The sequence below is a fragment of the Streptomyces sp. DvalAA-14 genome (assembly GCF_900091855.1).
GTDB lineage: Bacteria > Actinomycetota > Actinomycetes > Streptomycetales > Streptomycetaceae > Actinacidiphila.
In genome coordinates this window covers 1-57,671 of record NZ_FMCH01000493.1, presented here as the reverse complement: position 1 = coordinate 57,671, position 57,671 = coordinate 1, and the positions used below count along the sequence as shown (strand labels likewise).

The window sequence follows — 57,671 nt, the reverse complement described above, 5'->3', positions numbered from 1 at the left end:
GTTCGTTCCTGGAGTTCCTCGACGTCATCGAGCCGCTGTCGCGCGACTTCCACCTGGTGATCCCGTCCATCCCGGGCTACGGCTTCTCCGGTCCGACCCACGAGCGCGGCTGGGACATCACCCGGGTCGCGCGGGCCTGGGCCGAGCTGATGCGCCGCCTCGGCTACCACCGCTACGGCGCCCAGGGCGGCGACTTCGGGGCGGGCATCTCGACGGCGCTCGGCGCGGCGGCACCCGGGCAGGTCATCGGGGTGCACGTCAACTACCTGCCGACCCGCCCGGTCCCGGACGCCGGCATCGAGCTGTCCGCGACCGACGAGGCCCGACTGGACAAGATCCGGCAGCTGATGGAGAACCGTCCCCCGTACCAGTCCCTGCAGGCCGCCACCCCGCAGACCATCGGCTACGCGCTGACCGACTCACCGGTCGGCCAACTGGTCTGGATCGCCGAGCGTTTCGCACAGTGGACCGATCCCCGCTCACCGATCAGCGACGACCGGATCCTCACCGACGTCTCGCTGTACTGGCTGACGGCCACCGCGGCGTCCTCCGCGCGGCTGCACCACGACTCCCCGCGGCGGACCGAGCCGTGCCCGGTACCGGTCGGCGTGGCGGTGTTCGCGCACGACATCACCCAGTCGGTGCGACCGCTCGCCGAGCGGCTCTACGACATCCGGCACTGGTCGGAGTTCGAGCGCGGCGGCCACTTCGCGGCGATGGAGGTACCGGAACTGCTCGCCGAGGACGTCCGGGACTTCTTCCTCGCCCGCATCAAGGAGGAAGCCGTCGGGGTCGGGTGAGCCCGTCCCGATCCGGCGCGGTGGCGGCCGGTGACGGCCTGGCACGGCCTGGCACGACCCGGGGGAGCGGGGACGCGCCCCGGCCCCCGGGTCCGCCGGGTCAGCCCGGCCCGCGCCTGATGCCCCGGCCCCCCGTCCGTCTAGAAGATCAATTCGAGCACGCTCCCAGGGGCGACGTGCCGCTGTCCAAGATCACCCGCTTGCTAGCGTCCTCGCGTGACCCCCATCATGCCCTCCGGGTCGGACTCGGAGTCCTTCGTGCTGCCCTCACCCCAGCAGATGAGCGAATCGTTTCGTCCGGTCCTGCTGAACCCGGCCCATGCCGCCGACGCCGCGGCGCTGGCCGCGCTGCGGGACTCGCCGGTCCTGCGCGAGATCCATGACCGGATCGCGGACCAGGTCACCGAACTCCTGCACTGCCTGTCCCCCGGACACAGCTTCACCCCGCGGTCCCTGGACCGCGCGATCGCCGACACCACGGGCGGACAGCCCGACTCCTACGGCCGGTGGGCCTGGTATCCGTGGTCCGGACGACTGGTGCACGTGCTGCCCGAAGCCGAGTTCCGCCTGGTGCGCACCGACCGCAACCGCGACAAGATCACCCGGGAGCAGCAACAGGGCCTGCTCCGGCGGCGGGTGGGCGTCATCGGGCTGTCGGTGGGCAGTAGCGCCGCGTTGACCTGCGCGATGGAGGGTGTCGGCGGTGCCTTCCGCCTGGCGGACTTCGACCGGCTGAGCCTGTCGAACCTGAACCGGCTGCGCGCCGGAGTCCACGAACTGGGCGCGGAGAAAAGCCTGCTGTGTGCCCGGCGCATGTACGAACTGGACCCCTACCTGGACATCGAGGTCCACCGCAGCGGCGTCACCGAGGAGACCGTCGAGGACTTCTTCGGCGCCGGCAGCCGCGCCCTGGACCTGCTGATCGAGGAGTGCGACACCCCCTGGGTGAAGGTCGCCGCCCGCGAACACGCCCGCCGCCGACGCATTCCCGTCCTCATGGACGCCAACGACCGCGGCCTGCTCGACATCGAGCGTTTCGACCTCGAACCGGACCGCCCGCTCTTCCACGGCCGCACCGGCGCGACCACCGCCGCCGACGTACGCGGCCTCGACCCGGCCGAGACCGTCCGCTTCCTGCTCCGTGTCGTCGACGAGCAGCGCCTGAGCCCCGCCATGGCCGACGCGCTCACCCGGGTCGGCCACTCCCTGTCCAGCTGGCCCCAACTCGCCAGCGGCGTCATGCTCGGCGCGGCCCTGGTCGCCGACACCGCCCGCCGCATCCTGCTCGGCCGGCCCGTCCCCTCGGGGCGCCACTACCTCGACCTCGACGCGCACATCCCCGCCCCCGCCGCCCTGCCCGCCCCCCACGGAGCCACCCGGTGAACCGCATCCCCGACCTCCGCGGTGACCACCTGCGGCTGCGGGAACTGCGCGCCGGCGACCACGACGCCTTCGCGCGCATCCTCACCAACCGCATCCTCACCCGCTACCTGGGCGTCGACCGCATGGACGCCGACCAGGCCCACGACACCTTCGCCCAGAGCCTCGCCCAGCCGCACACCCACCCGCGGCGCAAGTACACCCTCGCCGTCTGCACCCTGGACGACGACGCCCTCGTCGGCACGATGGGACTGCTCGTCGAGGACTACGGGAGCAACGCGATGCTCACCAGCCTCGTGCTGCTGCCCGGCGCTCCCGTGCGGGGCCACGGCCACGAAGCCGGCCGCCTGCTGATGGCCTACGGCTTCGGCCCGCTGGGCCTGCACCGCATCTGGGCCGGCCACCGCAGCGACCACCGCTTCATGCCGCAGGTGATGCACGCGGCGGGCCTGCGCCCCGAAGCCACCCTCCGCCAGCTCTTCCGCACCCAGGGATGCTGGCACGACGTCACCAGCTACGCCGCCGTCGCCCCCGAGTGGAAACTCCAGGCCACCGACAGCGAACTGGCGATCCTCGACAGCGCGGTCCGGCTCGACAGGGTCTGAGCGGCCCGCGCCGTCCGGGCGCGGTCCGGCGGCCGCGGCACCACCCCGGCGGTCCGGCTCAGCGCTCACGGCACGGCGGCCCAGGAGACGGTGAAGTTCCCCGCGGCGGTGATCGGCGAGACGACCGTGCCTGCCGCCTGCTGGACCTGCGGGTTCGCCAGGGCCAGGCTGCGGCCGTTGGCGGTGGCCGCGGTGAACGCGGCGATGACGGCGGAGCGGACGATCGGGCGCGGCGGACCCGCCGACGGGACATCGGTCAGCACTTCGGCGGAGGACAGGCCGGCTCCGGCGAGTGTCTTCTTCGCCGAGGCGGTCCAGCCGGCCGTGGTGTCCGCGACGGTCAGCGTGAAGGTGCCGCTCCCGTCGGTGGTGACACTGGCCCGCACGGCGTCGCCGGCCCTGACCGGATTCGGGAGGTGACCGGGTACGCCGGATACAGCTCGTACCAGGCGTACATGGTGGCGGGGGCGGTGGTGCCGGAGCACTGGCCGCTGGTGCCGGCCTGCTCGACGGTCCGGTCGGTGGCCCCGTCCAGACCCACCCAGGAGGAGGTGCTGTCGGACCCGTCGGTGGAGCAGGCGAGCTGCGGCTGGGTCCAGGCGGCCGACACGGAGGTGTACCGGCCGCCGGTGGCCACATAGCCCGACTCGCCCGATCCGCCGGTGAACGGCACGCCGTGCGGCGCGGCGGCGCGAGCGGGTGCGGCGCCCCACGCGGCACTCCAGCCGGCGAGCAGGGCGCCGCTGAGAGCGAGGACGGCGGGCAGGCGTCGTAAGGGTGTCATCGTGCTGCTCCTCGTCACGGAGTCCACTGCTGTCCGGCGACGCGCGGGTCCGAGCGTCGGGGGCGCGTACCGCTGCGGGAGCCATCGTCCCGCGCGGGGCGTCGCCGGGAAAGGGCGCCACCGGGCAGCCTGTTCACCTAGTGTTCACTTTCGGGCGGGCAAACACCGGGCCCTCGCAGCAGTCCAACTGACCGCAGAACAAAGGTGCGACCGGCCCGGGACCCATGCCCCCGGGCCCGGCGCGCTCGTCAGGGGGGCGGAACGCACGTGGCGCACAGAACGACAAGGCTCGTGGTGACGGCCGCGGTGATGGCGGTCGCCGCGGGCCTGCCCGCGATCGGGCCGGCCGTCGCGGACACCGGGGGGATGCCGACGATCACGGTCCAGCCGGACTACTCGCCGGTGCCGCAGTCCACCGACATCAGGGCCGCGAACGAGGCCGGCTATCTGGACGGCACGACCTGGCGCGGCTTCGACGGCTCCACCAGGCCGGACCAGCCCCGCGCCAATGCCTACAGCGGCGCCTACGGGTTGGTGCAGCCGGACGCGGGGTCCACCTCGGGGATCTGGCGCATCTACGACTACGCCGACGGGACGTCGGTAAACATACGGCTGCCCAACACCGATGACCCGTGGGGTGGTTCCTTCACCCCGGACTCTCTCCTGGTCGACCGGCGCGAGGCCACCTCGGCTGCAACGCTGCATGTCCTCCAGGCGTCGCCGGCGGGCGGCGAGCAGATCGACCACGCGGTGCAGGGCCTTCCCGCGGACTGGTCGGGGCTCGTCTCCACGGCTGTCGACGGGACAAGGGCGGCGGTCGTCTACGGGACGGCGAATGGCAATCGGCTCGGTGAACTGGACCTGAAGACTTATCAGTTCACGCCCTTCACGAAATCCGCGGACTTCACCCTCTCCGGGCCGGTGGCGCTGAGCGGCGACCACGTGGTGGCCACCATGTCGGGGAAGGGCCTGGGGACGTTCAACTGGAACAGTCCCGGCAGCGGTCCGGCCGTCGACGCCTTCCCCGCCGACGTGGGCACCACGCCCACGGCCGTCGCGGTACTCGGCGACTGGGTGGTGTTCGAGGGTCAGTACCCGTCGTACATCGTGAAGGCGACGCCGATCGGGAAGAACGAGTGGCAGACCGTGCTGGACCGTTCGGCGGAGCCCCTGATCACCGGTGGGACCTCGGGCACCGCGATCGTCGCCGGCGGAACGGACGCGCGGCACTGGGGGGTGCTGCGCCTCGCGGCGACGCCGGACGGCCCGCCCGCGGCGCAGACGCTGGCGCCGCTCCCCGCACTGTCCTTGTGGCAGGGCGGCGGCCTGGCGTTCGCGGATCGCCGGTTGCTGGTGGCGGAGCACGACCCGAATGTCGAGTTCGGCGACGACGTCACCGCGCTGGACATCACCCGCACCGCTGCCGGGGAGCTCGGTTCGGCTCCGGCCAACGCTTCTTTCTCGATGGCCACCCCGGCCGGGCAGGACGACTGCGTGGGCGCCTGCCGCCGCTTGACCGCCGACGAGGCGGTATCCGTGCTGAACGACGCGGACACCACCGTCGTCGCGATGGCCGGTCACTACCGGGTCGTCCGCGACAACCACACCGGGCAACAGCGGCTCGAGGACGTCTGGGGCGCGCCCCAAACGGTCAAGGTGCTGGCGTCCGGTGCGGCGGCCCTGTGGGGCGGCACGCTGTGGACCCCGGGGACAGCCACGGGGACCGTGGTGCCGACGGACGCCGCGACCCTCAAGGCGGGCGCCGCGGTGACGCTGGGCGCGCCCTGCGTCCCGCGCGAACTGCAGGCCGTCACCAGCCGGTTGTACTGGTCCTGCGGTCCGGACGGCCCGGCGGGCGTCTTCGACCGGTCGACCGGGAAGAGCACCGCGGTGCCCTCCGGCCTCGCCCAACTGGGTGACGGGTATCTGGTGAGTCAGGACGACACGGCCGGGAAACTGCGGATCACCTACCTGCCCGGCGCCGTACCCGCCGCCCAGGTCGGCACCGCCGATCTCGCGCCGCTGCCCGCCGTCCAAGGCGCCCCCGACGACCAGCGCGGCCTGTACTGGGCGGTGGACCGGTTCGGCGGCGGCGTCGCCTGGTTCGACGCTTCCGGAGCGGTGCAGGTGGCGCTCCCGCAGGTGAGCACCTCGCCCCTGGAGATCACGGCGACCGAGGTGGGGGACCCGCACCTGAGGACCGACATGCCGAGCTGGGATTCCTACTTCGAGTTCTCCCAGCCGCTCGCCTCCTGGACGCTGCAACTGCGCGACACGCGCACCGGAGCACTCACCTGGCAGACCTCGGGAGGGCCGCTCATCGGCAGTCTCTGGATCAGCGGCTGGAACGCGCGTGACCCGCTGACCGGCCTGCCGGTTCGCAGCGGCACCTACAGCTGGACGCTGTCCGCGACTCCCGTGGACGACGCCGCGGCCGGTGTGAAGCTGTCCGGGCAGATCACCGCGAAGTCGATGGAGCCGCGCGACTACGGATCCGGCGTCACCTCCGGGGACGACGGCATCGGCGACCTGTTCACGGTGAGTTCGAAGGGCGTGCTGGAACTCCAGGCGGGCAACGGCCGGGGCGGCGTCGACCCGCACCGCAGGACCGTGACCGGCTGGTCGTCGGCTTCGACGCTGATCCCGTTCGGCGACCTGCTCGGTTACCGGTGCAACGACGTGCTGGAGCGCACCTCCGCGGGCGAGCTGAAGGTGTGGCAGGGCAGTTGCAACTCGGACTTCTCCCCGAACAACCGCAGCACCTCGCTGGGCACCGGCTGGAACGCGTACACCACGCTGCTCTCGTCGGGCGACGAGAACGGCGACGGGCGCCCCGACCTCCTCGGGCGCGACAAGGCGGGCGATCTGTGGATGTTCGCCAACGACGGCAAGGGCGGTCTCAAGCCCCGGGTCAAGGTGGGCTCCGGCCTGTCGGGCTACACCATGCTGGTGGGCGCGGGGGATCTCAACGGTGACGGGTTCGGTGACCTGGTCGCCCGCGACCGCTCCGGCGTGCTGTGGCGCTGGCTGGGCAACGGCAAGGGCGGCTGGAGCGCCAAGGCCCAGGTCGGTACCGGCTTCAACTCCTTCAACGCCCTGGTGGGAGTGGGGGACTTCGACGGCGACGGCAAGGCCGACCTGGTCGGCCGCAGCACTGCGGGCAACGTCTTCCGCTGGAGCGGCACCGGCAAGGGCACCTTCGCCGGGGGCGCCCGGATCGCCACCGGATGGAGCAGCTACCGCGCCCTGTACTGAGCCGGCCCGCGCCTGACCCGCGACCGCAAACCTCCGACCCCCGACCTCCGGCCGGCCCGGCCGTCCCCGCCACGCGCGGGACGCCGGGCCGGCCGCGTCACGACCTGACCGTCCCTCGGCCGCCCGTGCCTGGTCAGGCGGCCGCTCGTGCCCGGTCAGGCGGGCGCCGTCGGCGGTGTCCGATCCAGGAGGTGGTGCATGACGCTTTCGGGGAGAACGGGATTCGCTGCGGCGGCGGCCGCGGTCGCCGTGTCGTACAGGAGCCCGGCCAGGACGTGCGCGGGCAGCCGCGAGTCGGCCGCCGCCGCGTTCCTGATGCCGTGGTCAGGGTCGTCCAGCAGTCGGATCACCGATGCGGAGGACAGGCGCTCGTCGCGCAGGGCCCGCCAGCGGACGCCGTTGTCCGGGTCCCGGCTGAGCCGCTCGACCAGATCGGCCGGCGCTTCCGGGTCGAGGAGAGCGAGCTCACGCATCCGGGGATGGGGATCGTCCGCGTAGCTCAGGGTGTGCTCCCGGGGGAAGTTGGGGTGCTCGACCAGCCGTGCGGCCGAGTAGCCCTCCCAGGTCCGCACCATTTCCAGCAGCAGCTCCGCCGGGGCCTGGTCGCAGTGCTCGGCCAGCAGCAGCCGGACCACCCAGTCCTCGTCGTGCGCCAGCAGGTCGACCACGTCGTCCGGCAGGTTCCTCGCGCACGCGGCGTCGCGGCGCAGCAGTACGTGCGAGGAGGTGGCGCAGCGGCGCATGGCCTCCGCGTCGTCCGCCAGGTCCCGCACCCATTCAACCGGGCTGTAGCGGACGTTCGGGGCGAGCTCGACCGCTATGCGGGAGCGTTCCGCTTCGGTGAGGTCCGGGCGGACGGAGATCCGCAGGCGCACCTGGGGGTCGGGGTCCTGGCCGAGCAGCGCGACCAGGTCGGCGTCCAGGCCGGCGTTCAGAGCGGTGGCGCCGCGCAGCGCGGTCTCGGCGCCGCGGACCAGGGTTTCGGCCAGCTCGCGGTCGAGTTCGCATCCTTCGGCGGCGCGTTCGCGATGCCGGTCGTCCGGCAGCCCGGCGAAGGCGGCGGCCGACAGCGGCGTGGAGCGGTGGTGCCCGATCACGGCGTCAGCCCGGACCCCGGGGTCGGGGTCCGCCAGAAGGGCCGCCTGGCCCGAGGGTTCCAGGTGGGTCCACGCGCGCGGAACGGCGCACCGGCGCACCTGCGGGTCCGGATCGGTGGCGAGCGCCACGAGATGCCGGGTCGGCAGATGGCGGTGCAGGGCCGCTTCGGCGCGCACCCGGGGGTCGGGATCGTTGGCGAGCTGGGTGAACGTCGCCTCGGTGAGCGCGAGTTGATCGTCCACGGCCCAGACCAGGAGCACCAATCGGTGCTTGGGGTCCGGGTCCTGGAAGAGCTGGGCGCGCTCCTCGGGGCTGAGCAGCCCGCGGCCCGCCAGGGCGAAGCGCACCCGCCACTCCGGGTGGGCGAGCCAGGCACTGACCACCTCTTCGGGGAGCTTTCGCCAGGTCAGGTAGGCGGGCACTCGTTTCCCGGGGGCGACATCGAGCAGCCGGAGCAGGACGGGCGCGGGGGCGGCGCGATGTCTGGCCAGCCCTTCGCGCCACGCCTGACCGAGCGCGGCCGAAGCGGTCTGCCGGCGCAGCACCGAACTCCACGCCGCCGCCGGTGTTCCGTTGTCTCCACCTGTCATGGCGGCCATCCTCCCCCGCGGGACGACCCGTTGCAGAAGTTTGACGCAACTTTGGAGAGCGCTCTCCCATCTCTTTCGCCTGCTGAGGGGGACACTCTTCCTGGCCGAGGCGGCACTTCCGCCCCGGCACCCGCACGCACCACCGCACCCCACCCATCACCACACGCACCCCCACGCACCGCCCCCCGCACCACCGCACCCGCGCACCACCGCACCACCGACATGCCGCTGCGGACAATCCGCGGATCCGGTCTGCTCAGTCGCGCCCAGTCGCGGCTCGGCGGTGCCGGACGCGCGGGAGCGAGCCGTCCGCGGGGGCCCGCAGACACCGTCCGGCGCCGGCCGGGCCGGTCGGCCCGCACGCCCACCGCCGACCGACCGAGCGGTACGGAGCCGGAGAAGAAGATCAGGCAACCGAAGGGAATGCAATGAGGCTGCTCCCTCACCTGCGTCCGCCGGCGCCCGCGCGCGGCAGATCGCGACCGCCCCACCGCCGGCCCACGGTCCGCGCGCTGCTCGTGGCCACGGCCCTGTTCGCCCTGTCCCTGGCCGGGGCGCACACCTCGGCCTTCGCGGCCGGCAGCGGCGCCTTCGGCGGCACCCCGGCCGCCGTCCCCGGCACGGTCCAGGCGGCCAACTACGACACCGGCGGCCAGGGCGTCGCGTACAACGCCACCGCCGGCAACGGCAGTGCCAACAGCTACCGTTCCGACGGGATCGACCTCGAGACCACCGCGGACACGCAGGGCACCGGGGCGCCCGGCGGCGCGTACGACCTCGGCTGGACCACGCCCGGCCAGTGGTTCAAGTACACCGTCCAAGCGGCCACCGCCGGGACCTACAACGTCGCCTTCCGGCTTGCCTCGCCGTACGGGATCACCGACGCGCTGCACATCGCGAACGCGGCCGGCACCAATCTGACCGGCGCGGTCGCCGTTCCGAACACCGGCGGCTACGAGACCTGGACCACGGTCACCGTCCCCGTCACCCTGCCGGCCGGCCAGCAGACGCTCACCGTCGACCAGGACTCCAACGGCTGGAACTTCCACGCCATGGCCTTCACCCAGGGCTCGAACGGCGGCGGAGGCGGCGGGGGCGGCGGAGGCGGCGGCACCGGTCCGACCGAGTACTGCGGTACGCAGGACCTCGCCCTGGACCAGCCGACCACGGCCTCCTCGACCCAGGACGCCACCGATTACCCGGCGCCCCGCGCCACCGACGGCGACCCCGGCAGCCGCTGGTCCAGCGCGGCCAGCGACCCGCAGTGGCTGGAGGTCGACCTCGGTTCCCAGCAGCAGATCTGCGGCGTGGGCATCCTGTGGGAGGCCGCGTACGCCAAGGCGTTCCAGGTCGAGGTGTCCACCAACAACTCGACGTGGACCTCGATCTACTCCACGACGGCCGGCACCGGCGGGAGCCAGTCGATCACCGCCTCAACGACCGCCCGCTACGTCCGCATGGACGGCACCGCGCGGGCCACCTCCTTCGGCTATTCGATCTTCGAGCTCGCCGTCTACGGCCTGACCACGGTGGCCCCGGTCACCGGCGGCAACGGCACCGGCGGCAACGGTGTCTGCCCGTGGGTCGGCTCCACCGCGCCGGTCGCCCAGCGGGTCCAGCAGGTGCTCGACACCATGGACCAGGCCGAAGAGGTCACCCTGGCCTCCGGCGACGGCAGTTCGGGTTACATCGGCCAGGTCGCCGGCATCCCGAACCTGTGCGTCCCGTCGCTGAACCTCGAGGACGGCCCGTCCGGCGTCGGCGACGGGAACGGCGGCGTCACGGCCTTCCCCGACGGCGAGAGCGCCGCCGCGACCTGGGACCCGGCCCTGATCGACCAGGAGGGCATCGCCAAGGGAGCCGAGTTCGCCGGCAAGGGCGCCAACGTCGCGCTCGGCCCGACGACCAATCTGGTGCGCGACCCGCGCTGGGGCCGCACCTACGAGACCTACGGCGAGGACCCGTACCTGGCCGGCCAGATCACCTCCGCGGAGGTCGAGGGCCTGCAGAGCCAGGGCGTGATGGCCGAGGTCAAGCACGCCGCCGCCTACGACCAGGAGCGCTACCCGAACGGCGGCGACGACGAGACGGTCAGCCAGAAGGCGCTCGAAGAGCTCTACCTGGCGCCCTTCCAGAGCGCCATCGAGCAGTCCGCACCGGGCTCGGTGATGTGCTCCTACGCGGTGGTCAACGGCGCGCCCTCCTGCGCGAACGCGGACATGCTGCAGGACGGACTCGACGAGCAGGCGAACTACGGCGGCTTCGTCGTCTCCGACTGGGGCGCCGCGGGCAACGCCGTCGCGGACGCCGAGGGCGGTATGGACATAGCGATGCCGTTCTCCGACGCCGGCGACGTGGCCGCCGCCCTGTCGGCCGGCACGCTGAAGCAGGGGACCCTGAACGCCATCGTGGCCAGGATCCTGACCCAGATGTTCGCCTTCGGCCTGTTCGACAACCCGCAGACCGGCTCGCTCTCGGCCACCGTCACCAGCACGGCGCACCAGCAGACCGCGCTGAAGCTCGGCGAGGAGGGCACCGTGCTGCTGAAGAACAACGGCCTGCTGCCGCTCAACGCGAACATGACCGGCTCCATCGCGGTGATCGGCACCGACGGCGGCGCCGGAGTCGAACTCGCCGGCGGCGGCAGCGGCGGAGTCGACAGTTCCAACACCGTCTGGCCGCTGACCGGCATTCAGAACGCGGTCGGGCCTAACGTCAAGGTCACCTACACGGCCGGCGACGACAACGGCACCGCCGACATCCCGCAGGCGGTCGCCGCCGCCCAGGGGGCCACCGACGCGATCGTCTACGTCAGCGCCCCCGAGGGCGAGGAGAGCGACCTGGCCACGCTCGACCTGTCCAGCGCCGACGAGACGATGATCAACGACGTGGCCGCGGCGAACCCGCACACCATCGTGGTGATCAACAGCGGCTCGCCGGTGGTCATGCCGTGGCTGAACAACGTCGCCGGCGTGTTCGAGAACTGGTACGGCGGCGGGGAGACCGGCGCCGCCACGGCCGCGCTGATCTTCGGCACCGCCGACCCGTCCGGCAAACTGCCGGTCACCTTCCCCGGCAGCCTGAGCCAGGTCCCGGCCCAGACCACCGCGCAGTGGCCGGGCACCCCGACCGGGCCGATCTACAGCGAGGGAGCGGACATCGGCTACCGCTGGTACCAGTCCCAGAACATCACCCCCGCCTTCCCGTTCGGATTCGGCCTGTCCTACACGAAGTTCGCCTTCTCCAACCTCAGCGTCGGCGCCTTCAACGCGGGCGGCACGGCCACGGTGACCGCGACGGTCACCAACACCGGGTCGGTGGCGGGCGCGGACGTGGCCCAGATGTACGTCGGCGACCCGGCCGCCAGCCAGGACCCGCCCGAGCAGTTGAGCGGCTTCCAGCGCGTCACGCTCAACCCCGGGCAGAGCTCGACGGTGACCTTCCCGCTGACCGTCCACGACCTGGCCTCCTGGTCGGCGGCGGACAACCAGTGGGAGGCCGCCGCGGGCGGGTACTCGATCAAGGTCGGGGACGCGTCCAACAACCTGCCGCTGACCGGCTCGACCAGCCTCGCCCAGACGCTGACCGGGCAGGTCGCGGCAGGCGCCTCGGGCGCGGGTGTCTCGCTGCCCAACACGGCGGTCAGCGCGAACGTCACCGCGAACTCGGGCGTGCCGGGCGCGGAGACGGTCGGCGTGGTCAACCCCTTCGGCTACAGCAGCCCGAAGGGCAAGGCGGTCTCCTTCGCCGTGCAGGCCGTGGACTCCAACACCTCGCAGACCCTGACCTTCACCGCGAGCGGGCTGCCGCCCGGCATCACGATCGCGTCGAACGGCACGGTCTCCGGTTCCGGCAGCACGCTCGGCACCTACACGGTGACGGTGACGGCCAAGGACACCCAGGGAGTCTCCGGTACGGCCACCTTCGTGTGGTCCGTCGTGCAGTGAGCGCGGTGCCCCGCCGGCCGGGGCACCGCGACCGACCGCGGTAGGGAACACGCCGCCGCGCGGACCGGCCACCCCGTCCGGACCGCGCGGCGGCGCCCGCGTCGACCCGCCACCGCGTGGGCTTGAACGACTGTTGGAGCGATGGTCGTTGGCCCGCCATCACGCGGACTCGCGGGATTGGCCCGGGCTTTGCAAGCTGTAGGCCATGCTCACACGCAGAGATGCGCTCCGACTGATGAGTGTCTCCACGGGCCTGGCCGCGTTCAGCGGCCCCGAACTCCTCGCCCGGGCGGCGGCGTCCGCCGGCCCCGGGGTTCGCAGACGCGGTACGAACGGGATCGAGCACGTGGTGGTGCTCATGATGGAGAACCGTTCGTTCGACCACTTCCTGGGCTGGCTGCCGGGCGCGGACGGTCGCCACGACCTGACCTTCCCCGCACCCGACGGCAAGCTCTACCCCAACTACCCGCTGGCGCCCGACTTCCAGGGATGCGGCTACAGCGACCCCGACCACAGCTGGGAAGGCTTCCTCGTCCAGTCCAACGGCAGGCGGATGGACGGCTTCCTCCAGCGGCCGACCGTGGCGGAGCCCGTCGCGGGCCTGACACCGGCCGCCGCCAACACCTTCCCGATCGGGTACTACACCAACCTCGACCGGCACCACCGCCGCAAGACGGTCCCCGACCTCCCCGTCCTCGGCGCCCTGGCCGAGCACTACACGGTTCTCGACCGCTACTTCTGCTCCTTCGCGGGCGAGACCTTCCCCAACCGCTTCTACCAGCACGCGGCCCGCACCGACCGCGACCACAACTCCAACACGCTCTCCGCGCTGCCGACCATCTGGGACCAGCTCTCGCCGATCCCGAACGACCAGGGCATCCCCACCGGCGGTTACTTCTTCCGGGACTCGCCCTTCCTGGCGCTGTGGGGCACCAAGTACTTCCCGTTCTGGCACCCGTTCGCCGACGGCGACACCGACGCGCTCGGCATCCCCGTCACCACGCCGTCCTTCCTGGACACCGTGGCCGCCGGACAACTGCCCAACGTCAGCTTCATCGACCCCGCCTTCGACGCGGAGGGCAACGGCACATCCGCCGACGACCACCCCTTCGCGGACATCCGGCTGGGCGAGCGGTTCATCGCGGACACCTACCACGCGCTGGCGGACGCGGGATACCTGGACAACACCGTGCTCGTCATCACCTACGACGAGTGGGGCGGCTTCTACGACCACGTGCCGCCGCCACGCGTCACCGACGACACCGACCCGGCGGACGTCGACCACACCGGGGACGGCACGGTGCCCGTCGAGGGCCGGTTGCAGCCCGACTACACCCAACTGGGCTTCCGGGTGCCGACCGTCGTGGTGTCCAACCGTGCCCCGGACCGGATCGTGCACCACGGCCCCTTCGAGCACGCGTCCACCCTGAAGATGATCGAGTCCACCTTCGGACTGCGCCCGCTCACCGCGCGCGACACGCATGCCGAGGACCTGGGCCAGGTCCTGCAGCACACCCCGCGCCGCCCGGTCCCGGCCGGCGCGATCCCCCGCAGCAGCCAGGTGCTGGGCCCGGTGACCGACGCGGCAGCCGTCTGCTCGGCCGGCAGCACCCCCTCGATCTCGCCCGACCCGGTCGGCGTCCACCACCACGACGACCATGCGCGTCCGGTGCCGGTGCGGCCCCAGGTCAACGGCATGGACGCGTTCGGCCGCGCGTTCCGCGAGGGCAACCGCGGATAAGCCCGCGGGGCGGGGCCCGGCCGGAAACGGCCGGATCCCGCCCCGCCGGATGCGCCGGCGCCGAGGTCAGGAGGCCGGGCAGGCGTCCGTGGTGGTGAGCAGGGCCGCCGTGCTCTGGGCGACGGTGACGTGCGCCCCGGTGAGGAGCGTCAGCGACAGGGCGGTGACGGTGATGCCCTTGCCCGCCGCGACGGGCGTCTGCTGGTTGACGACCAGTGAGCCCACCAGGGGCACGGCGATGGTGGTGTTCGGCGCGGCGTCGGCGGCGACGGCCACCCCGGCGACGCGGAGACCGGTCAGCGTGGTCGTACCGGTCGAGGTGATCGCGCCCGGTCCGGTGCCGGTGAGCGACTGCCGTGCCTGGGCGGAGGTGCCGACCAGGTCGGCGGTGATCAGGCCGCCGAGCAGATTGACCCCGGTGGCCTGGGCGTGGGCCGCGGCGGTGCGGGTTCCGTCCGCGTCCACGGTGCCGGACGCGTCGGTGGTCAGCACGCCGAGGCCGCCGACACTGCCGAGCCCGGCGCTGAGCACGGAATGGCTGTCGTCGCCCGGCAGCGACGTGCAGGAGTGGGCCGAGACGGGCAGCGGGCCGACGCCGAGCAGCGGCGAGGTCAACCGCACGCCGTGGGAGCGCGCGTCGAAGACCGGCGCGGTGAAGGTGACCGAGGCGCAGCCGGGCAGGTCGACGCCGACCGGGTCGGTGATCGCCGAGCCGCACACCTGGTAGGTGCCACCGGTGGTGGACGTGAGCCGGACGGTGGCGGTGCAGTCCTGCTGCCCGGCGGCCAGATCGCCGTGCACGGTCACCGAGCCGTCGGCCGCGTCCGCGGCGGCCGTACCGGAGCCGCAGGTGGTGGCGGCGCTGTCGCCGTCGAGTCGCAGGCCGGCGGGCAGTCGCGCGGTGAAGGACCACCCGTCCTTCGCGGCCAGCTCACTGGTGTTGGTGACGGTGAAGGTCAAGGTGCTGGGCGCGCCCACCGGCAACTGGGCCGGCGCGAAGCCCTGGTCGAGCTGCGGAGTGGCGTCCAGCAGCCGCACGTTGTCGATCGCGCCGTCGTTGCCGTTGCCGCTGGCCTGCTCGTTGACCAGCCGGATGCCGGCCGAGTCGCCGCTGAACAGCACCGAGCCGTTGCTGGCGTACGTGCCCACCGAGGTACCGCTGATGACCTGGCCCGGGTGCTGGCAGGGGTCGATGGGGGAGCTGAACGCGGCGCGCGCGGTGCCGCCGTCGAGCAGGTAGAAGGCCAGCAGCGGGTGGGTGGTGAAGCAGTTCTGCGCGGCCGCGTCCACCGAGAAGGTGAGGAACCGGTGGTCCGCGCTCAGCGGGATCGGCGTCACGGTCTGCAGTTCGGTACGCCCCGCGCCCGGATCGCCCTGCGTGTAGGCGGTGAGCGAGTGGTTGGTGGCCGCGTCGCCACCCGCCCACGTACCCAGCGCGGCGGCCATCTGCTTGTTCGCCGCCCAGAAGCCGCCGCAGTTGGCGCCGGCCGGGGCAGTGGCGGGGGCCTGCTCGGACACGAGCAGGCCGTTGCAGGAGGTCAGCCAGGCCGGATCCGCCGAGTAGGTCTCGGCGAGCGGCGCGCCCCCGGTGTAGTCGGGCAGCGGCGTCACCGCGGCGCCCTCGCCGTTCTCGAAGCCCTCGGTGAACACCGTGGTCGGCGCGCTCGGTATGCCGGGACTGCCGGGCGCGTTCGCCTCGGCCGGCCCGACCGCCGCCAGCGATCCCGCGGCCAGCACGGTGGCGCCCAGCAGCGCCCCGGCCACCCGTCGTCGCCACCGCCCGTGCGGCCGTCCGACGACCCGCCCGTCCCTCCCGCGCCGTGGCGCCGCGTCAGCTCCCGCCGCGCCGATCTCTCCCAGGCCGAAGTCCCTCATCCCAGAACCCCCTTCGTGCAGCAATACGGGCATGCGGTAGGCCGGTACGCCGTCCGATCGCCGGCACCGGCAGGCCGCGCCACCGCGATGGATGTCTGCGGCCACCTTCCCCGGCTCCCCGCGGTCCGCGCACCGGCGCGCGGCGCCTCGGCTGGTGCACGCGAGGACCCGCACGCCGCACAAGCCGGTGCGTACTGCCACACGCCCCCGGCGCTGCCGCGGCGGGACGGTCCCGGATGGTTTGCCGTCGAGCGCGGACGGTTCGGCGAGGGCGGACGCGGCGGGATCGGTACGAGTCTTCCGAAGCCCGGCCCGCAGGCCCCGTCGCCTTGTCAGCGACCCGCGCGCAGCCACTCGTCGAGGGCGGCGAAGTCGGCGTCGGTGAGGCCGTGGCGGTGGTCGACACGGTGCAGCAGGGCGCGGGTGGGGTGGTGTGCCGCCACCCAGGCGCGGTCGGTATCGGTGATCTCGTCATCGAGCCAGGCGAAGGGCCGCCCGGCCGCCCACAGGAGGAGGCCCCGGGTCTTCCAGTGCAAGCCGCCGCGCTCGTCCTCCTCGGACGGCTCCGGCCAGGTGACCTGGGGGAGTTGCGGCAGACCCAGGAGGGGCGCGAGGCACTCGTTCGCCTCGGACCCCCACGTGGTGGCCCACACCAGGTCACACGGCAGCCCCAGCAGCCGGGGCCCGAGCGCCGGATCGACCCTGGCCAGCAGCGGATTCGCGCCGGCTTCCGTCTGCGTATACGTCGGATACCCCCGGGGATACTGCTCCCGCGCCCCACCGAACGGGATGAGCGGCCCGTCGACATCAAGAAAGAGAAGGGGCCGCCGCCCCGGGGAACCGGTCACCTCCGTACCGTAGCGGCCCTCAGCGCGGCTGCTCAGCGCGCGGCCGCCCTCCTCCTTGATCAACGGCCGAAACGATCACCGCCGGACAGATCGTTCAAAGCCTTTTGACAGCCGGGTACTTGTGGATCCCGCTGTCGGCATGGTGCCCTTGTGGCCCATCGGGCAACTGATACTGAGGGGGCACGCGAGTCTCATGATCAAGCGAATAATCGCCGTGGCAGCGGTGATCCCGGTCATGCTGGGCGCCACATCCGGTGTCGCTTCCGCGCAGTCCGCGCCTTCCGCGCGGTCCGCGCCGAAGGCGACCGCGGCCGTGGTCACCTTGACCTACGACGCCAGTCAAGCGGGCCAGTGGGCGAGCGCGATCACGCAAGGTGTGCAGAATTGGAACAGCGCGGTGCACAACGTGCATCTGCAGCCCGCGACTTCGCGCGGCTCGGCCAATTTCGTCTACAAGGCGACGGCCGGCTGGCCCCAGACGACGCTCGGGCCCATCGTCCCGGGTGGCAGCAGAGGGCAGGTGCAGCTGGGCCAGGAAGCGGTCGACGAGGGATACGACGTGACCCGGATCGCGGCGCACGAAACCGGGCACATCCTCGGGTTGCCCGACGACTACACGGGGCCCTGCTCGGAGCTGATGTCCGGCCACGGCCCCGGCACGTCCTGCGTCAATGCCAAACCGAGCGCGGCCGAGGCGGCGCAGGTCGACCGGAACTACGCAGGCCGCACGGCAGCGGTGAGCCCGAAGCAGCACCAGGTCGTGATCGACATCTGGTCCGGATCGGCGCTGACCGGCGCGCGCTGACCGCCGAGAACCGACCGCCGAGACCTGACCGGCGCGGGCAGGCTCTCGAGGCGCCGTCCGACGCGGCGGCCCTGCTGATCACGGCCTTCCCGAACCTCACCACCGAGCAGCGCACCGAGGTCCTCGAGCAGACCGCGACGGACTCCGGCTACCCGCTGGACCTCACCGCCGACGGCGGCGCGAGCTGGGAGCGGATCAACCTGGCGGCGGCGATGGCGGCCCGCGTGGCGGTCAACGCCGACGGGTCGGTCACGGTGACGAACTTCTCGGACGCCACCCAGGCGAGCGTCGCGGACGCCGACGCGGTCACGGTGGGAGGCGCCGTGATCGACGGGTTCGACCCGAACGTGTCGACGTACGTCGTCGACTGGCCGAAGGACGCGAGGATCCCGGCCGTCTCCGCCGTGCCGGCCCAGTCCGGCGCGCGGGTGAAGGTCGCCGACGGCAGTTCGGTCCTTTCCTCGACCAACTCCCGCTTCGCCACCCGCACCATCACGGTGACCTCGGCCAACGGCTCGGTCACCCGGACCTACACCGTCGGCTTCCAGCCCACGGACCGGGACGGCCGGCCGGCCGCAGCGGGCGGCAACGGGCACTGAAACCGCGACCGCCTGACGACGAAGGTCCCGACCGCCCGGCGGTCGGGACCTTCGTTCGCCCGGCGGGCCGCGTACGCCGTTTCAAGGACGACGTATCCGGGCCCGCGACATCAGCGGGCGCCCACCGGACCCCCTTCCGAAGGCGGCCCGTGAGTCAGTTCGCGTCGAGGTTCCGCAGGCCCGTTTGGATGTCCTGGAGGTTCATCACCGGCATGAAGGTGACTTTCGCGCCGAGTTCCTGGAAGAACGGCTCGGCGACGCTCGGGATGTCGGCCGCGTCCTCCAGATCGAAGACGATGTATCCGGTGCGCATCCCCTCCGCGCTGCCGAAGTACACCGCCTCGGGGCTGATCCGGTCGAACACCGATGTGAGGACGGCGGGCAGCGTACGGTCCGTGATCGCCTTGTTCGCCTTCTCGGTGTCCATCTGGACCGTCAGCATCACCCTCATGGTCGTTCCACCTCTCCTCGGCGCGCCGGCACACCCGTGCCGTCCGCCCAGCGTGGGCGAGGTCCGGGGAGGCCGCAGCCGGAGAAGGTCGTCGGAGTGACCGCGGGGGCACGGCGATGTGCTTCCGGGGCCCGGGAGATGCGGCAGAGGGCCGCTCGCCGGGCGGCCGGCCCGGTCAACGGTCGTCGCGGTCCGTCCCGGCAGTGCCCGACCGCAAGGTGAGCAGCGAGATCTCGCTCGGTGCGAAGACCCGGAAGGGCGGCCCCCAGAAGCCGGCGCCCCGGCTGGTGTAGAGCAGGGTCCGCACGCCGTGCCGGCTCAGGCCGTGCACCACCGGCTGGTCGATCCGGACGAGGTAGTGGAACGGCCAGATCTGGCCGCCGTGGGTGTGCCCGGAGATCTGCAGGTCGATGCCGGCGGAAGCGGCCTGGGCGACATACTTGGGCTGGTGGGCGACGAGCAGGACCGGCAGGTCCGGGTCCGCGCCCGCCAGTGCGCCGAGCAGGTTCGCGCGGTGCCCGGCCAGGCCGGAGGACTCCGCGGTCACGTCGTCCACGCCCGCCAGGACCAGGAGGTCCCCGCCGCGCTCCACCACCACATGGCGGTTGTGCAGCGGCTCCCAGCCCAGTTCCGCCATGCGGTCCAGCCAGCCCTGGGCCTCGCCGAAGTACTCGTGGTTCCCCGTGACGTAGACCTTCGCCAGCCGTGACCGGATCGTCCCCAGCGGCGCGGACTGCTCCCGGCGCTGGAGGGGGGTGCCGTCGGCAATGTCGCCGGCGTGGACCACGACGTCCGCGTCGAGCCCGTTGACCGCCTCGGCGACCCGCGCCGACCAGCCGGCCCGGTCGATCGGCCCGAAGTGGGTGTCGGCCAGCACGACGACCCGGGTGCCGTCCAGACCGGCGCCGAGCCGGGGGACGCGCACGTCCAGCCGCTTCACCCGGGGCACGCGCATCGCCTCGTGGTGTCCCCAGGCCAGCAGGCCGGCCGAGACCACGGCAACGGCCGCGGCGACGATCCTGGCCCGGTGGGCGCCGCCGGCATCGAGCCCGATCAGCACCAGGTGCACCAGGCCGCCCAGCACCGACCAGGTGAACAGGACCCAGACCATCCCGAGTGTGCTGTCCGCGACGCGAGCCGCACGGTCGGCCCGTCGGTGCCCGTGGCCCGCGACCATGAGGAACGGGAAGGAGACCAGCCAGCAGGCGAAGCCGACCGTGCCGGCCAGGAAGACCGGGAACGGCCAGTCGACGCCGGAGGCGAACAAAGTCCACCAGGGCAGGACGAACAGCAGCGCGAGGACCAGGAAGACCACGGTCCCACCCAGCCTCCGCCGCAGGGACGACCGGCGCTCTCTCCCGTCCTCCGCCTCAGGGCCCGGCGCGGGAGCCGGTCCGTCCTCCGCCCCGGGCCGGGCGACGGCCACGCCGGCCTCCGGCCCCTCGCCGGCCGACCGAAGGTCCGCCTCCGACCGGATGGATTCGCTGTCTGTCACCGCGCGCCGCCCCTCACATCCGCTGTCCCACTGTGCCGGTCCCCATCATCCGCCACCCGGCGCCCAAGGGAATCGTCCGGATCCGGCGGCCGCGGTTCGGCAAGTCTCGGGCGGGGCTGTTGTGTTGGGTGCGGGTGCGGGTCTGGTGGGGGTGCCTGCCGGTGGCCGCTCAGCCGATGGGATCCCGACGGTCGAACGGCGGTGCGGTCGCCCAGTCCGGCCGCCGCCATGCGGGTCACCGGCCGAGTCGTCGTCCACGAGCCGGCCGACGGCCAGAAAGCGCTCGCCGAACCGGACCCGCGCCACCGTGGGCAGGCTGTCCCGGCTGCCCTGCCCTGCCCTGCCCTGCCCTGTCCCGACCCGACCCGACCGGGACGTCGGACGCCGGTCCCGGATGGCAGAGTGCCGGGTCATGGACACGGACGCCTTCTGGCACCTGATAGAGACCGCGCGCTCGCGCGCGACGGAGTCCGGCACCTTCGACGAGGCGCTGGTCGATCTGCTGGCCCTCCGCTCGGAGCGGGAGGTGCTCGCGTACCAGGAACGTTTCGAGGAACTCCTCGGCGCCCTGTACCGCTGGGACGTCTGGGCGGCGGCAGACCTCATCGGCGGTGGCTGCTCGGACGACGGCTTCACGGACTTCCGCGCGGGGGTGATCGCCCAGGGGCGTACCTGGTACGAGCGCGTCGCCGCCGACCCCGACAGTCTCGCCGGCCACCCACTCGTCGCCGCGGCGGCCGGCGCGGGAGACCGCCACGTCCTGTTCTACGAGGCCGTGAACTACGTCGCCCCCGCTGCCTTCGAGCGACTCACCGGTGACGAAGAGGACTTCTACGCGGCCTGGGAACGATGGGGCTGGGAAGCCCGGCCCGGCGACGCGGCCGCGACGGACATCGCCGCCGGGACGGACATGGGCGAGGACGTCGACGTCCGGGACGCCGACCAGGTGCACCGTCGCCTGCCGCGGCTCGCCGCGCTCCACCTTCCGGCCGACCTCGCACCGCGCGGACCCCGTACGCCGACGGGTCCCACCGCGAGCGATGGGACCCATGGACGTACTGCCGGGTGAGGCGCCCGCCTGCCCGGCGGTGGCCCGGGCCAGGGGGTCGCCGCCGGAAACCGGTGGCGACCCCCGCTGCTCAGTGCCCGTACGCGACCAGCAGGTTGGTGGCCGGGACGACCACCAGCCCGCCGCCCGCGCCGAGACCGGTCAGCGGCTGGGACACGTTCTGCTCGTCGGGATCGGCGATCGGCGCGCCGACGTCCGTGGACCAGACGGACTGACCGGTCGCGCCGTTGAGCGCCCACAGCTCACCGGTTCGCGAGCCGACGTAGACGTAGCCGTTCACGACGATCGGCGCCGTGCTGATCTGGCCGTCGCCCTCGAACGTCCAGCGAGTGGCCAGCGTGGGGCTGTACCGCTCCTGGAGGACACCATCGTCGACGAAGTAGCCCTGACGGCCGTCGAAGGCCGGCGCCGGCGACGATCCGGTGGCGTCGTACGTGCTGCGGACCTGCCCGGTGCCGGCCTTGAGGACCGAGGGGGCCATCCCGGCGACGTCCCGGACCCAGACACCGCCGTCGGCGAGGACGGGCGTGCGGCCCCCGCCGCCCTCGCAGTCCGTGTCGTGATGCCAGATCGGATCGCCGGACGTGGGATCGAAGGCGTAGGTCTGCTCGCAGGCGTAGGAGACATAGACCCCCTTGGCCGTGACGGCGGGCGAGCTCTCGTCCCCGTTCTCGACCGACTGGGTCCAGAGCACCGCGCCGCTGACGGCGTTCACCGCGTACAGGGTGCCGCCCGAGCCGGCGCCGCCCGTGTACACCACGCCGCCGGCGAAAGTGGGCGCCGAGGTGAAGGCGTACTGCCCGGGCAGCGCGACGGTCCAGATCGTCGCGCCGGTGGCCGGGTTGAATGCGGTCAGCACACCGTCGGAGTTCTGGGCGTACAGCCGGCCGCCCCCGTAGGCGAGCGCGGACCACGGATAGCCGCCGCTGAGGGCGACGGGTGCCCAGGCGTTCTTGCCGGTGGCCGCGTTGACGGCGTAGAGGACGGTGCCATTGCCGTCCGGCGCGACAGCGGTGGCGAAGACGCGCCCGCCGGCCACGATGGGGTAGGAGACACTCCCGCCCAGATCACGCGACCACTTCTGGCTGAGCGGCGGGGCCCCCACACCGCTGTCGACAACACTGCCGTCGTGCCGTGCGTTGATCTGGTAAGTGGTCGAGACTCCGACCTGGGCCGGCTCCGCACCGGCCGGCGTCACCAGCGCGACAACCGACACCGCCGCGCCTAACAGAACGGCGGCAACTCGTCGAGACTTCACTCGGGTGTCCCCCCATCATTCGGCATCGCCCTGGCGACGCGCGTGAAGCGGACCGGACCCGAGGTTCGGTGGCCCGCCTTCCACCCCCATCGTCCTGCAAAGCGGCCTCCCTCGCGCGGCATTTTCGAACAGGTGAACCGCTCCACCGTTGCGGCGGTGACGGCGTCCCTCTCCTGCGCGGGGCGCCCGGCGCCCGTCACTCGTCCGGGTAGTCGGACGCCTCGGGCCGCCGGGTGTCGTCGAAGCCGTCGGCGAGCAGGTCGCCGGAGGTGAAGACCGCCTCCGCTTGGTCACCGAGGACGTGCTGAGCCAGCGCGTCGAGGATCTCCATGTGGGCCTCGCGGGAGATCGTGACGGCCTCCTCGATACGGTGGCTCGCCGCGAAAACGCGCTCACCGACCGGCCCGGCCTGCTCCAGACGTTTCACGAGCAGTCCTGCTTCCAGATAATCGGACCAGGGCGTCCGCACGCTGAGATACGAGCGTGCGGTGCTGCGCAGCAGCATCAAGAGCGGCCGCACGGCGAAGTCCGCGGCTCTGCTGATGTCCAGCGACGTGCCGAACCGTTGCTCGAGTGCCGTCTCAAGGCCCTGGTTGTAGGCGTACAGCGCGTTGTTGAACGCGTCGTTCTCCTGCTCGTAGTCGCCGAATCCACTCGTGGGGCCGGCGAGAACATGCAGCCGGCATCGGACGAGGGCGGCGCGGTCGTAGAGCATCGCGGTTCCGGACTCCTTGCGGTGAGGTCTCAGCCACCGGCGAACTCGGTGAGGCCGAGTCGGCCTGCTGCGTCCGGTTCGGTGACACGGACGAGGAGCGTGCCGCAGGCGGCGCGACGCAGCGGGCCACGGTCGCAGTGTCCGTACGGGACCCCGGGGCCTCCCCGTTCCCGACGTCAATGGCTGGTGAAGGACTCGGGGCCGAAGCGGCCCCACATCACGAACGCGGCCAGGACGAGGTAGACCAGGTCGATCAGCAGAAGGCTGAACTCGTGCCGCCGGATTCTGGTGATCGCCGCGCCGGCCATGATGATCACCAGGCCGAGGGCGGCCAGTGGGACCAGGACCGGCGCGATGTCCAGCACAGCGGGCAGGATCAGGCCCACCGCGGCCAAAACCTCAAGGGCTCCGATGGCCTTCACACCGCCGGCGCCGAAGTCCTCAACCCACCGCCCGCTGTGCCCGGCGGCAGCGATCTTCTCCTTCGGTGTGATCACCTTGAAGGTTCCGCCGAGCAGGTAGGCCGCGGCCAGAAGTCCGGCGATGATCCACAGCGCGAGGTTCATGATTTCCTCCGGTCAGCCCGAGACGTTTCCGATGACCTCGGTGAGGTCGATCGCGAGGTCGAGGAGCAGGCCGGTCTCCTCCCAGGATTCCTGAGGTGTCCGCATGCTGCCCCGCGCGAATCGGTCCCGGCTCTCGGTGAGTTCCGTCAGTCGCGCCCCGGCTCGGACGACTGCCACGAGACGATCCTCCCGCACGGTGAACTCCCGCACGAGGCATATACGTCCAACCGCCCCGGCCACCGCGGGCGTTGGGCGGTCACCGCCGCTGCGGAAGACACCGATGGCCCCGCCTCGAACGGTGGGGCCATCAGAACGGAGACCTCGCGCCTCACGGCTGGAAGGGGATCTCCAGGGGCTTCGCGCGGCCGAGCTCCGGGACGAACGCGCTGTCCTTGATCTTGAAGGTGGCCGAGCCGAAGTCCGCCGCCATCAACCGGTCCCGCAGCCAGTTGGTGGGGGCATTCACCTGCGGCCAGTGGTTCCAGTCGACGAGCGGCGGATAGAACCACTGGTGGGTCGGGTTCTCCACCGCGTCGTCCGAGGCGTTGGCGATACGGAAGTCGTGAGTAAAGCCGCCGTCCTTTTGATAAACGACCTTCGGATGCGAGTTGTCGAACCGCACCTGGGACCGGGTGTACGTCTTCCAATCGCCGTGCTGGGACACGGAAAGGTACTCCACCTGGTTCGACGACTGATTGACCCAGGAGATCACGGACTCGATATCGTGCCGGTGGCCGTTGGTACCGCCGGCGATCTCCCCCACCCCATTGGTCGACTGGTCTTTTTCGAAGTAGCTGTCGTACATGACCGCGCACCAGCCGTTGTTGCACTCGCTGCGCGCGTACGTGTTCGAGCTGTTCAGCTGGGCCATGTCGTGACAGTGCCCGTTCACCGCTCCGCCCAGCGCGAGGCCCGGGTTGAGGTTGCCCTGGATGTCCTCGGCCGACGTGGCGAGGCACCCGTCCCCGTCGTAGTCGTACGCGGGAGAGAACGACGCCTCCGTGCCGCCGGCGCCGGCCGGGAGATTGCCGATGACGTCGGCCTGGGCCGTGAGCGGCGCCGCCAACAACGCCGTGGCGGTACCGGCGGCGACGAGCCCCGCCCTGATCATCCCCCTCGACCTCCGTCCGACCGAACCGCGTGATACCTGTCCCACCGAAGACGAACGCATTCCCATTTCCTTCCTTAGCGGGCTGTGCCGGCCGGATCGCCGCTGACCTCACCGGCGGCACTCCAAGCCCAAGGACATGTATCAGGGCGACCTGTTCCCTTTTCCATTCCAGGCATGAACGCGGTGTGAACGGGCGCACGTTCGAGCCGCGGTTGTCACCCTAAAACGGCCGAAATGCCGAAGAATAAGCGGGATGCTCGGGCCAGGGCTGATGTGCGGCATGGGCCCATCGTGTCCCAGCCCGAGTCGCGGCTCGGGTAAGCCGTCAAAGGCGACCGAGGAGAGCCCCCTCTTTGCCGGACCGCAGCCGGCCCGCCCTTGGCGCCCCTCGCGCTCACGCGAACCAGGTGTCGGCTCGGCGGTGAAAACCCGGTGGCCCGAAACGGCGCCGGTTGCGAGCATGCACCTGTGTCTGACGTGCCGCGCGAGATCCGTGCCCTCTACTCCGCCGAGACGATCACGGTCTACCAGGCCTACTCCTCGGAGATCGCCGGCCCGGCGGCGGCCGAAGGGCGGTTTCCCGACGGGTACGACCGGGGCCGGATGACGTGGATCAAGCCCTCGTTCCTGTGGATGATGTACCGCAGTTCGTGGGGTTCCGCGGTGGGACAAGAGCGGGTGTTGGCCATCCGGATTCGCCGGGAGGGGTTCGAGTGGGCTCTCGCCCACAGTGCGTTGTCCGGATACGACGGCCGCGTCCACGCGTCACGCGACCAGTGGAAACGCGAGATGCGCCGCAGCTCCGTACGCGTCCAATGGGACCCGGAGCGGGACCTCGACCTGCGGCCGATGTCGGTGCGCGCGCTGCAGGTCGGCCTGCGCGGTGAGGCGGTCGACCGTTACCTCGACGAGTGGATCGTCGGTATCGACGACGTCACCCACCTTGCCCGTACGGTCCACGACCTCGCCCGCGAGGGGGCAGGAGAGCAGGCCGCCCGGCTGCTGCCGGTTGAACGCCCCTACCCGCTACCCGGATCGCTCGCGTCCCGCATCGGTGCGTCGCGTGCAGCGCCTCGTGCAGAGCCTCGGGTGGGCGGTGAGCAGACGGCGGCTCGGACCGGGCGTCGCCTCGGCGCCGAGCCGGGTTGATCACCATCGCTACGGCGGACCGGCCGCCTTGACGGCTCCGGTCCGGCCGGGCGGCGCGGGACAGCGGACGCGTTCGCCGACGGACTTCCAGGTGCCGCGGTGCAGCCCGCGGATCCGCGCCCGGGGCAAACGACGCGGCCCGTTCGCTCGCCCGAGTGGAGCCTCGGGCGAGCGAACGGGCCAGGGACAAAGGCCAAGGACAAGGGCCAGGAACAAAGGCCAGGGACAAGGGCCGATGAGGTCAGGAGCGGACGGTGAGGTCGACCCAAGCGCCGTAGGTGGTCACGTTGCGGGTGTCGGCGGTGATGACGTTCCAGACGGCGCGGACCCGGTACTGGCCTCCCTTGGTCAGGCCCGCGAAGGCGTGTGTGGCGGTGCTGGAGGCATTGGCCTTGACGCAGGCGCTGGTGGAGATCGTGCGCCAGGCTCCCTGGTACCAGTGCTGCAACTGGAAGGTGATGCCGCACTCGCCGGCCTTGCCCGGTGCGACCGTGGCGGTCAACGACGGCTTGGTGCCCGGGCGGTAGATCCGGTACGTGGTGGTGCCGATCCGCACCGATCCGTGGTCGGCGCTCTCCTGCTCGCCGACCCGCGCCTGTACGCGCGCGATCACGCTCACCGTCCGCGGGGCGTACCGGTAGTCGCCCGGGAAGACCGCGTACACCGTGGCGGACACCGGGGAGGTGAAGGACGTGGACACGTTGCCTTTCGCGTCCACCGTGCCGGTCCTGAGCACCTTGACCGCGCCGCCGGCCGGCCGCTCCTCCAGCGTGACCGTGCGGCCGTTGTACGTCGTTCCCAGGTGCGCCGTCGCCTTGATCGTCCCGTCGTAGGCGTACGAGGACTTGTCCACCGCGACGCTCAGCGGGGTGGTGGCACGGTCCACGAGCACCGGTTCTTCGAACTGCTGGCGCGTCAGGTTGAGATCGGTGCCGGCGGTGTCGTAGGCGAACCGGTAGTGCACCAGGCCGCCGACCTGGGGCGTGTCCGTGAAGGTGAAGTGGCCTTTGGCGTCGGTGGTCACGGTGCCGACCGCGATGCCGGCCGGGTGCTGGGCGTCCACGCGCACCACGTCGACCTTGCCGACGCCCGTCAGCGGGGCCCCGCTGCGCCAGACGTAGGAGTCACCGGTGAAGGTGATCGCCTTGCCGCGGACGAAGTTCCCGTCGTGATCGGTGGTGCCGGTCTCTTGGAAGGCCCCGGTCGCGGCGGTGTCGGGCACGATCGGTCGTTCCGGAGTGAACGTCTGGTTGATCGGCACGACCCCGTCCTGGGGGTCGGTGAGCTGGACCTGGATCGAGACGCCCGTCCCGTGGACGGGATAGGTGCCGGCCACGGTCCAGCCCCTGGTCCCGCCGAAATGGGCGGTGGTCGGCTGCAACGGCAGCCCCCCGGGGTGCTCGGCGTCGTAGAGAGTGAGGGTGACCGCCGCATTCGGAAGCGAGTTCGACACGCTGGCGCTGACCGACCAGGCCTCCAGCTGGAAGGTGTAGGGCTGGCCCGCGTACATCGACGAGGACAGGAAGACGCCTCCGAGCGCTGCTCGTCCGATTTCCGGCTGCGTCTGTGCGAACAGGTGGTAGCCGCCGCCCGTGTCCTGCGCGACCGCGTAGAGAGCGCTGGAGTCCGGGGCCCAGGCGAGGCCGCCGACGGGCACCCTGTCGCCGTCCGGCAGGGGGAACCGGTAGCCGATCTGTGTCCCGGACGTGTTCTCGACGATGAGGTCGGCGCCCTCGGACGTGGCGAGGGAGCCGTCCGGTGCGATCACGGCATGGCGGAAGTCCAGCGGGTCCGTTCTTGAGTACGGCCGGACCGGAGCCACTGCGAGCGTCGGCGGATCGACCGCCCCGGGGTCGGAGACCGCAGGAGCTGTGGCGAACCATCCCGGGAAGCCCCCTGCCCCCGACTCGGCGACGTCCTTGCCGTCCGGGGTGAGCAAGAGATGCGAGTCCGGTGAGCCTACGGTGTACTGGAGGGCTCCCTGCCACTGCAGGGCGCCGTCGATGACCTGGAAGGTGTACAGCGTGTCGAACGAACTCGCCACGGCGAGTTCGTTCCCCGGGACCGGCGTGCCGGCCAGCACCTGGGTGGCGGCGCCGGACGTGTGCCAGACGCTGGACCGCACCGCCCCGTCCGGAGCGAGCGAGCCCAGACCCCGGTCGGTCGCCGAGGTCCAGCCGAACCAGACACTGCCGCCGGCCACCGCGAGCGAGGTGACGGTGAGGCCGCTGCCCGGGCTGTACTGGGCGGTGACCTCCAGGGTGCGGGCGTCGATCGCCAGGATGAGGCCACTGTCCGGCACCACCGCGTACAGAGTGCCGCCGTCCGGTGACACGGCCATGCTGGTGGCCCCCGCGGTGCCCGCGATCAGCTGCGGATCCGCCGCTTGCAGGTCAGTGGCGACGATCCCCGAACCGTCGGCGCCCTGGCTGACGAACACATGGCCGGCCGACTGGTCGACGGTCATGCTGGAGAAGCCGCTGAGAGCGAGGTCGGTCGACGCGTCCGCGTGCGCGGCCGGCGCGCCGATCGCGGACGCTGCCGAGATCGCGAGCAGGCCCAGGGCCGCCCGGAGTGTTTTCTTACCCGGTTCGCGCCGATCAGGGCGCGGGCGCCGGTGATGGAGCCGCAATTGAGGATCCCCCCAGAATGGTGCAGCGATGTCGTGTGGCGCACGTCGAAGGCGTGGGGATGTGAGCTTCGTTCGTACGACGGCACAGCTTAGATCGGCTGCCCCGCAGGCCCGGAGGGGCCCCGTCGCATTCCCGGTACGGCGCAGACGAGTTGACCACGAAGGCAGCTGCGGCCTGCCGTCGGACGGCCCCGGGCGAAGCTGCTCGCCCAACCCCAATGCCTTGACGTCGAGCAACAACATCCTTGGTGCCGGCTCCCCATGCGTCAGGCGGCATGCGGGGCGGCGGGTCCCGCGCCCTCGAGTTCGGCGTTCGGCAGCTGCTGGTCGGTCTTCGACAAGTCCTGCTCGGTCCAGATGCACTTGCCGCCTTGGAGATACCGGGCACCCCAGCGCCGGGAGAGCGCTGCGACGAGTTGCAGGCCGCGGCCGCCTTCGTCGGTGTAGTCGGCGTGGCGGATGCGGGGGGTGTTGAGGCTGCCGTCGTAGACCTCGCAGATCAGGCTCCGGCTGCGCAGAAGGCGCAGCCGGACCGGGCCGCTCGCGTGCCGGACGACGTTGCCGACCAGCTCGCTGACCAGTAGTTCGGTGGTGAGCACATGGTCGGCCAGTCCCCAGGCGGTGAGCTGTGCGCGGATGTACTGGCGGGCCTGACCGGCCGCCCGAGGATCCTGGGGGAGGTCGCAGCCGGCCACGTCACGCGGGTCGGTGCACCGGGTGTGGACGATGAGCAGGCCGACGTCGTCGTTGGTCTGCCTGTCCTCGGGCAGCAGAGCGGAGACAACCGTGTCGCACAGCTCCTCCAGCTGCCGGACGTCGTCCTCTTCGTCCGCGACCTGGAAGTACGCGGTGTCGGCGGCGGCCTGGGTCAGGACCTGCTGGAGCCGGTCCAGCCCCTGGTCCACGTCCTGGGTGGGCGACTCGATGAGCCCGTCCGTGCACAGGACGAGCAGGCTCTCGCCGGGCAGCTGCAGCTGGTGTGTCTCGAAGGGCGGATGCGCGGCGCCCAGCGGCGGGTCGGCGGCGACGACGGGGCTGTGGACGGTGCCGTCGCAATGGACGACGACCGGTCGTGGGTGGCCGGCCAAGGCGTACGAGCAGGTGCGGGCGACCGGGTCGAAGACGGCGTACAGACAGGTGGCGTAGAAGTCCTCGCCCAGGTCGGAAACCAGGTCGTTGAGGCGGTCGAACAACTCGTCGGGAGCCATGTCCAGGTCGGCGAGAGTGCTCACGGCGGTGCGCAGCCGTCCCATGGTGGCCGCCTCCGCGATGCCGTGTCCCATGACGTCGCCGATCACGATGGCGACCCGGTCGGCGGACAGCGGGATCACGTCGTACCAGTCGCCGCCCACTTCTTCGCCCTGGGCCGCAGGCAGGTAGCGGGCGGCGGCGCGGACAGCGGGGAGCCGGGGCAGCGCGCTGGGGAGCAGACCGCGCTGCAGTTCCCGGGCGCGGGCGTGCTCCATGTCGTACAGGCGGGCCCGCTCCAGGGCCTGCCCGACCAGGCCGCTCAGAGCCGTCAGCAGGGTGCGTTCCTCGTCGCTGAAGGGGCGCGGCTCGCTGAAGGACACCGTGCACAGGCCGATGGTCCGGCCGGAGGCGATCATGGGCAGGAACGCCCACGCCTCCTTCGGCGAGTGCACACTCACCTGGCTCATCGAGGGATAGAGCCGGTTGTACTCGGCTTTCGACTCGATGAAGCGGGGAGTGCGGGTCCGTGCCACGTCGTGGACGGTGGCGTAGTCGGAGAGCGGGAACCCGTCCATCAGCCTGGTGAACTCCTCCGGGTATCCGGCGGAGCCGACGGCATACAACCGCTCGTCCTCGTTGAGCACCTGGACCAGCAGCCCGTCGGCGCCGAACGGGGGCATCACATAGTCCGCGACGGCCTGCACAACGTCCTGGGCGGTCACGGCCTCGGCGAGCGCTGCGGTCAGCTCGCCCATCAGGATGGAACGCTCCGCCATGGCCACCGGACCAGGGGCCGACGGCTGGGGCACACCGTGCACGCGCGCCGCAGCCCATGCCGCGATCGCGCGCAGGAAGGACCGCTGCGTCTCGTCCGGCTCGCCGGCCGCGCCCGTGAGCACCGACAACACCCCGACGGGACCGTCGGCGCCGAGGAGCGGCACCGCGGCTGTGCCGGACGCCCCGATCCCCAGTGCGTCGCCGTCCACCCACACGTAGCCGCCGCGCCGGACAGCGCGTGCCGGGGCCGTGTCCTGCTCGCCGCGCAGCTGCGCCCACGCCTCGGCGACCGCCGGGGTGACCTCGTCGGAAGCCACCAGCCGCAGCCGCCCGTCAGCGGGCTCACGCCAGTGCGCCAAGGCTGCCAGGCCACCCAGGCACGTCTTCGCCTGTTGGAGGGCCAGGGCGAAGGCCAGGGCCCGGCTGCTGTCCGGCTGCCTTCCGTCCGGGGACCGAGCAGCCGGCGAAGCCCCGGGATCCACCGAGCCCGGCGGACCGGAGGAGTCTGCGGAGGAGGCCTTCCCAGCTGTCATTTCGCCCTGCCCGCCTTCTGCTCAGGGGAACGGAGGAATAGTAAAAATCGCCAGATTTCACCCCTCCTCAAGAACGCTAGCACTCTTCGAGACGAACGGTCCGCCGTCCACAGCCGGTCCCTGGCGGGTCCCGCCGGTCCCTGGCCGGTCCCTGGGCGGTCGCGGCGGCCGTCACCACCGCCCGCCAGGCCTTGGGGGCGCCGGGGACATCCCTGGGACCGTTCGCTCCGCTCGACGAGGACAGCCGTGGCCGCCCACAGGCCGGCGGGACCGGTCGCTGGGCGCCCTGGGTCAGCGGGGCATCTGAGGGGCGTGCTGGTCGCGGAGGGCGGTCCAGGCGGCGCGTTGTTCGGCGGAGACGGTCGGGGGGACGTCGTGGCCGGCCCGGTGCAGCAGTTCCAGCGCGGTCGCCAGGAAACCGACAGTCAGTGACCGCTCGATGCCCTGGTCGGTGCGTCCGTACCGATCCAGCGCCACCTCGCAGAACTCGCGCAGGGCTTCCCCGTCGATCCTGGCGTCGGCGCCGATGCCGGACGGGATGCCGAGCAACTGCGAGACGAGGGCGGCATGGCCGGTGAAAAGCCGGGCGACGGCGGAATCCACCGCCCACAGAACCGCGCCGGATTCCTTGCTCTCCTCGGCTGCGGCGCGGAATTCAACCGTATTCCCGGTGGTCCGAGGAATGCGGGCGCCTCGCTGGATCTGTTCCGCAGAAGCCAGCGGCAGCGTTCCGGCGGCAAGCACCGCACGGACCTGATCGAAAATGAGCGTGTCCTCCATGACGACGGACCGCGCCGCGATGTCGTCGACGAGCAGGCGCAATACCTTCAGCCACTCGCTGCGGAAATGCGCCTCCGGCACCACCAGCCGGCTGCGTTTGTTGAGCAGGTCCGCAGGCCCCCAGTCGACGGTGTCCCAGTGGGAGTCGACAACCAGGTCGTCGCCGTCCCGGTTGATCCGCCACTCGGCCTGAAAGCCGGACGGCCCCCAGCGGACGTGCACCGGTTTGTCCGACCCTTCCGCCAGCCTCGCCAGCATCACGGCGATGTCGTCCACCATGACCTGCAGTTCCTCGCAGTACACCAATGACACGGGCACACCGTTCCAGGACAGGACCATGCGGTCGGTGTCCGCCGGGTACATCTCGGCGATGGCCTCCGGCATGTTGTCCACGACGCCGGGGACGTCGCGGGCCTCCGGCGAGCCCGTCTGAATCCAGAAATCCATGACCAGCCTATTTGGTGTAAGGGTACGCGTGGACCGTACCATCCGCTCGGACCTTGACGTACAACGCGTCGGGTTTCTCGGGGGTTTCTTGGCCCGGCAGGTATTCGACGCAGTCGTTGTCCGGCGGCAGATCGAAGAAACCCTCTTTTCCAGGGCCGAGTTCCGCAGCCTTCTGTAGGGCATAATCCACGTCGGCCGGGCTGCCGAATTTTCCCTGCGGGTTCCCGGACTGATTGGCCCGCTGCGGCCCCTCGTTCCAGTCGATGCCGTGCTTGCCGCCCTTCAGGGCGTTTCCCTCGGGCTTGTATTTCTGCCCGTTCTCCGTGATGCCTTTGCGGACCTCGGCGATCTGCTTGTTGCGACTCAGCCCCGAGAGATCCGACTTGCGCTCGGTGTAGCGGGCCTGGTCCTCCTCGGAGATCGGCTTGGGCTCGCCCTTCGACGTCTCCGTCCCGGACCAGTCGCCGCCTCCGCCGCCGCTACCGCCCTCGGACGTCATGTCGACGCGATCAGGGCCGGCCGCGTCCATGGCGAGCTTGCCGCCGCCGGCCGCGATGAGGCCGACACCGCCGGCGATCGCAGCCGCCGACACCACGCCGGCCGGCACGCCGAGAAGAGCACCGACGCCGGTGACGTCGAGGGCCGCGCCGCCGATCTCTCCGCCGGCGCCCAGCGTGGCCAGCCCGACACCGGCCAGCACCTCACCCACCGCGCCGGCGTCGTGTGCCATCGCCTTGCCGAGCGACGCCAGGTCGGACAGGGCCGTCTCCCCCGCGTTCTCCAGGAAGTGCCCGGTGTCCGACAGGACCGTCCCGGTGGTGTCCTTGATCCTGTCCCAGGTGCTGTCGTGCATCCCGTCGTGTGTGATCGCCTGGTGGATGCGCGAGGCGGCGGCGCTCGCCGCCTGGTCCCGTATGTGTTTCGCCGACGCCAGCAGCCGCTTCGCCGCGCTCAGCGCATCCTGCGCCGCCTGCTGCTTCTTGTGTGCGGACGTCGCCTCCGGATCGTCCTTCGGGGTGTCCGCAGGCAGCGACTGGAGGTGCCGTCCGGCCGCCTTGCTGTCCGCGTCCGCCGCCTGCGCGTCGTGTAACGCCTTCAGCGACAGAGCCTGGGCCTGCGCCAGAGCGCTCGCCCAGTCGGCGTCGCTGCCCTCCCGCACGGTGACGCCCATCGCCGCGGCGGCGACGTCGTAACGGTGGAACGCCTTGCGCAGGTCGCCCACCGTGTCGTGCGCCGCGTCCCGGAACCGCCCCGCCGCGTCCGACGTCCACGACTCCACCGACGCCAGCGCCTGCACCTCGCCGGTCTCGCGCTGGATGTCGTCCGCGGTGTCGCGCAACGTCAGTCCGAGCAGCACCACCGTCTCCGGATCGCCCGGTATCGGGTCACCGCCCTCACCGAGCACGGCCCACTCGTGCGCCGGCGGCCGGCTCACTTGAACCCGCCCCCATGCGAGGCGTCCGAGTCCTGCTTGCGCAACGCCGCCGCCAACTGGGCATCCACGCCCTCGTAGGACGTCGCGGCGTCCTCGCTGATCACCCCGAGCGTGCGGATCCTCTCCGCCAGCCGCTCCCGGTGGATCCGCCAATTGTCCCCGAAATCCTTGAACGCCGACATGATCCGGTCATCTCCCAGGTCGCCCTCGGAGTAGCCTTCGGTCGGATTCGGTCGGCTGGTGAACTCGTCGTAGATCCGCTGCAACGACCGCGAGCACTCCCTCAACCGCGCGGTATCAGCTTTGAGATCACTCACGCCAGCCCCCACGTCGCCCGAACCGCGCTGTGCCGCAGCCATTCTAGGCGCGGGAGCTACGCGGAACAGGTGTTGTACGGACGCGGGCCGGAGGTCGAGTGCGGCCGGCCTTCACCGAGCGCTGCCCGGGGCGTCGTCCCGGCGGCTCCATGACTGTTGTTCCAGGTGCGGGGCACACGGGTAGGCAGGCCCTGGCCGCACATGCTCCAAGAGGGGGGTGGGCCGGTTGCCTGCGGGGCCGGGCGCAGGCGAGGGTCGCGTGATGCATGACCGGTTCAGGGCCGGTTCGGCGCGGGACTCCCGCGTAGCCGGGACGGAGCCCTGAGCGTCATCGAGCAGTGAGGAGTCGCCGTGGTCTCAAGGGAGCCGGACGGAGACGGCGGGCGGGCCTTTTGTCCTCCCGAGGGTGGGAGTCGTCGAGCGGACTCGGGGATCTTGGCGGGAATGCTGGCGGCAGCGGAGGCCGCGGCTCCGGTGGAGTCGCTCGACGTGGTCGCCGACATTCTCAAGGAGCACCTCGGGGCGGCGTCGGTGTCGTTTCTGATCATCGACTTCACCGGTAGTTCGGTCGTACGGCTGGGGGCCGCGGGAAGCGTCGAGACAGGTGAACCGGCTCGGCGCATCTTCCTGCGGGGCACCTTGTACGACGATGCGATCCGGACCCAGCAGCCGCTGGTGGAGGACAACGGCGGGGGAACGCTGGTGCGGATCGTCGCCCCGGTGACCAACCGCGGGGATACCCTCGGGCTCCTCGAACTCTTCCTGCCCAAGGCGCCGGACGCGGAGATCATGCGCGAGATCGGCGAGACCGCGCACGCGCTGGCATACATCGTCATCGCGAACCGGTCCTTCACCGACGTGTACCAGTGGGCCCGCCGCACCAACCCGCTGAGCCTGGCCGCGGAGATCCAGCACCGGCTGCTCCCGGCGTCGCTGGCGTGCGAAGCGGCGCAGTTCAGCGTTGCGGGGGTACTCGAGCCCGCCGACCATGTCGGGGGTGACACCTTCGACTACGTCATCGACCGGGACACGGTGCAACTCTCCGTCACCGATGCCATGGGCCACGACGTCGCGGCCGCACTGCTGGCCACCATCGTCGTGGGGGCCGTGCGCCGGGCGAGACGGGCCGGAGTCGGCCTCGAAGAGCAGGCCCGCCAGGCAGACCAAGCGGTGCGGGAACACGGCCGCCGGGGTTACGTCACCGGCCAGCTGCTCCGTATCAGCTTGCTCGACGGCGGGACCGAGTTCATCAACGCCGGACACCCCTGGCCGCTGCGGATGCGGGACGGGGCGGTTGAGGAGCTCGTTCCGGAGATCGACCTTCCGTTCGGCGTCCAGGCCCCGCACGCCTACCGGGTCCAGTCGTTGGACCTGAAGCCGGGTGATCGGCTGGTGATGCTCACGGACGGCATGCTGGAGCGCAGCGCGAGCAGCCTTGACCTGCAGGAACTGATCGTCCGCACCCGAGCGCAACACCCCCGCGAGGCCGCCCGCACGCTCATTGCGGCGATCGTCGACGTCAACCGGGGTCACCTGAGGGACGACGCGACGGTCATGTGCCTGGACTGGCACGGTGTGGACCGTGCCAGGCGGGATGCCGCCACCGGCGCCGACCTCACCGGTGCCTCGCACGCCCGCTCCGGTGTCCGGTACGCCCGCTGACGCCGGCGCAGCCACGGCAGACGTGAGCGCGCGCCGCGCGGGATCCGGAAGGAGCCGGGGGCCGGTACGTGGGGCGGGTTGCTGATTTGCACGGGCTGTGCGGCAGCCGGCGTGATGTCGGCGCCCTTACACCCCGCCGCCGGCGGTGCGGATTCGTTCCTCTTTGATAACCGGAGGTATGGCCTCCGCGATGGGGGGCAGTACTGGGTCCGGCAGATCCTACGCATCGAGGAGTTGACGTGACGATGTCCACTGAGCAGTCCGCAGCAGCGTCCCTCGCGCCCGCCCGGGCAGAGACGGCGGATCTGCCCTGGATCGAGGACGCGGGCAAGGTCGCGCCCAGCGACGCGCGGGCACTGTCGAAGCTGTTCTTCGACCGGCTGCAGAGCCTGGAGGAGGGCACGCGGGAGTACTCCTATGCGCGCGGCACCCTGATCGAGATGAACATGTCCCTGGTCCGCTTCGCCGCCCGCCGCTTTCGCAGCCGCGGCCCGGAGGAGATGGAGGACATCCTCCAGGTCGGCACCGTCGGTCTGATCAAGGCCATCGACCGGTTCGAGCTGAGCCGCGAGGTCGAGTTCACCACCTTCGCCATCCCGTACATCGTCGGCGAGATGAAGCGGTTCTTCCGGGACACCTCGTGGGCCGTACACGTCCCCCGGCGGCTGCAGGAGCTGCGGGTGGAACTCGCCAAGGCCAGCGACCACCTCACGGCGGTCCTGGACACCCCGCCCACCGTCGCGGAACTCGCCGCGTACCTGGAGATCAGCGAGGAAGAGGTCATCGAGGGCCTCATCGCCGCCAACGGCTACACCGCCGGCTCCATCGACCTGCCCCTCGGCGACACCGAGGAAGACGACGGGCGCTCCTACGCCGACATCATCGGCGCCAGCGATCCCGCCATGGAACTCATCGAGGACTTCCACGCCCTCGCGCCGCTGTTGGCGGAACTGAACGATCAGGAGCGGCTGCTCCTGCAGATGCGCTTCGGCCAGGAGATGACCCAGGCCGACATCGGCGCCCGACTCGGCTACTCGCAGATGCACGTCTCCCGGCTGCTGACCCGCCTGCTCGCCAAGCTCCGCACCGGAATGCTCACCGAACACTGAGCGGGACGCCGTCGCCCTTGTCGCCGGACCGGCGCGGTCCGGCGACCGGCTCGCTTCGCCCGCTCACCACGGTCCCTTGGCCACGACGACCGAGGCGTCGTCGTGGTACTTCCCGGCGATGCGCAGGAGGTGACCTGCGATCACGGTCGGGGAGTGCTGGAGGACTCCGGGCAGGGTCTCGGGGCTCCACCGTTCGGTCAGGCCGTCCGAATGCATGACCAGCGCGCTGCCGGTCGGCATCGGGTGGGTGAAGGTGCGCAGGGTACGTATCAGGTGGCCGGCGGTCCCCGGCAGCGACGGCAGGCTGCTCTTGGACGTGGAGGTCACGACCGCGCCGGCGATGTTGCCCACCCCGCAGAAGAGCACCCGCTCCTGGTCGGGTTCGATGCGTGCCACGGCCACCGCGGCGCCCCGCGTGCTTGCCAGGGCGTGGTGGATCTCGTTCACGACCTCCTCGGGGTGTCCGCCGGCGCCGGTGTGGAAGGCGCGGATCGCGACCTGGGTGGCCATCTCTGCCAGCGGGCCGTGGCCGAGACCGTCACAGAGCATCACCAGCACCGCTCGCCCCGCCCCGAGGGCCGCTGACGCGCGGCCGGCCGCGGGGCCGGCCGCGGGGCCGCCGCCGTAACCCGGCGTGGACCGGTCCGAAGCGCGGATACGGGCGGCTGCCGTCACATCACGCAAGGCATCCCCAGGCACTGGTGTCCCGGCGTCGTCCCAGCGCGCCGCCCAGCCGTCCCCGCACTCCTGCGCTCCGCCGATGGGCCGGGTCACTCCTCCCACCGCGGACTCCGACCGCTCACCGCCGACGGCCGGGCGGAGCCGCGCGTCGCGTGGCCAGAACCGGGCCAGCATCACCGTTCCGTGCCCGGGCAGAGAGTGCAGGTCGAACGTGTCCGCGAGCCGCGCGACCATGCCGAGGCCGATTCCCAGCGTGCCGGCGGTCGAACGGCCGTCACGCATCGAAGCTGCCACGTCCGCCATGCCCGGGCCGCTGTCCAGCGCGAGGAATTCGATCCCGCCGTGCTGCGCGGTCCGCACCACTCGCAGCAGGATCGCCCCCGCGACGGCGTGCTTGACCAGATTGGAGGCGGCCTCGGACACCGCCAGCGCGATCTCACCGGCCCGGTGTTCGCTCAGCCCGATCCGCCGGGCCAGCCGGGAGGCGGCCAGTCGGGCGCCGGTGAGGTCGTCGCGGAACCAGGCCACGTCCTCGCTTTCGAGCAGCAGAGCGTTCATGGTGTGCGCCCGGCGGCCCACACCGCGGCCGTGGGCCGCGTCACGTAGTCCATCGCTACCCCCGGAGTAAACGGCGCACCGGAGGAGGTCCCGCCGGCACGACTGGCAGCAGCCTGCCCTGTCGCCTGCGGTCAAACCTGACTGGCCACCGCTATCGGGCACCCCGTCCCCATGGTGTTCGGTGGAAGTTATCTCTGCCTCGGACTCCGCAAAATCTGTGATCGCTGGAGTAGACATTGGGCGGTGGCGTGGGTATGGTTTCTCTCGTAGTCCAGAGAGACAGCAGGGCCCGGCAGAGACGAACTGCCGGGCAGCAGGACACGCAGTCGCAGTGTGCAAGGCGGTGCGGTGGTGGAGTTTCGAAGCCAGGGCAGTTGCTGGACGGCGACGGGACTGACTGCCGGACCGGGTGGCCCGCAGTGATCAGGGGCCGCCGCGAGCAGTACCTCGGTAAAGGCGCCGGCGGCGGGCGCGCGTACCGGGAGGTTCGGCAGCGGGATTCGGAGCCGGAGCAGATGCAGGACGGGCGACGGAGCCGACTGTCCGAAGAGTGGCGCTGGCGCAGGCCACCAGTAGTTCGCGTCACCGGCAGTACGCGGTAGCGCGTGACCAGTTGGGCAAGTGATTGCCCGCAGAGGGAAGAACGGAGGGCTCCGCGCCATCAGGATCGCCCGGGCGGACGTCTTGAGCCCGGGTACCGCAGGACATCGATTGTGAGGTGGTCTCCGGTCAAGCAACCGCGATCCCCGCACCCCCGACGTCATCTCGGTCGGGTCTGCGGAAACAGAAGGCCGGCGCAGTTCTAGAACCGGCAGATGGTGTTGATGTTCCTTCGGGGCCCTGGCTGCCATACGGCGCCAGGGCCCCTCGATGCTGGGCCCCTCGATGCTGGGCCTCTCCCTGCTGGGCCCCTCCATGCCGGGCCCGTCCTGGCATCGCCGAAACGGTGTCAGGCGCGCTGCCGGATCAGCGACCGGTGGGACGTCCGGCGCCGAATGCCGCAGCGGCAGCGGTCAGCCGCATCTCCTCCAGGGACGCCGACTGGTGCTCGGCGCGCTCCACAAGGGTGTCCAGGTGATCGGTGTAGAGACGCTGGTCGGTCTCGGCGAGGGCGCGCAGCGTGCGCCAGCAAGCGGCCTTGCCCCGTACGCCCAGAAGCATGGATTCCAGCTCCAGGACATCGCTCAGAGGGGAGCGGGAGAAAAGGTGGCCGTTGGGCTTGAGGCGGCCGGCTTTCTCGGCCAGCCAGCCGAGAGCGATCTTCGAGCGATCGGGGGTGATACCGAGATCGGTCATGATCTGCAGCAGCGAGTCGCGGTCCTGCTCGACCTGCCTCGCCAGATCTGCCAGCGTTTCGTCTCGCCGGGTCTGCTGGCTCTGCTGGCCCTGGTGGCCCCGCTGGGCCTGCGCGGCCCGGCGGAAGAGTTCCACGCCCGCGGTGGAACCGGACAGATGATCATTGAGGTAGATCGCCAGCAGATCAGCGCTGTCCGCGGAGTCCTCCGACGACGCGTCGGCGGGTGACGGCTCGTCGCCGGTGGCGTGCATTTCGCGGTCCACCGTGGCGGCGAGTTCGGACCAGCTGTCCTCGAACTTGGCCAGGCCCTCGCGTTCCAGGGTGTCGGTGACGTCCGCGAACCGGACGCCGGCCCGCTCCAGCGCCTCGAAGTGGCTCGAAGCCGAGATGGAGTCGTCAGTCGCCGGTGCGTGCACGGGAAGGGTTCCGTGATCGGCGAACGCGGCCAGCGTGGTGCCGGGCATCGTGTTCACCGTGCCGGCGATGACGAGCTCGCTGACGTACAGGGTGTCGGGGTAGGCCGGATCCTTGACCCCGGTCGATGCCCACAACGGGCGCTGCGGACGGGCTCCGGCCGCGGCGAGGTTCTGCCAGCGGGGCCCAACGGCCATCTGCTCGTACGCCTCGTGGGCCAGCCGGGCGTTGGCAATCGCGGCCTTGCCCTTGAGCGCCCGGGCCTCGGGGGTACCCAGGGCGTCGAGGCGGCGGTCGACCTCGGTGTCGACCCGGGAGACGAAGAACGACGCGACGGAGTGGATGCCCGCCAGGTCGTGGCCGCCGGCCAGCGCCTGTTCCAGGCCGGTCAGGTAGGCGTCCATCACGGCGCGGTAGCGGTCCAGGGAGAAGATCAGCGTGACGTTGACGCTGATGCCCTCCGCGACCACGGCCGTGATCGCCGCCAGTCCTTCGCGGGTCGCCGGAATCTTGATGAACAGATTCGGCTCGTCCACCGCCGCCCAGAGCTTGCGGGCCTGGGCGACGGTGGCGTCGACGTCCTTGGCCAGCCGGGGATCGACCTCGATGGAGACCCGTCCGTCGGTCCCCCCGGTCCGCCGGTACACGGCGCCGAACGCCTGGCAGCCGGCCCGGACGTCGTCGGTGGTGAGGGTGAAGACAGCGTCATCGACGCTCTTGCCCTCCACTCCCAACTGCCGCAGCTGCTCGGTGTAGCGGTCGCCCTTGGACAGCGCCGAGGCGAAGATTGTCGGATTCGTCGTCACCCCGACGACGTGCTTCTCCTCGATGAGCCGCTTCAGCTCACCACCGGCGAGCAGCTCCCGCGACAAGTCGTCCAGCCATACCGAGACTCCGGCGGCGGACAGTTCGGCAAGTGGATCGGACGCGCTGGAAACGGACATGAAGATCCTCCAGGGAAGGTGGGCCCCCGTGGGCTCAGCGGCTCCACCGGGCCGCTGGTTGCCGATCGGCAGAACGGTCGCCGGCGGTGGCCGCCGGATGCTCGTCGCACAGGGGGAAGGTGTCCCGCCCCGGCCGGAGAACATCCCTGCCTTTTCAGTGAAGCGGTGTCGGACAGTCGTCCTGAGTCGTCCTGAGTGCCGGGCTGTCCCCGGAGAGGTGGATCCGCTGCGTGTTTCCGGAAGACACCCCAGCACATTGCTCCTATCCGCGATTTCCCGGCTCACCCGACCACGGGATGTATTTCCCTGAAAGCCAGCGGGCGCCGCCCACCTCGGAGGGTGGGCGGCGCCCGCGGAACGAGCTGGTACGGGCTCTACCAGCGGTACCACCGGTTCCGGCTGCCGCTGGAGTGGGTGCCACGCATGACAAATCCCAGCACCCACACGACGAGCACGATAACGGCGATCCACCACAGAAGGTGAAGCGCGAAGCCCCCGCCGAAAAGAAGCAGGGCGAGCAGAAGAACGATGAGCAACGGTCCCATGATTATCAACCTCCAACGAGCCGTGTGCCCCCGACTGAAACACCTATGCCGATATCCGCTCGCCCGCGCCGGCTGATGCGACCACCGTCACGATCCTGTGCGGCAGCGTCAGCGGGAGGGGTCACCCGCGGTCGCCGGTGCCGCCGCTGGTGGGGGCGGAGGTCTGCTGGTGGCCGCCGGGGCGCGGTGCCTGCTGGGTGTCGCGGATGCTGTCGCGGGCGGCTTCGGCGACCGCTTCCGCGGTGATGCCGAACTCGGAGTACAGGCGCTGGTAGTCGGCGGAGGCGCCGTAGTGCTCCAGGCTGACGATCCGTCCGGCGTCACCGACGACCTCGCGCCAGCCCTGTCCGACGGCGGCCTCGACGCTGACCCGGGCCCGTACGGCCGGCGGCAGGACCTGGTCCTGGTAGGCCGGGGGCTGGGCGCCGAACCACTCCCGGCAGGGCATCGACACCACCCGCACCGTGAGGCCGTCGGCTGCCAGCAGGGCGCGGGCGTCCAGGGCGATCTGCACCTCGGAGCCGGTCGCGACCAGGATGACGTCCGGTGCCGCGCCGTCCCCCGTGTCGGCCAGGACGTATCCGCCCCGGGCCGCCCCTTGCGCGGCGGCGTACTCTCCGCTGTCGCGGTCCAGTACGGGCAGGTTCTGCCGGGTCAGGATCAGTCCGGTGGGACGGTCGGTGTGTTCGAGGACAGCGCGCCAGCAGGCGGTGGTCTCGTTCGCGTCGGCGGGGCGGACCACGTCCAGCCCGGGGATGGCGCGCAGCGCCGCCAGGTGTTCCACCGGCTGGTGGGTGGGGCCGTCCTCGCCGAGGCCGATGGAGTCGTGGGTCCACACGTAGGTGACGGGCAGCTTCATCAGTGCGGCCAGGCGTACGGCGGGGCGCATGTAGTCGGAGAAGGTCAGGAACGTGCCGCCGTAGGGGCGGGTCAGGCTCTGCAGGGCGATGCCGCTCAGGACCGCGCCCATGGCGTGCTCGCGGATGCCGAAGTGCAGGGTGCGGCCGTAGGGGCCGCCCTTCCAGTCCTTGGTCTGGCGGTCGGCCGGTAGGAAGGACGGTTCCCCGGCCATCGTGGTGTTGTTGCTCCCGGCCAGGTCGGCCGAGCCGCCCCACAGTTCCGGCAGCACCGGTGCCAGCGCGGACAGGATCTCGCCGGATGCGGCCCGGGTGGCCATGCCCTTGGGGTCGGCGGGGAAGGCGGGCAGCGCGTCGGCCCAGCCGTCGGGCAGCTGCTGGGCCTGCAGTCGGTCCAGCAGCCCGGCGCGTTCGGGGTTGGCCGTGCGCCAGGCCGTGAAGGCCTCGTCCCACTCGCGGTGGGCCCGGCGGCCTCGGTCGGCGGCCTGGCGGGTACGGGCCAGCACCTCGTCCTCGACGGTGAAGTGCTGGTCGGGGTCGAAGCCCAGCAGGGTCTTGGTGGCGACGATCTCGTCCTCGCCCAGCGCGGAACCGTGCGCCTTGCCGGTGTTCTGCTTGGTGGGGGCCGGCCAGCCGATCAGGGTGCGCAGCATGATCAGGGAGGGGCGGCCGGTCTCTTCGCGAGCCCTGCGGGTCGCGGCCAGCAGCGCGTCGACGTCTTCGACGTAGGCGCCGCTGCGGGTTCCGGCGCCGGTCCAGTCGACGGTCTGCACGTGCCAGCCGTAGGCGGCGAAGCGGGCCGGGACGTCCTCGCTGAAGGAGACGTCGGTGTCGTCCTCGATCGAGATGTGGTTGGAGTCGTAGAAGACGGTGAGATCGCCGAGCTCCTGGTGCCCGGCCAGTGAGGCGGCCTCGCTGGTGACGCCTTCCATCATGTCGCCGTCGGAGGCGATGACGTAGACGTGGTGGTCGAAGGGGCTGGTGCCCGGTTCGGCGTCGGGGTCGAGCAGACCGCGTTCGCGGCGCGCCGCCATCGCCATGCCCACCGCGCTGGCCAGGCCCTGGCCGAGCGGACCGGTGGTGATCTCCACGCCGCGGGTGTGCCGGTGCTCGGGGTGTCCGGGGGTGGCCGAACCCCAGGTCCGGTACGCCTCCAGATCCGACAGCTCCAGGCCGTAGCCGGTCAGGCAGAGCTGGATGTAGAGGGTCAGGCTCGAGTGTCCGCAGGACAGCACGAACCGGTCCCGGCCCAGCCACCGGTCGTCGTTCGGGTCGTGCCGCATGACGTTCTGGAACAGCAGGTGGGCCAGCGGGGCCAGGCTCATCGCCGTCCCGGGGTGGCCGTTGCCGACCTTCTGCACCGCGTCGGCCGCCAGCAGCCGCGCGGTGTCCACCGCCCGCACGTCCACCGCGTCCCAACCGGCTTGCTCGGCCACCGGCATGGCCACCGACCTGGTCCGCTGGACCGCCTTGCCCGACTGCTCGCTTGCCATGCTGCTGCTCCTTCGAAAACCGTAGGCGAAAAACCTCCCGGAATGCGCACCTCGTGGGTGGGGGGTGAAGCCGGGATCCTCGACCCGCCACGCGGCGCCCGGGGCCGTTATTCGCGGGCGCTGGGGACTTTCAGGGGATCGCGAGGCGCACCGGGCTTGGCGGCCGTGAGCTCTTCACCGAGCTCGACCAGCTGGTTGCGGCCCATGGCGGAGCGCACCTGGGGGAACCACTCCTGCTCCTCCTCCTCGACGTGATGACGCACGTTCTCCATGAGCACGGTCATCTTGGCGTCGAAGCGCTCGTCATCCATCAGCTTGCCTCCGCGTCGTCGGGCGCCTCCCCGGAACGCGGGCTGCGTCCTCGGGGGAACGCCCATGGGTGATGGGCTCCCGGCAGCCGCCTACCCCGCGCACGCCGGCCGACCCGCCGGGACAACCTCGGTTGTCGTCGTGCGGGTAGCCGGAAGCCTGGGGCCGCCGGGTGCCGTGGCAACCGCTGCCGAGGTCACCGCGGCACCACCCCGTCCTCGCCGAAGAACGCACCGGTCGGGCCGTCGTCCTTGGCGTACTACGGCCTCGTCACCGTGCCCGTAGCCGACGCGCCGACGGTGACGACGGTGATCGCGTGGCCGCCCCACAGCCGCTCGCGGGCGGTCGCCGCCCTCGTCCGGGCCGCTACCCGTCTTTGCGCGCCCCACCCGGTCTATTCGGCCCAGGCCTGCGCCAGCAGGGTGCGGAAAGTGGCGGGCTCTCGACCGATCAGGTCGGCCAACGTCGGGTCCACGGCGGCGAACTCGCTATTCCGCGCTGCCGCGAAGATGCTCAGGATCAGGTCGGCGACCGGTGCCGGGACACCGTGGGCCAGGGCCTGCTCGCGGAAGTCGTCGGCGGCGACGACGGTGCGGGTGAAGGACCGTCCCGTGACCTGGGCCGCGATCTCGGCGACGGCGTCGAAGTCGAGCGCCGCGGGACCGGTGAGTGGCGGGGTCGGGCCGTCGAAGCGGCTCTCGTCGGCGAGGATCGCCGCGGTGGCCTCGGCGAGGTCGTCGTGGCCGGTCCAGGCGACGGGGCCGTCGGCGGGGAGGGCGATGTCGCCGGTGTGGCGGGCGGGCTCCAGGAACTGCAGGGCGCTGGCCGCGTAGAAGCCGTTGCGCAGTGCGGTCCAGGGCAGGCCGGTGGCGCGCAGCAGGTCCTCGGTCCGGGCGTGGTCGCGGCATGCCTGGAAGCGGGAGTCGTGGGCGGCGCCCGTCTGGCTGGTGTAGAGGATGCGGCCGACGCCGGCCTTTTCGGCGGCCTCGATGGCGGTGCGGTGGCCGGTGACGCACTCCTCGCCCGTACGGTCGAGGGAGACGAGGAGCAGTTGCTCGGCGCCCTCGAAGGAGTGCACGAGCGAGGCGGGGTCGTCGAAGCTGCCCTGCCGCACGCGGACGCTGCGGTCGGTGAGGTCCTGTGCCTTGCGGGGGTCGCGGACGCTGACGCCGACGCGGTGGGCGGGAACGCGGTCCAAGAGGCGCTCGACGATGCGGCGCCCGAGCTTTCCGGTGGCTCCGGTCACGATGATCACGGGGGTTCTCCCAACGGTGCTTCCAGTGGAATCATTTAAACGATAACATCGATATTAACGATGGAAGCACGATTCCGATATCGTTGGATCCATGCCTCTCCGCGACACCACCGACAGCTCTCGCCGCCGCATCGTCCTGGCGGCCGTCGAGCTGCTGGAGAACGGCGGGCCGGACGCGGTGAGCACCCGCGCGGTCGCCGCCGCGGCCGGGATGCAGCCGCCGGCGATCTACCGCCTCTTCGGCGACAAGGAGGGGCTGCTGGAGGCAGTCGCCGAGCACGGCTACGCACAGTTCCTGGAGAGCAAGCGCGCACAGCTCGATCCCGTCCCGGAGGACCCGGTGGAGGAGCTGCGCCGCGGTTGGGACCTGGTGGTGGAGTTCGGGGTCTCGCGCCCGGAGCTGTTCGCGGTGATGAACCGGGCCACCGGCCGGGGGCCGGACGCGGCACACCGCGCGGGCCTGGAGATCCTTCACGGGCGGGTGCGCCGGCTGGCGGCCGGGGGGTGGCTTCGGGTCGACGAGGAACTGGCCGCCCAGATCATCCAGGCCACCGGCCAAGGCGCGGTCACCACCTGGCACTCCACGCCCGCGGAACGCCGCAATCCGGCGCTGCTGACCGTCCTGCGCGAGTCCATGGTCGCCGCCGTCACCCGCGCCGAACCAACGGTCTCCGCCACCGAGTCCGGCCCCGCCCCGGCGGCCCGCGCGCTGCGCGCGGCCCTCCCCGACGACGCCGATGTCCTGAGCGACGCCGAGCAGCGACTGCTGCGCGAATGGCTGACCCGACTGGCAGCGGACGGTGACACGCCGCGGGCCTGATCCCGCGCCGGCCGCTCTCGTGCAGGTCAGGCGTCGCTACGCGATGCGAACCCGTGAGGGGTTGCCCCCACCACGCTTCCTAACGCTTCGTCCTGGGGTTCAGGCCCCTACGCCAGCGTTCTCAGCTGGGGCGCAGCGCCGCGCTCGAGGCGTTCGGGGACTTCGAAGCGCGCACCGCCCGGCAGGTGGTCGGTGCAGTCGGGAACCACGATGGGCGGGCGGCTCAGCGCAGTCCGGCGAAGAGGTCGTTCTCGGGTACGGCCGCGCCGGTGGTGTCCCGGACCCGTACGAAGGTCTCCACGCCCATCAACTCGCCGAACCTCTCCTTGCCCATCTTGAGGAAGAAGATGTTCTCGCCCTGACTGGCGTGCGCGGCCAGCGCGTCGAACTTCTGACCGCTGAACGCGGTGGCGTCCACCCACGTGGTGATCTCGTCGTCGGGCAGGCCGATCTCGGCCATCGCCGCGGCCTCGGCAGGATCCGGTGCGGGCATGTCCGCACCGAACTCCCGCATGACCTCGCCGAACCGCCGCATCATCGAGCGGGGCGCCGTGGTCCAGTACACCTTCGGTGTCGGCGCGGTCATCTCCAGCGCCGCCATCGTGATGCGGTGGGCCTGGATGTGGTCGGGGTGGCCGTAGAAGCCGTACTCGTCGTAGGTGACGACGACGTCAGGCCGGTAGTGCCGCATGAGTTCCGCGAGTCGGGCGGCGCCTTCCTCAACCGGAGTGCGCCAGAAGGATCCAGGGGCGTCGTTGGTCGCCCAGCCCATCATCCCCGAGTCGGCGTAGCCGAGCATCTCCAGATCGCTGATCTTCAGGACGTCACAGCTAGCCTGGAGCTCTTGACGGCGCATCGCGGTGACCGCTGTCGGATCGTGCCCGGGATCGCCGGGCTTGACACCCCCCGGTCCGTCACCGCAGCCGCCGTCGGTACACGTCACGAGAACCGTGCGCATGCCCTCCGCCGCGTACCGTGCGAGGATTCCTCCGGTTCCGGTGGCCTCGTCGTCGGGGTGGGCATGTACGGCCATGAGTGTCAAGGGCCGGTCGGTCATGAAGCAGTCCTCCTGCAGAAGTACGTCTTGGTCCGAAGCACGTAGCGGGCGTACCACGATGCAGGGGCTCGGGTACCGGCGGGACGGGCGAGCCTGCGGCCTTCGGGTTTCCTGCCCGTGCGGCGCCCGTCCCTCGTCAATTCAACCGTGTCAGCCGGGCCGGCTGTTCCCGGCACGGCCGTGTGGCCGTCCCGGCTTTACAACGAACGGGGTACGGGCGCGATGTGCATGTCTCGGCGCCACGCCGCCGCGGGCGGCTTCACCGCGGCCTGCATCCTGGATGATCAATTCCATCAATTCCAAGGGATGCCTGCGGAGGGTGTGGGGTGGGCGGCGGCCGAAGCCACAGCGAGACGGTCAGGTGGCGGGCTGCCGGCCCTGGCTGTCGAGGTGGCAGCGGGCGGTCAGGCGTCAGGGGCGACTTCGGGGTGCGTGAACCGCATGGGCTTGCCCAGCGACCGGGCGTAGGCGATTTCGGCTCGGGTGCTGTCTCCGATGTAGTCGCCGACTACGAGCACCTCATCAGCGAGCCGGATCTTCGCCCGGTGCAGATCGTCGAGTCGGACCTTCAGCGCCTCGGCCTCGACAGGATCGGACCAGAGTTCGTGCGGCGACTTCAGGTCACAGCCCGGTTTGACGACTATCTTTCCGGCTTTGGTCTCCCGCAGATCGGCCTCGTTCATCTCGGTCATGAAGCGGGTGGAGCCGCAGATCACGACGATACGCGGGAGGCTCAACAGCTTCTTCGCGTCGGCGAGCTTCTCCTCGGGGGTGAGCAGTTGCGGGTATGACACGGGTTCCTCCCTGTGGTGTCGTCCGCGCCCAGCGCCTCCATCGAAATCGCCCGCGCCGGGGGCGATTACGGCGCCGGGCTCGCGGCGGCTCTCACCGCCCGCGCGACGCTGACCGGCTGTGACCCGGCCGCGCTCAGCACGGCGGGAGTTCCCGAATTGCCCACCACCGAAACCGCCGGGTGATCGCGGACTCCGGTCAGCTGCCGCAATCGCCCATGTGCGGAGCGGCGGTCAGCGCCGACCGGTCGCCCGTCGAGAAGCCTCAGCCGCTTCCGTCTCGCGGGCACGTCGTTCGACCGCTCCCCTTTGCTCGGCCATCATGCGCTGCTCCGCGTCCGGGTGCCGGTCCAACCACCAGAAGTAGGCCGTCGCCGCGACCGTCAACGCGAGCGTCGCGGCCCCCGCCAGCAACGAGGTGGTCCACCTGTGGTGCCCAACGAACCGCCATATCAGCACCAGCAAGACGTCAACCCCCACGCCTCGGACGGCTGTACGGACGGTACGCGGTGAGAATCGTCTGCCAGACATGACCGGCAACCTATCCGAGGGCCCAGATGCCGTCCCACCACGGATGGTTGCCGCCAGCCGTGGACGCCCGATCACGTGGTGCAAGACGTCGTGCGGGCCCCTCTCGCGACAGCCGCCCTCTCACCAGCGACCGCGGCGGCCCCGGTTCCCTCACCGTTCCCGAGGGAACAGGAGTACCCGCAGATCGCGGGGGCTGTACAGAAGGAACTGGAGGCTTTCTGACCTGCGGTCGAGCGAGCACCGGGCGGGGGATGGACGGTCCCGGACGTGGTCTACCGGCAGTGACCTTGCGCCCGGCAATGTCCCGCCGTTCCGCGGCCACGATCGCCCGATCATCGCGGTCACGGCGCGCCCAGCGGCCCCGGGGCGTCGCCGTCAGAGCTTGTGCAGGTCCTCCAGCGGTCTGCCGATGGTTTCGGCGAGCTCTTCCTCGTCGGCCCCCTGCGCCAGGGCGGCCGCGCTCTCGGCCCTGAGGTCGTCCGCCGCCGCCTCGCGGGCGTCTTCTGCGTCGTCGTACCGCTTGGCGGCGAGGGCCAGTTTGGGCGTGTCCACATCTATATGATGCCACTCGCTGACCGGTTCGCCTCGACCGGACACGGCCGGGCATTCGTGTTGAACCTGAGGGTATTGCGGGCGGTGTGCCCCAACGGTCCCGGGCCGAGCGTGCCGCGGCGGCGGTAGGGTGACGGCGACCGAGTCGCCGGGGCTTCTCGCAGTCGTCCGTCGCGCTGCTGGTAGCCGGGGGCCGCGGAGAGGCGGACCGGCTCCATCCCCCTCATCCTCGGGGTTCACGCCATGGCAGCACCGCATACCGACGGGTCCGGCGCGCTGGCCCGCCTGCTGAAGGACAGTTGCCGAGCGGCCTTCGAGCAACTGCCGGCGCTGCTGGACGCCGCCGCGGGACGCCTCGGTGTCGGTCGGGCTCGGTTGTACGTGGCGGACCTCCAGCAGGATGTGCTGCGCGAGGTCACCGGGCACGGCCAGAACGCCGGAGCAGGCGGCGCCGAATTGCGCATCGACTCCACGCTGGCCGGCCGCGCCTATCAGACCGAGCAGATTCTGAGCAGTTCGAACGGACGCGACCACTGGCTCCCGATCGTGGACGGCACGCAGCGTCTGGGTGTTCTGCGCCTGCGCTCGGAAAAGGACACAGAAGCAGATCTACCCGCCGCGGAGTCTCTCGCCTTGGTGACCGGGCTGCTGTTGATTGCCAAGCGCGCGCAGAGCGACTCCTACGCACGGCTGATCCGCACCCGGCACATGGCCGTCTCCGCGGAGTTGCAGTGGACGCTGATGCCGCCGCCGACGTTCGCCAACGAGCGGGTCACCGTGAGTGCCGCCATGGAACCGGCGTACCAGGTCGCCGGCGACGGCTTCGACTATGCGATATGCGGCGACACGGTGCATCTGGCGGTCTTCGATGCCATGGGCCACAACACCACTTCAGGGCTGACCGCCAGTCTGGTGATGGCCGCCTGCCGCAACGAGCGCCGGCGGGGCGCGGGTATCGCGGAAGTGAGCCGGGCCATCGAGGACCTGCTGCTCCAGCAGTTCGATCACGGAAGCTACGCCACCGGCATACTTGCCGATCTCGACCTGAACACCGGAGTCCTGACCTGGGTCAACCGGGGCCACCTGCTGCCCATCGTCATCCGTGGCGGGCGCTGGGCCAGCGTTGTCCGCTGCCCCCCGGCCGGTCCGATGGGCGCCGATTTCAAGCTGCCGATCACCGTATGCCGCGAACAGCTCGAACCTGGGGACAGGCTGCTGCTCTACACCGACGGCATCACTGAAGCGCGGGACGCCGACGGACGGCAGTTCGGCATCGACCGGTTCACCGACTTCGTCATACGCCACCACGCAGCCGGCCTGACGGTCGCCGAAACGCTGCGCCGTCTCATCCACGCCCTCCTGGAGCACCAGCAAGGCCGCCTCGAGGACGATGCCACCGTCCTGTTCTGCCAGTGGAACGGCGCCGCCTGCGCCTGATCACGGTCGACACCGGCGGGAGGTCGGTACAGAGGTGTACGAGGACCTCCACCACGACAACGCCGACCACCTCCCGGCCGCGGCCCACCCGCCGGCCACCCGCCGGCCACCCGCCGGCCACCCGCCGGCCGGCGGCTCCCCGCCGGTAGGGCGGGGGCGGCTCAGCGCAGTCCGGCGAAGAGGTCGTTCTCGGGTACGGCCGCGCCGGTGGTGTCCCGGACCCGTACGAAGGTCTCCACGCCCATCAACTCGCCGAACCTCTCCTTGCCCATCGTGAGGAAGAAGATGTTCTCGCCCTGACTGGCGTGCGCGGCCAGCGCGTCGAACTTCTGACCGCTGAACGCGGTGGCGTCCACCCACGTGGTGATCTCGTCGTCGGGCAGGCCGATCTCGGCCATCGCGGCGGCCTGCCTTGCTCTCGGGCACTCTGTGGCGACCATCGGCTGGGACCCGACCCGTGGAAACGGAGCTGACGACTCTCGCTTGACCAGGGATGATCGTCAACATGACTGATAACGGGAGGACCTCGGAGACGCCCCTGACGATCACCCGGATCCTAGGGGACGCTCCTTTTGCGCCTGTAGGCAAGCCCACCAGTGTGGCGTCCAGTAGCACGCAGGGTGTAATCGTCGTAGGTGGCGACCTGGGGCCGCTTCAATGGCAGGGTCGACTCCTCGGAGGCGGGGCCTCTCAGTACCGCATCGGCGTCTTCTCACTGGACGATGTGCGCTGCCGGATGGTTCAGTCGACGCGCTGGCCGGTCAACGCGGTGGCGCTGCATCCCCTCCTTCCCGTGGCCGCCGTCGGGACCGGTTCTTACGACGGCGGGTACGCGTTCGAAGGTGAGTTGCTCCTGCTGGATCTTCAGACCGGCCGGTCTGCTTCCGTCCTGCAGCGCAAGCGCGAGATCCGGTCGCTGAGCTGGAGTGACAACGACACGCTCGACGTCGTCGCCTCTCCGTACGACGACTACGAGGACGACGAGGCACACGCTTTCGGCCATGCCTTCAGCCTTGTGTGCGATGACTGGACGACGGTGCCGGACCGAGCCTTCACGGCCGAGCAGCAAGTCGGTCCGCGTGTCCCTTGCGCCCTGCCCCCTGGCACGCGTCTCGCCGAGTGGCATCTTGTCGAGATCTGCGCCGACCTCGGCCGGTCGTGGGTTTCACGTCGCCAGGTCTGGGCGGTGGAACCCCACGGGGAGGGGAACGTGGTCGCCGCGCTGGAGGGCGTGGAAGCGGAGTCCTGGCTGTCAGGGGGATCGCTGGCGTGGTCGGTCCCCGACAGCCTTGGAGGCCGGCAACTGCATCTTGCTCCGGACGGCCGGTCGGTCTGGGCGACGGTGCCGCAAGGACATGTGCGAACGCGAGGCGGGTGGCAGGACCTTCCCACCCGCGTCGACCGCTTGTCCCTGGAAGACGGACGGGTACTTGAAACGCTCGACACCACTGGCCCTGTGGTGGTGACCGCAAGCCGGGACGGCCGGCTGGCGCTGCGTGATGCGAACTGGAGAATCGAGGCACGGCGATCGCCGATCCGGCTGATCGACCTCGACGGTTCCGATGAGGACTGCCACGCGAAGCTGAGCGGCTACGACCCCTACAACCACTACTTCGCCATCCGCAACAGCCCCATTCTGCTCTTCCTTGACGGCACCGGACCGCGTGAGCACCGTGACAAGAAGATCGTGACCATCGAGCCGGCGGAGAGCAAAGCTGCGCCGACCGTCCGAGCGCTGTTCCCCCTGGAGTGGGACTCCGCCCGTCAGGGCCATCTCTTCGGCGGCCCGGGTGTGTACCTCCACGACGGCCTGGGCGCGTCCGTTGTACACGCGGGCGCCGTGCACGACGGCGCCGGACTACTTCGTGGCAACGCATTCGTCGTGCGCCGCGTCCTGCCCGACGGTGAGCCGGCCTGGGTGTTCCACGCCGACTCCTCCCCCACCGCTGTCGACACCGACGGCGTGACCGTCTATGCGGCCTTCAGCAACGGGGAACTCGTCGCCTCGGATGCCCGCACGGGCACGGTGCGGTGGCGTCAGAACATCACCGTCGGTGGTGTGGAGGCCGTAGCGCTGTCACTGGCCCTCCACGAGAGCAGGCTGCTGTTGGGCACCTGGGACGGACGCATACTGGACTGCCTCGTTCCATCTGTCGCGGTCGCCTGAGAGCGGATCGGATCTGAACTGCAACTCCGCGACGTTGTTTGTACCCCGCTGCGGTACGGCCGGGCGCTCCGTTCGCCTTGACGGTTGTCCGCGTCCAGGGACCCCACCGCGACCGGCGGGACCCTTGGACGATTGCCCGCTGAAGCACTGGCAGAGTGGCGGGCGACCTGACGTGCGGCGGCGCAGCCGCCCAACGGAGGTGAGTGCAACCACAACTGCAACTACTCGGGAGACCGGGATGGCGGTTGACTGGCCTGGGGCTGGGCTCCGCCATGGCTGGTTGGATGTGACTTCCCGTTAGCCAGAGACGCTTGCGATGACCTCGCCGAGGTCCGTCGCGAGGTCGACGAGCAGTCCGGTCTCCTCCCACGATCCTTCGGGTGTCCGCATACTGCCCCTGGCGAATCGGTCGCGGCTCGTGGTGAGTTCCGTCAGTCGTGCTCCGACGCGGATGACCGTCACGAGACGATCCTCCCGCACGGTGAACTGCCGCACGAGGCGTATACGACGTACCGTGCCGGCCACCGGCGGGGTTGGGCGGTCACCTCCGGTGCCGTGCCAGGTGGCGTTGAGGACACCGCGCAGACCCTCGGCAGCGTCGGGGTCGGCGATGCTGGCTGTCGCTGCTGCGGTCACGACGGAGTCCGGAGGGAGGAGGGCCTCGATGGGTGCTGAGATCTCGTCCTCGTAGAGGAATTCGAGGCGCCAGCGGACCTCGGTCCCGATCGAAAACGGCTCGCCGCAGCATTGCATTTCCCAGTCGGCGACGAATACGGGCAGCGAGTCCATGGATCCAGTGTGGCGTCCGCCTGACCGCTCGGGCGAGGCGCATCCGGTGCCTTGGGTCGTGGGCTACATGAGGTCTGCGCAAACAAGGTGGGTTGCGCAGGTGCGGCAGCGGAAGAGGTAGGCGGCGGGCTGGCCGTCCTTGTCCAGGGCACGAAGATGATCCTCCACCTCGTCCGCAGCCCACCCCCAGGCGGCTGCCTCGCTTCGTAGTGCCTGCATGACGTGGGGGAAGGCCGTCGGCTCGCCAGCTCCCACGGCTCCGAGGAATGTGGTGCCGTCTCCGCAGTGGAAGAACCATCGCGGATCCTGCCGGGAAAAGAAGCCTGGGGTCCGTGCATCGACGGACAGGACCACTTCGAGCGGGACGTCGTGGCCGACAGGCTCGCGCGATGCACCAGGGGCACAGCAGCTAGCAGCTCGTGCAACTCTGTGACCGCGTAGACCGAACTCCGGTAGATGTGCCCGCGTGCCTGTCCGCAGCAGACGCAGACGGTGGTGGACGGGACGATCGATCCCGCGGCCAAGGGGTCGGGGTGGTACGGGAAGAGGGGCAGCGCTTCTGCTACGCCGGCGGACGTAACAGCCCGTCCACGAGTGCGGAGCCGGCGGGCACGGTAATGGAACGTCGGTGTTGACGAGTACCCCCGGAGATGGCTCTGGCCGCAGTTCCGTGAGCGGCGTAACGGCGATCAGCGATCACGTACGAAAGAGGAAGGCGCAAGCTTGTAGGCACTTCCTGTGCTCGCACCCGCCGAGCAGCCCTGGGCACTTCGTACCTACCAAGCATTCCAGAGCCCGCCGTGACGGTGGCGAACCGGAGGGATATCCGCGTCGTCAAGATCGCGGCCGGCGCGGTGCAGCCCGCGGATCCGCTGGGCTTCAAGGCGACCCTGGTGCCGGGCCCGGGCTTCAGCGGTTGCGATCTCGGTCGAGAAGGAGCCGCCTCTGCAGTGAAGCAGCATCCACTGCCAGGAGGTGATCCGGCGCAGCGTCTTCGTCGGGACGGGGCGACGGCCTTCGCGGGCGGACAGGGCCAATTCCGCGTGCGTGTAGCGCAGGTCGTACAGCGACATGGACTCCGAAGCGCCGTCTTGGACACGGAGTTGTCTGGGAGTCGTGCGGACGGTTCGGGACATCGAGAGCCTCCGTAGGGCCCTCCGGGCTATCCAGAGGTACCTACGGGGGGTGGGGGTGCGCAGCGGTCAGCACAACTCAGCCCCCTCGGAATGTCGCACAATCTACCAGCAGCACAGTATTCGCTTGGGGGCTCCCACCGGGTTCACGTCGCGACGAAGGGGCGGAGTCCCCCGTCCCGGGAAGGTTCGGTTTGGCCTGGACACAGCTGTGGCAGGCGACCCTTTCATGTGCACGCACGCTCGACCTGAACACCTGGGCGGGGACCGATACTGATCGCTGTGATCACGGAGTCCCCGCCTTCACCGGTCAACGACCAAGCAGACTTCGTGTCCTGTCTCGCTGCGGCCGAGGGCTGGATCAGCGCCGCCGCGGAAGCCCAACAGGAGGGGCTGTGGGTACTGACCGGGACGGAGCGCCGGATCCTGTCCGACGTTCTCGCGGACACCAATCCCCTCCGTGGTGGTCGTCTACCACCGCACAACGATGAATCGGTGTACGTGCGCCTGGGGGCGCATCAGGAACTGGGCCGGCGTGCTGCGACTCGCCGCACGCGCCGGCGGATGGGAACTCCATCCGGTGGTGGGTGCGGAACCCTCGTCCCTCACCAGGCCCATCGGTATGGCGGACCAGCTCTCGGGGATCTACGCTCTCGCGGAACAGGGCGAACGGTGGCGGCAACTGATGCCGGCAACCATCTCCGCCCTCAACGCCGCAGCACGCAACCATCCTCCGTGGCAACCGAAAGACGTCGACCAGGCGCTCGCCGAGTGTGCTCCCTCGTTTGCGAGGGATTTTGGCCACCACGGAGCGTTTCTTCATCGGCCCTGGTTCGCTGGAGGACCTATCTCTCTTCTTCTACTGAGCAGTAACCCAGGGGTCTGCTCACGTGCGGGTGCGGAGGATACGAGACTCGAACTCCTGAGGGGTTGCCCCCAACCTGCTTTCCAACTGTTCGCCGGGGGGTTCAGGAGCGTTCGCCACGGTCCTGACCAGTGCCGATGTGCGTCTCTGGCGGTTGACGGACGTCGCCGAACGGGGGTGAACGCAACCCGAACTGCAACCCTTCCCCGTCTGTCGTTGCCCTCGCCGACCCCCCCGGACTTCGGGTGGCTCTGGCAAGCGGCTGGGGCCGTTAAGGAGGTTGTGTCTGTGGTGCCGCTTCTGGGGTGAACCAGATTTCCCGGAGGTAGTTGCCGCCAGGGTCGGCAGGTCGTAGCCAGAGTCCTGGATACGGCTTCGTGCCGAAGAAGCTGAGGATCTCGGCTTCGGGATAGCCGAAAAGGTCGACGTCGTCGAGGACGACCGGGACAGCGGATGGACCGGTCGGCGCCGTAGTATGGCGCGCGACAGCGACGCCTCTGAGTCCGGGCATATCTGGCAGGACTCCCCACCGGTCCGAGACGTCGCCGGAGATCGTCAACCCTAGCCCTTCGTACCTCGCGACGAAGGACCAGCCCGCTCCGCACTGCCAGCCCTCTCGTACGTCGGCCAGAGTCGCCACCCTGTCTTGCGCCTCCCGTTCGGACATACCGACGGTCAGATGACCTGCTCCGAGTGGGAGGCGCAGCCCCTCGCTGAGGACGAGTTCGAACATCCGACCATGGTGAAGTCGGCCTGACGGGTCAGGCAAGAGATTTCAGGCGGCCCGGGGGCTCGGGCGGAGGTGTTATCGACGCAGACGCGCACCCTGCACGCCTACCTTCGCTGGCGCCACGCCAAGCCCGCCACCCCGACGTGCTGGCCGCCCAGCGCAAGAAGCGCGCCCGACTCCACAGCGAGAGGGGCCTCCGATGGGGCGGGCCGATCGCCCGCGCAGCTTGATCGGCTGGGCGAGCTTGCACGGCTGAGCCTCAGCGACAGCCGTCCGCCCGGGTGCCGACCGCTGGAGCGAGATTGGGCCAGGGGGGGCCTGCTCTGTCGGAGGCAGCGGACCGCAGGAGATCGAGAAGAGCGCAGCCCGGGTAGTCACCGAAGCTCGCCCAGGCCGACCGGTAGTAGCAGCTCCAGTAGCTCACGACCCGGCGCTGGGTGCGTGCGAAGAAGAGCGGGTTCTCCACGATGAACTGCCCGTACGCACGGTGTCCCGAGTTGCCTGGCGCTGCGAGATTACGGAGCTCATCAATGATGGCAATCAGGATCTCCACGACGTACTCGCCGACCAACTGCAGAATGTACGGGAGGACCCACGGGTCCAGGGACCCGACGATCGCTGCCAAGTGGCGCTGCCTGACCCTCCCATCGCAGTGCCGCGAGTACAGGCAGTGCAGAAGCTGCCGCTGACGCGGCGAGAGCGACGCGACCACGTCAGCCGGCGGCTCGTCGTGGTAGAGACGCCCGGGGATGGACACCTCCTGGCCCTCGACGACAACCGAAAACGGGTTGACCGGTCCCCAGCGAGAAGCTGGCATCACCGCCAGCACATTTTCGACATCGCCAGCAAAATCGGCTGGAAACGCCGCGATCAGCGGATCGCTGTGGTCGGAGAGCGGCTGCACGGGCTGAGCATAGGCGGTCCTGGACAGGAGGCCGGGATACCGTGCCCAGAGCCGATCCGGTGAACGCATGCGGTCAGAGCACGTGCTCTGACCGGGAAGATCCACCGAATAGAGCTCGGCCGAGCCGCTACGGTGAAGCATCGACGGTCGTAGCGATGTTCGATCGAGGGGGTTGGCTTGGCCGAGATAGAGGTTCCGGCGCCTGAGCCGGATTGGCAGGACGCTCCGGGGTACCAGGGTGGGAATCCCAATCCCGCCTTCCAGCGGAGCATGTGGGACTACGCTGCCAGCTCTTTCCAACTGGTGGCGGGGCTACGGCCGCCGCTGGAAGCGCTCGCGACGCGATTGCGGCTGACCGTCGAACGTGGCTGGGAAGATCTCGGAGACGTCGACGTCGCCATGTTCACGATCAAGCGTGTGGACTTCGCGCTGAGTCGGATGGAAGGAGCCCCCGTCCAGGACACGTTCGTCTGGGTGAGACGCTCACAGCACAACGTGGACGCGGCACTCGACATTCT

The 57,671-nt window shown here is 70.7% G+C and carries 47 protein-coding genes and 5 pseudogenes (1 of these 52 running past the window's edge); 19 read left to right on the top strand and 33 right to left on the bottom strand.

From position 1 onward, the window contains the following. The 3 genes from GA0115240_RS26375 to GA0115240_RS26365 all read left to right on the top strand — a co-directional run. A protein-coding gene (locus GA0115240_RS26375; RefSeq protein WP_093740349.1) for an epoxide hydrolase family protein crosses the window boundary here: on the top strand, positions 1-800 show its 3' portion. 304 nt of this gene lie to the left of the window's left edge; the window shows 800 of its 1,104 coding nt (coding positions 305-1,104); the start codon falls outside the window, past its left edge; it ends in the stop codon at positions 798-800. Between the two features lie 216 nt (positions 801-1,016). Then, positions 1,017-2,183, top strand: coding sequence for a ThiF family adenylyltransferase (locus tag GA0115240_RS26370; RefSeq protein WP_256069991.1), 1,167 nt, complete (start codon positions 1,017-1,019; stop codon positions 2,181-2,183). After that, complete coding sequence (locus GA0115240_RS26365) at positions 2,180-2,785, top strand: GNAT family N-acetyltransferase (RefSeq protein ID WP_093740347.1); 606 nt, start codon at positions 2,180-2,182, stop codon at positions 2,783-2,785. The genes GA0115240_RS26370 and GA0115240_RS26365 overlap by 4 nt, the downstream gene beginning before the upstream one ends. Before the next feature lie 65 nt (positions 2,786-2,850). Here the strand turns inward: GA0115240_RS26365 and GA0115240_RS26360 are convergent, their stop codons facing one another. Together GA0115240_RS26360 and GA0115240_RS26355 are read right to left on the bottom strand one after the other, a co-directional pair. After that, positions 2,851-3,171, bottom strand: coding sequence for a hypothetical protein (locus GA0115240_RS26360; protein ID WP_093740345.1), 321 nt, complete (start codon positions 3,169-3,171; stop codon positions 2,851-2,853). Then, entirely contained in the window at positions 3,126-3,569 is a 444-nt protein-coding gene (locus GA0115240_RS26355) for a G1 family glutamic endopeptidase (RefSeq protein WP_093740343.1), read from the bottom strand. Before GA0115240_RS26355 ends, GA0115240_RS26360 begins: the two co-directional genes overlap by 46 nt. Positions 3,570-3,836: 267 nt before the next feature. Here GA0115240_RS26355 and GA0115240_RS26350 point away from each other — a divergent pair, with 267 nt between their 5' ends. Further along, complete coding sequence (locus GA0115240_RS26350) at positions 3,837-6,824, top strand: FG-GAP repeat domain-containing protein (protein WP_141708974.1); 2,988 nt, start codon at positions 3,837-3,839, stop codon at positions 6,822-6,824. Positions 6,825-6,979: 155 nt separating this feature from the next. Here the strand turns inward: GA0115240_RS26350 and GA0115240_RS26345 are convergent, their stop codons facing one another. Then, the gene (locus tag GA0115240_RS26345) at positions 6,980-8,512 is read right to left on the bottom strand and encodes a PE-PGRS family protein (protein ID WP_141708973.1); all 1,533 of its coding nucleotides are present in this window, start codon (positions 8,510-8,512) and stop codon (positions 6,980-6,982) included. Positions 8,513-9,030: 518 nt separating this feature from the next. Between GA0115240_RS26345 and GA0115240_RS26340 the strand changes: the two genes are divergently transcribed. Next, the gene (locus GA0115240_RS26340; RefSeq protein WP_202451754.1) at positions 9,031-12,459 is read left to right on the top strand and encodes a glycoside hydrolase family 3 C-terminal domain-containing protein; all 3,429 of its coding nucleotides are present in this window, start codon (positions 9,031-9,033) and stop codon (positions 12,457-12,459) included. A gap of 235 nt (positions 12,460-12,694) precedes the next feature. Further along, positions 12,695-14,200 (top strand): alkaline phosphatase family protein, encoded by a 1,506-nt coding sequence (locus GA0115240_RS26335; protein WP_161302468.1) that lies wholly within the window; start codon positions 12,695-12,697, stop codon positions 14,198-14,200. A 66-nt stretch (positions 14,201-14,266) separates the two neighbouring features. Here the strand turns inward: GA0115240_RS26335 and GA0115240_RS26330 are convergent, their stop codons facing one another. Then, entirely contained in the window at positions 14,267-16,075 is a 1,809-nt protein-coding gene (locus GA0115240_RS26330; RefSeq protein ID WP_141708972.1) for a choice-of-anchor P family protein, read from the bottom strand. Between the two features lie 332 nt (positions 16,076-16,407). Further along, positions 16,408-16,923: an HAD domain-containing protein gene (locus GA0115240_RS26325; RefSeq protein ID WP_093740373.1), complete on the bottom strand. Its 516-nt coding sequence runs from the start codon at positions 16,921-16,923 to the stop codon at positions 16,408-16,410. A 214-nt stretch (positions 16,924-17,137) separates the two neighbouring features. On the opposite strand from GA0115240_RS26325, the gene GA0115240_RS26320 reads away from it, so the two are divergent. Next, entirely contained in the window at positions 17,138-17,728 is a 591-nt protein-coding gene (locus GA0115240_RS26320) for a snapalysin family zinc-dependent metalloprotease (protein ID WP_346267985.1), read from the top strand. 212 nt (positions 17,729-17,940) lie between these two features. After that, positions 17,941-18,327: a hypothetical protein gene (locus GA0115240_RS26315; RefSeq protein WP_237555223.1), complete on the top strand. Its 387-nt coding sequence runs from the start codon at positions 17,941-17,943 to the stop codon at positions 18,325-18,327. Between the two features lie 154 nt (positions 18,328-18,481). Here GA0115240_RS26315 and GA0115240_RS26310 read toward each other — a convergent pair whose 3' ends face one another. Continuing rightward, positions 18,482-18,778 (bottom strand): DUF3303 family protein, encoded by a 297-nt coding sequence (locus tag GA0115240_RS26310; protein WP_093740329.1) that lies wholly within the window; start codon positions 18,776-18,778, stop codon positions 18,482-18,484. A gap of 175 nt (positions 18,779-18,953) precedes the next feature. Then, the gene (locus GA0115240_RS26305; protein ID WP_093740371.1) at positions 18,954-20,204 is read right to left on the bottom strand and encodes a metallophosphoesterase; all 1,251 of its coding nucleotides are present in this window, start codon (positions 20,202-20,204) and stop codon (positions 18,954-18,956) included. 481 nt (positions 20,205-20,685) lie between these two features. Here GA0115240_RS26305 and GA0115240_RS26300 point away from each other — a divergent pair, with 481 nt between their 5' ends. Beyond that, entirely contained in the window at positions 20,686-21,342 is a 657-nt protein-coding gene (locus GA0115240_RS26300) for a DUF4240 domain-containing protein (RefSeq protein WP_093740327.1), read from the top strand. Positions 21,343-21,412: 70 nt separating this feature from the next. Here GA0115240_RS26300 and GA0115240_RS26295 read toward each other — a convergent pair whose 3' ends face one another. From GA0115240_RS26295 to GA0115240_RS26275, 5 genes are all read right to left on the bottom strand, one after another. Beyond that, entirely contained in the window at positions 21,413-22,558 is a 1,146-nt protein-coding gene (locus GA0115240_RS26295) for a PQQ-binding-like beta-propeller repeat protein (protein WP_256069990.1), read from the bottom strand. Positions 22,559-22,796: 238 nt separating this feature from the next. Continuing rightward, positions 22,797-23,315: a hypothetical protein gene (locus GA0115240_RS26290; protein ID WP_093740323.1), complete on the bottom strand. Its 519-nt coding sequence runs from the start codon at positions 23,313-23,315 to the stop codon at positions 22,797-22,799. 176 nt (positions 23,316-23,491) lie between these two features. Beyond that, positions 23,492-23,881: a DoxX family protein gene (locus GA0115240_RS26285; protein ID WP_093740321.1), complete on the bottom strand. Its 390-nt coding sequence runs from the start codon at positions 23,879-23,881 to the stop codon at positions 23,492-23,494. A 12-nt stretch (positions 23,882-23,893) separates the two neighbouring features. Then, positions 23,894-24,058: a hypothetical protein gene (locus GA0115240_RS37250; protein ID WP_161302466.1), complete on the bottom strand. Its 165-nt coding sequence runs from the start codon at positions 24,056-24,058 to the stop codon at positions 23,894-23,896. A 151-nt stretch (positions 24,059-24,209) separates the two neighbouring features. Further along, a complete protein-coding gene (locus GA0115240_RS26275; protein WP_237555222.1) occupies positions 24,210-24,992 on the bottom strand; it encodes an NPP1 family protein in 783 nt (260 codons plus the stop codon). Positions 24,993-25,460: 468 nt separating this feature from the next. On the opposite strand from GA0115240_RS26275, the gene GA0115240_RS26270 reads away from it, so the two are divergent. Beyond that, positions 25,461-26,141: a DUF4291 domain-containing protein gene (locus GA0115240_RS26270; protein ID WP_093740315.1), complete on the top strand. Its 681-nt coding sequence runs from the start codon at positions 25,461-25,463 to the stop codon at positions 26,139-26,141. A 241-nt stretch (positions 26,142-26,382) separates the two neighbouring features. Here the strand turns inward: GA0115240_RS26270 and GA0115240_RS26265 are convergent, their stop codons facing one another. The 5 genes from GA0115240_RS26265 to GA0115240_RS26245 all read right to left on the bottom strand — a co-directional run bounded on the left by GA0115240_RS26265 (position 26,383) and on the right by GA0115240_RS26245 (position 34,253). Further along, on the bottom strand, positions 26,383-28,773 hold the full coding sequence (locus tag GA0115240_RS26265) for a hypothetical protein (RefSeq protein ID WP_093740313.1): 2,391 nt from the start codon (positions 28,771-28,773) through the stop codon (positions 26,383-26,385). A gap of 266 nt (positions 28,774-29,039) precedes the next feature. Continuing rightward, on the bottom strand, positions 29,040-31,274 hold the full coding sequence (locus tag GA0115240_RS26260; RefSeq protein ID WP_093740311.1) for an ATP-binding SpoIIE family protein phosphatase: 2,235 nt from the start codon (positions 31,272-31,274) through the stop codon (positions 29,040-29,042). Between the two features lie 291 nt (positions 31,275-31,565). Further along, positions 31,566-32,543 (bottom strand): DUF6086 family protein, encoded by a 978-nt coding sequence (locus tag GA0115240_RS26255; RefSeq protein ID WP_161302464.1) that lies wholly within the window; start codon positions 32,541-32,543, stop codon positions 31,566-31,568. Next, positions 32,509-33,936, bottom strand: a complete 1,428-nt coding sequence (locus GA0115240_RS26250) for a hypothetical protein (RefSeq protein ID WP_093740307.1) — start codon at positions 33,934-33,936, stop codon at positions 32,509-32,511. The genes GA0115240_RS26255 and GA0115240_RS26250 overlap by 35 nt, the downstream gene beginning before the upstream one ends. After that, the gene (locus GA0115240_RS26245; RefSeq protein ID WP_093740305.1) at positions 33,933-34,253 is read right to left on the bottom strand and encodes a hypothetical protein; all 321 of its coding nucleotides are present in this window, start codon (positions 34,251-34,253) and stop codon (positions 33,933-33,935) included. Before GA0115240_RS26245 ends, GA0115240_RS26250 begins: the two co-directional genes overlap by 4 nt. A 444-nt stretch (positions 34,254-34,697) precedes the next feature. On the opposite strand from GA0115240_RS26245, the gene GA0115240_RS26240 reads away from it, so the two are divergent. Together GA0115240_RS26240 and GA0115240_RS26235 are read left to right on the top strand one after the other, a co-directional pair. Then, a complete protein-coding gene (locus tag GA0115240_RS26240; protein ID WP_093740303.1) occupies positions 34,698-35,915 on the top strand; it encodes a PP2C family protein-serine/threonine phosphatase in 1,218 nt (405 codons plus the stop codon). 245 nt (positions 35,916-36,160) lie between these two features. Continuing rightward, entirely contained in the window at positions 36,161-37,024 is an 864-nt protein-coding gene (locus GA0115240_RS26235) for a SigB/SigF/SigG family RNA polymerase sigma factor (RefSeq protein WP_093740301.1), read from the top strand. Positions 37,025-37,087: 63 nt separating this feature from the next. Here GA0115240_RS26235 and GA0115240_RS26230 read toward each other — a convergent pair whose 3' ends face one another. From GA0115240_RS26230 to GA0115240_RS26210, 5 genes and pseudogenes are all read right to left on the bottom strand, one after another. Then, complete coding sequence (locus GA0115240_RS26230; RefSeq protein WP_093740369.1) at positions 37,088-38,263, bottom strand: ATP-binding SpoIIE family protein phosphatase; 1,176 nt, start codon at positions 38,261-38,263, stop codon at positions 37,088-37,090. A 1,533-nt stretch (positions 38,264-39,796) separates the two neighbouring features. Beyond that, positions 39,797-40,918, bottom strand: a pseudogene (gene tal, locus GA0115240_RS26225) (transaldolase); the annotation flags it as partial. 374 nt (positions 40,919-41,292) lie between these two features. Then, complete coding sequence (locus GA0115240_RS26220) at positions 41,293-41,463, bottom strand: DUF5670 family protein (RefSeq protein WP_176725173.1); 171 nt, start codon at positions 41,461-41,463, stop codon at positions 41,293-41,295. A gap of 121 nt (positions 41,464-41,584) precedes the next feature. Further along, on the bottom strand, positions 41,585-43,813 hold the full coding sequence (gene tkt / locus GA0115240_RS26215; RefSeq protein WP_093740297.1) for a transketolase: 2,229 nt from the start codon (positions 43,811-43,813) through the stop codon (positions 41,585-41,587). Between the two features lie 107 nt (positions 43,814-43,920). Further along, on the bottom strand, positions 43,921-44,124 hold the full coding sequence (locus tag GA0115240_RS26210) for a hemerythrin HHE cation-binding protein (protein WP_237555221.1): 204 nt from the start codon (positions 44,122-44,124) through the stop codon (positions 43,921-43,923). Positions 44,125-44,388: 264 nt separating this feature from the next. Between GA0115240_RS26210 and GA0115240_RS38650 the strand changes: the two are divergent. Further along, positions 44,389-44,499 (top strand): annotated as a pseudogene (locus GA0115240_RS38650) (LysR family transcriptional regulator); the annotation flags it as partial. A 17-nt stretch (positions 44,500-44,516) separates the two neighbouring features. Here the strand turns inward: GA0115240_RS38650 and GA0115240_RS26205 are convergent. Further along, on the bottom strand, positions 44,517-45,377 hold the full coding sequence (locus GA0115240_RS26205) for an SDR family oxidoreductase (RefSeq protein ID WP_093740295.1): 861 nt from the start codon (positions 45,375-45,377) through the stop codon (positions 44,517-44,519). A gap of 91 nt (positions 45,378-45,468) precedes the next feature. Between GA0115240_RS26205 and GA0115240_RS26200 the strand changes: the two genes are divergently transcribed. Beyond that, positions 45,469-46,197, top strand: a complete 729-nt coding sequence (locus GA0115240_RS26200) for a TetR/AcrR family transcriptional regulator (RefSeq protein ID WP_093740293.1) — start codon at positions 45,469-45,471, stop codon at positions 46,195-46,197. Positions 46,198-46,420: 223 nt separating this feature from the next. Here GA0115240_RS26200 and GA0115240_RS26195 read toward each other — a convergent pair whose 3' ends face one another. Together GA0115240_RS26195 and GA0115240_RS26190 are read right to left on the bottom strand one after the other, a co-directional pair. Further along, positions 46,421-47,254 (bottom strand): PIG-L family deacetylase, encoded by an 834-nt coding sequence (locus GA0115240_RS26195; protein ID WP_093740291.1) that lies wholly within the window; start codon positions 47,252-47,254, stop codon positions 46,421-46,423. 404 nt (positions 47,255-47,658) lie between these two features. Beyond that, a complete protein-coding gene (locus tag GA0115240_RS26190; RefSeq protein ID WP_093740289.1) occupies positions 47,659-48,048 on the bottom strand; it encodes a hypothetical protein in 390 nt (129 codons plus the stop codon). Positions 48,049-48,060: 12 nt separating this feature from the next. On the opposite strand from GA0115240_RS26190, the gene GA0115240_RS37245 reads away from it, so the two are divergent. Then, on the top strand, positions 48,061-48,231 hold the full coding sequence (locus GA0115240_RS37245) for a hypothetical protein (protein ID WP_161302462.1): 171 nt from the start codon (positions 48,061-48,063) through the stop codon (positions 48,229-48,231). Positions 48,232-48,951: 720 nt separating this feature from the next. On the opposite strand, the gene GA0115240_RS37240 is transcribed toward GA0115240_RS37245, so the two are convergent. Beyond that, the gene (locus tag GA0115240_RS37240; RefSeq protein WP_161302460.1) at positions 48,952-49,128 is read right to left on the bottom strand and encodes a hypothetical protein; all 177 of its coding nucleotides are present in this window, start codon (positions 49,126-49,128) and stop codon (positions 48,952-48,954) included. Between the two features lie 381 nt (positions 49,129-49,509). On the opposite strand from GA0115240_RS37240, the gene GA0115240_RS26180 reads away from it, so the two are divergent. Beyond that, positions 49,510-50,565 carry a PP2C family protein-serine/threonine phosphatase gene (locus GA0115240_RS26180; protein WP_256069989.1) on the top strand — a complete coding sequence of 352 codons (1,056 nt, stop codon included), beginning with the start codon at positions 49,510-49,512 and terminating at the stop codon, positions 50,563-50,565. 161 nt (positions 50,566-50,726) lie between these two features. On the opposite strand, the pseudogene GA0115240_RS26175 reads toward GA0115240_RS26180, so the two are convergent. Further along, positions 50,727-50,987, bottom strand: a pseudogene (locus tag GA0115240_RS26175) (GlcNAc-PI de-N-acetylase); the annotation flags it as partial. Positions 50,988-51,301: 314 nt separating this feature from the next. On the opposite strand from GA0115240_RS26175, the gene GA0115240_RS26170 reads away from it, so the two are divergent. Then, positions 51,302-52,732: a PQQ-binding-like beta-propeller repeat protein gene (locus tag GA0115240_RS26170; protein ID WP_161302457.1), complete on the top strand. Its 1,431-nt coding sequence runs from the start codon at positions 51,302-51,304 to the stop codon at positions 52,730-52,732. 297 nt (positions 52,733-53,029) lie between these two features. Here the strand turns inward: GA0115240_RS26170 and GA0115240_RS26165 are convergent, their stop codons facing one another. The 5 genes and pseudogenes from GA0115240_RS26165 to GA0115240_RS36355 all read right to left on the bottom strand — a co-directional run bounded on the left by GA0115240_RS26165 (position 53,030) and on the right by GA0115240_RS36355 (position 56,252). Next, a complete protein-coding gene (locus tag GA0115240_RS26165) occupies positions 53,030-53,521 on the bottom strand; it encodes a DUF6578 domain-containing protein (protein ID WP_093740281.1) in 492 nt (163 codons plus the stop codon). Positions 53,522-53,584: 63 nt separating this feature from the next. After that, entirely contained in the window at positions 53,585-53,875 is a 291-nt protein-coding gene (locus tag GA0115240_RS38645; RefSeq protein WP_256069988.1) for a CbrC family protein, read from the bottom strand. A 122-nt stretch (positions 53,876-53,997) separates the two neighbouring features. Further along, positions 53,998-54,045: pseudogene (locus tag GA0115240_RS38640) on the bottom strand (hypothetical protein); the annotation flags it as partial. Positions 54,046-54,297: 252 nt separating this feature from the next. Then, a complete protein-coding gene (locus GA0115240_RS26155; RefSeq protein WP_141708970.1) occupies positions 54,298-54,594 on the bottom strand; it encodes a hypothetical protein in 297 nt (98 codons plus the stop codon). A gap of 1,196 nt (positions 54,595-55,790) precedes the next feature. Beyond that, positions 55,791-56,252, bottom strand: a complete 462-nt coding sequence (locus GA0115240_RS36355) for a hypothetical protein (RefSeq protein ID WP_141708969.1) — start codon at positions 56,250-56,252, stop codon at positions 55,791-55,793. A 75-nt stretch (positions 56,253-56,327) separates the two neighbouring features. On the opposite strand from GA0115240_RS36355, the pseudogene GA0115240_RS38635 reads away from it, so the two are divergent. Continuing rightward, positions 56,328-56,479 (top strand): annotated as a pseudogene (locus GA0115240_RS38635) (IS630 family transposase); the annotation flags it as partial. A 29-nt stretch (positions 56,480-56,508) separates the two neighbouring features. Here the strand turns inward: GA0115240_RS38635 and GA0115240_RS26150 are convergent. Next, entirely contained in the window at positions 56,509-57,153 is a 645-nt protein-coding gene (locus tag GA0115240_RS26150; RefSeq protein WP_093740276.1) for a hypothetical protein, read from the bottom strand. A 177-nt stretch (positions 57,154-57,330) separates the two neighbouring features. On the opposite strand from GA0115240_RS26150, the gene GA0115240_RS26145 reads away from it, so the two are divergent. After that, positions 57,331-57,671, top strand: a 341-nt coding sequence (locus GA0115240_RS26145) for a hypothetical protein (protein ID WP_141708968.1), incomplete at its 3' end; no start/stop codon positions are given.

Excerpts from the sequence above, each read along its gene's own strand:
- GA0115240_RS26170 (WP_161302457.1), top strand. The coding sequence starts at position 51,302 with ATGGTTCAGTCGACGCGCTGGCCGGTCAACGCGGTGGCGCTGCATCCC.
- GA0115240_RS26345 (WP_141708973.1), bottom strand. The coding sequence starts at position 8,512 with ATGACAGGTGGAGACAACGGAACACCGGCGGCGGCGTGGAGTTCGGTG.
- GA0115240_RS26330 (WP_141708972.1), bottom strand. The coding sequence starts at position 16,075 with ATGAGGGACTTCGGCCTGGGAGAGATCGGCGCGGCGGGAGCTGACGCG.
- GA0115240_RS26335 (WP_161302468.1), top strand. The coding sequence starts at position 12,695 with ATGAGTGTCTCCACGGGCCTGGCCGCGTTCAGCGGCCCCGAACTCCTC.
- GA0115240_RS26165 (WP_093740281.1), bottom strand. The coding sequence starts at position 53,521 with ATGGACTCGCTGCCCGTATTCGTCGCCGACTGGGAAATGCAATGCTGC.
- GA0115240_RS26315 (WP_237555223.1), top strand. The coding sequence starts at position 17,941 with ATGGCGGCCCGCGTGGCGGTCAACGCCGACGGGTCGGTCACGGTGACG.
- GA0115240_RS26240 (WP_093740303.1), top strand. The coding sequence starts at position 34,698 with ATGCTGGCGGCAGCGGAGGCCGCGGCTCCGGTGGAGTCGCTCGACGTG.
- GA0115240_RS26310 (WP_093740329.1), bottom strand. The coding sequence starts at position 18,778 with ATGAGGGTGATGCTGACGGTCCAGATGGACACCGAGAAGGCGAACAAG.
- GA0115240_RS26255 (WP_161302464.1), bottom strand. The coding sequence starts at position 32,543 with ATGGTACGGTCCACGCGTACCCTTACACCAAATAGGCTGGTCATGGAT.
- GA0115240_RS36355 (WP_141708969.1), bottom strand. The coding sequence starts at position 56,252 with ATGTTCGAACTCGTCCTCAGCGAGGGGCTGCGCCTCCCACTCGGAGCA.
- GA0115240_RS26300 (WP_093740327.1), top strand. The coding sequence starts at position 20,686 with ATGGACACGGACGCCTTCTGGCACCTGATAGAGACCGCGCGCTCGCGC.
- GA0115240_RS26155 (WP_141708970.1), bottom strand. The coding sequence starts at position 54,594 with ATGTCGCTGTACGACCTGCGCTACACGCACGCGGAATTGGCCCTGTCC.
- GA0115240_RS26355 (WP_093740343.1), bottom strand. The coding sequence starts at position 3,569 with ATGACACCCTTACGACGCCTGCCCGCCGTCCTCGCTCTCAGCGGCGCC.
- GA0115240_RS26235 (WP_093740301.1), top strand. The coding sequence starts at position 36,161 with ATGTCCACTGAGCAGTCCGCAGCAGCGTCCCTCGCGCCCGCCCGGGCA.
- GA0115240_RS26275 (WP_237555222.1), bottom strand. The coding sequence starts at position 24,992 with ATGATCAGGGCGGGGCTCGTCGCCGCCGGTACCGCCACGGCGTTGTTG.
- GA0115240_RS26220 (WP_176725173.1), bottom strand. The coding sequence starts at position 41,463 with ATGGGACCGTTGCTCATCGTTCTTCTGCTCGCCCTGCTTCTTTTCGGC.
- GA0115240_RS26230 (WP_093740369.1), bottom strand. The coding sequence starts at position 38,263 with ATGAACGCTCTGCTGCTCGAAAGCGAGGACGTGGCCTGGTTCCGCGAC.
- GA0115240_RS26285 (WP_093740321.1), bottom strand. The coding sequence starts at position 23,881 with ATGAACCTCGCGCTGTGGATCATCGCCGGACTTCTGGCCGCGGCCTAC.
- GA0115240_RS26210 (WP_237555221.1), bottom strand. The coding sequence starts at position 44,124 with ATGGATGACGAGCGCTTCGACGCCAAGATGACCGTGCTCATGGAGAAC.
- GA0115240_RS26290 (WP_093740323.1), bottom strand. The coding sequence starts at position 23,315 with ATGCTCTACGACCGCGCCGCCCTCGTCCGATGCCGGCTGCATGTTCTC.
- tkt (WP_093740297.1), bottom strand. The coding sequence starts at position 43,813 with ATGGCAAGCGAGCAGTCGGGCAAGGCGGTCCAGCGGACCAGGTCGGTG.
- GA0115240_RS26200 (WP_093740293.1), top strand. The coding sequence starts at position 45,469 with ATGCCTCTCCGCGACACCACCGACAGCTCTCGCCGCCGCATCGTCCTG.
- GA0115240_RS26195 (WP_093740291.1), bottom strand. The coding sequence starts at position 47,254 with ATGACCGACCGGCCCTTGACACTCATGGCCGTACATGCCCACCCCGAC.
- GA0115240_RS26260 (WP_093740311.1), bottom strand. The coding sequence starts at position 31,274 with ATGACAGCTGGGAAGGCCTCCTCCGCAGACTCCTCCGGTCCGCCGGGC.